Here is a 49369-nt window from a genome sequence, read left to right as displayed (position 1 = left end):
AAAATTTGCTTGTTATTCTGGTATTGTTCCTTTTGAATATTCCTCAGGTACTTCTTTAAGGGGCAAAAGTAGAGTAAGTCATTTTGCAGATAAAAAAATGAAATCAATTCTTCATATGGCTTCACTATCCGCGATAAAGCATGACGCAGAAATAAAGAATTATTATGAAAGAAAAAAACAGGAAGGAAAACATTCCCTCCTGATTATAAATAATGTAAAATGCAAAATTATAAGCCGAGCATTTGCTGTAATATTCCGTAATACACCATTTGTAAATACTTATAAATTTGTATCTTAAATTTTAAACTTTTTATTTGCTTTTTGTCATAGAATGCGCCAGCGGGGGGATATCTATTTTCTAACAAAAACAAACTTCTGTATAACTTTAATCATTAATAATAAAAAATAGATTATGCCCGACAAAATAATAAATATTATGATCTGGCAAAATATAAATGCTATATCACTACCTCCTAAAAAACCACAAAATAATGCTCCATAAAGATATGATTGTGAATAAAATATTAGTAGAAAAAATTCACAAAGATTATTGTCACAAAAAGTGTTATTCAAAAATTTTTCAAAGTGTAAACCTGTTAAATTGTCACAGGTTCCTACTAATAAGTATATAAAACTAATTGTAGAAGCAATTTTAAATCGTGTCTTGTCCATTTTAATAATAGTTATATATTGATTCAAAAATTAAAAAAAATTTACCACCTCCCACTAGCTCCTCCCCATTTTTTTGGTATTGATCCATCTTCTTCCTCCTGTAATCTTAAAGAACTTGGTTTAACTTTTGAATCAATATCTTTTCCATCGTTTCTTAATTCTATCCATTTTTGCTTTACTCTTGGAGATTCACCTAACAGACCAGGCGCACCCTCTCCCGTTATAACAACCTCTCCATCAGGCGATTTCATTTTTCTCAAAACAGCAGAAGGTACATCTGAACAATCACTTTGAGTTAAGCAATATTTTTCTTGTGCTACAGAAATCCCAGCAGCTATACCTTCAGAGTCTTTATCATTAGTATTTATGTAATACGCTTGATCATATCTTTGTATCTTATTACCGTCTTTATCTAATTTAAATATCATATTAGATTCTTCACCTCCACCAATTTTTGAGTGATTAGTGCCATCCATTACTTCGAAATTATGAGCACTATTTTTAAATTCATCTAAGGATTTGAAATGCTTAACAGTATATCTACTATCACCATAAGCTCCTCCACTTTTAGATGCACCATCTTTGGATATATACGTCCAACCCTTTTTATTATCACCAACCAAAACTGCTTGATGGCCTGCTCCTTTAGCTCCAGCAGAATTACCAAGTACTATAACATCCTCATTCTGTCTTCCATCCGGATCAATAAATCTAATCGGATTATTAAAAGCGTAGTTGTAAGGACTATGTCTTGTCATCTTCTCTGCCAACGGATCAACAACGCCCCATCTTCCCAAATCAGGCATGTAGAACCTTGCACCATAATCATACATCCCACTTTCCTGAAGTTCCTTTCCATTGTACTTATAATTCAAATAACCACCTAATAAACTTTTAATTCCTCCTACATGATTCATTCCAAAAGCATAGTAATTATTAGTATCTGTAACTTCAAGAGCTCCTGAGCTGTCTTTGGCAAAGCTCACACGGGTATTTCCAAGGTGGTCTTTGTATTGATAAATATAACGATTTTCCAAGAAACTGTAAAAGCCTTCTGCAGTTGATACAAAATCAAGAAGCCAGGCTGGTTTTATGGGGATTTTAGCATCGTTTATATTTTCATTTTTAAAGGCTTCTTGTTCATACGCAACACTTGTCCTACACCAAAGGCATATAGAGGTTCCTGAATAACGATACTGAAAACCATCCAAATAATCAGTCATATTTGTGGTAATCGTGGTATTTCCTCTGCCTCCTCCGCTTGTATAGGTTTTACGAACCTTTGTACCATCAGCTCTGTAAAGGTAACTTAACCCAAAATTATTAACTTCTCCTACAGCGTTAATCTGAGTAATTGAAAAATCATTCGGTAGGTTAAGATGATTATAAACTATACCATGGATCCCTTTATCCAGCATATCTTTCATACTCCCATTAAGATCATATCCAATTATGTTATTCCCTCCTTCATAGCCTGTATCATTCATCCCATCTTCTATCACCTGATCCAAACGGTTTCCTGTATATCGATAGGTAAGATTATCTATCTGCGTAAAGGTTGTTCCTGCTGATATAGGAGTAGCATTTCTTTTCAATGTCTTTATATTACCGTTGAGATCATAGGTAAGATATTCATCAAAATAACCGGAATTTCCTGTAGAGGGTTCTTTATAGAAAGCATTAACCAATCTGTTTAACTTATCATATTCATAGTTGTATCGTTTCAAAAGATTTTCTGATCCGTTATTCCAATCGATTTCAGTAATGTTTCCATTGAACTTTCCAACTGACAGAGGATTGGCTGGATTATTATATCTCATTTCATACCCAAACAACTTTCCATTCAGATTAGAAGGATCATTTATTTGGGTAAGCCAGCCTCTGATATTATACTTATAATCCATCTGCTGAAGTGGTGAAGCCGCTGCAATTCCTCCTACCTTTTTAGATTCTAACTGGGAAATTTCATTATACTTGTTTTGAGTCAAGTATTCTACCTGATTGCTGTCAACCTGATGTTTATGAACCAATAATCTGTTCTGATCATCATAGTCAAAAGTTTCCGTAATCACTCTTTCCGTGTCAGAGTCTAACCGCTTATGTCTGGTAATGGTTTGTTTGGGTAAACCTGCAAAATCAAGCTTGGATTCTGTTCTGGTAAACCCTCCTAAATGATTGATAGAATGGCTTCCAACAGCTCTTCCTTTGTTGTCATAATAGGTATAGTTCTTCGTCCAGTTATCATCTTCAATATTTTTTACCAGACTCACCAAAGGAAGTCCTCTGGTGCTTCTTCCATCAGCAGAAGAGGTATCCGTTAAAACAGTCATATCCGTTGTATTGGCAGGAAGGGCGGGATTGAAACTGTATCCAGGATAGGTATCATAATAGTTTACGGATAGCAAGCTAACGATAGAGGAACCCTGAGGATATGCAAAGTCTCTACTTCCATAATATACATCCATTCCCTGGCTGGAAAACCCTACAGTACCCGCTCTGTTAACGTTATTGAATCCAAAAGCTTCTGCTTTAGTTTGTTCCTCTGCTCTTGTTCCTCCTGTACTGATTCCTGTATAAGCGACTCTTCCAAGCTGGTCATATTTGGTGAACAGCCACTGCCCTTTTGCATTTAATTCAGCATCCTGAGTTGCCACCAGTTTATCCTGAGTGTCATACACCATAAACTCCCAACCTTTACCTGGAAACTTTTTTCCTACCAGTCTATTTCTTCCGTCATAGCGGTATTGATAGGCTAATGCGTCATGCTCCGGTGTTCCCCAACTGGCTAATTGAGATAAAAGCGGAGGAATAACAAAAACCAACTGGTCATATTTATTATAAACGTAATAGGTATCTGCATTTTCTGTAGCGCTGATCACTTTTCTCACCAATACAACCTGCCCTCTGCTGTTTTTAAACTCAATGGTTTTATTTTCATCTTCGTCAGCCACTGTATTTTTATACAGCTGAAAGTCTCCATAGATTCCATCATTACTGATGGTTGATGTGGTAATTCCGTTGGCGAGGGTTGTGGGAGCTGCAAATTTCCTTACATTATCACCTGTAGTATTAACGTCATAGCCAAATTTTACAGGTTTTGTATTCCAGTCATTACCCACCTGCTTCTGCTCCAGAACTCTGTCTAAAGGGGAGTTTTCAATTATTTTCTCTGTGTAAATCTTTTCAGAACCATATGGGCTGCTGCTTACATTACTAAAAGGGTCAGAAACAAGGGTTCCATTGGATGTACCACTTTGAGGAATAGGAAGATATTCTTTTATCTGCCTCCCAAACTGATCATATACAATAGGAACTACTACATCCTTTCCCAGCGGGGATGCTTTTATATTGATTATTTGCTTGGGTCTTCCCAATCCGTCCAGGTACTGAACCGTTTCTGAAGATTTTGTTACCGAGGCTCCGTTATAATCAAGATACGTTTTGGTCTGAACATAGTTTTCTGTATTGGGAAGCTGGGAAAGCTGGGACTTGGCGGTTCCCATAATAAGGATTCCTATAGGGATTATGATTTTTTTCATCGGTTTAGTTTTTATAATTGTATTTCATTTCCTTCACCTTCTGCTGTTCCATATTCTTCACCTGCTGAGGTCGGTTGGCCGCATCATACAGATAATTTTCTCTTATTCCGGACGGAGGGGTTATACTGGTTACCCCAATTAATAGGTCGTGGGTATAGGTGATAATTTGAGGAGTTCTTCTTGGAAGAGCTTCAATGGCTTTTCTGAAAGTAACCAAATCATTTATTAAAGCAGATTCATTGGCCGGATTTGCAGCATCTGAATTGGAAGAATTAACGACAGCTGTAATAACGGCATCCGGAATTTCACTTAAGGTAATCCCTACGATTTTAGCAATAGGAAGGGTTTTATTATAACCCCAGATAATAACCGTTGAAACTCCGTCTCTTGCGGTATACTGCTGTACATTTCCCATTTCATCGTATTTATCGTAAGTGACTTCTTTGGAAACAGTATTTGATAAATCAGTAGAATTCACCTGATAAGGTAATGCCAGCCCTGAAGTTTTTGTATCTGCATCGGCCTGACTTATCGGATATAATGTTTCTGCTTTAGAAACGGTTAATCCGTCTTTTTTGGTTTCTGTTTCTAATGGAATACTTATTATATTTTTATTGATAAGAAACAGATTCCCTTTCTCAAGTGGATATTTATAAGATGTCTCATCTATCGTATTGTCTGATGAAGTCGTTTTACTCTTTTCAATATTATCGCTAATATTATAGGTGTAATCTTCAACCGTTTTCAGTGTTTTATTATTAGGAAAATACTGAGTCTTCTTAGACTGTATTAAATTGGTTTTTCCCACAATCTCCTTAGAAAAATAGTACTGAACAAAAGACATCGGATTGACACCAAACCCCATTGCATCGGCATAAAAACATATATGAGAAGGTAAAGTAGTGCATTTATCCATTCTCAGCTTATAGATCTCATAGCTGTCTATATGACTCCCATTGAACCTGTTGAAAATAAAATTATTCCGAATCAGAAAATTAATCCCAGTGATCTCTGTTGTGGAATGATCATCATAGGTATTTTCTTCTTGTAAAAGCATATTGTTATTTGAATCATACACTTTCTTATTTAGCAGATTTCCTCTACGGTAATCTGTATTTTGTGTATAAGCTCCCGGAGGAGACATGGCAAAATAAGAAAACAATGGATTGGGTGAGTCAATAGGACTTGTAAATTCGTTGACCGTTTTTCCTTTAAAAACAGATAAATCAGAACCTGCTGTATAATCAATATCCTTAACGGTAATATATTTATAACCCACATCCGCACCTTTTGTTTTCTCCGACGAAAGGACATTTTTTGTGGATGTCGTGTTATAAGTCATATGTAAACTATGATCCTGAGATGTTCCATTAGCAGGATTAATACATAAATACGTATTGTTATAGGCTTCCTCATATTGAAAGACAGGAATTGGGAAAACCAGTGCTCCGCTGCTCTTGGAAGGATCCGTAATATCATTATACTCATAGAGTTTCTGTTTTTGCAGCACTTTTTCATTATAGAATTGAATATCTCTGATCCTGATTCCTCCTCCGTACAAATAATTAAGGGAATTATGTGCCTTTCGGTAATACCCGGAAAATCTTGCTGTAAAATTGGTAGGAATTGGATTATTGGGCATATTCCCGGATACAGTACTTAAGGTCACATAGTATTTCCCTGCGGGAAAACTTCTCTTTTGCCACGGATTATAATTGGGATCAATATCAATAAGCGGACCTAGCCCCTGAACCATTGCATTTTCCATCTGGCCTGTGGCCTCATTGAGTCTATAAAAATTCAAAGACCACGGCTCGCTCGTATAACTCCCCCCCTCAGAATAGAATAAAATTTCCTGTGGCTCTGTGAGTGTGAAAAAATAAGCAGGATTTTGCCCAAAATTATTGATCGTTACATAGGATGACATAGTATCCCAGTTCCCAAGATTGGATGAGAAATCGGTGATTGGTTCAATCGGATTAGCCGTTGGGTCCTGACTTTGCGTAATAGAGCTCGGCTTATAATTGAATCTATTCAACTCATAATTATAACGAATTTCTCCTCCGGTGGGCAGCTTCATTTTGGTAAGAACATCTTTTTCAATACATCCGGGAGAAGATTCAAACATCGTTTTAGGAGCAAGCAAATCCAGAATTGGAGTTTGCTGTACACATCGGTAATGCCCCCATAAGTCACCTCTTATATCTTCTGGTAAATAAGGCAATTGTTTAGAATTCCCTCCATATGTGAAAGTGTAAGAATGATCTTCCTGTACATTTTTATCAAGAATGGATACTTTTTTCAGCATCATTTTTGAACTGTATGCATAGTCAAAATTATACTGCTTGGTAGATGTATTGGTAAAAAAATCTTTTATGGTGATTTTACTAAGCTTTTTGTTATTATTAGGCATCGTGAGGTTGCTATCCTCCCTGTTTCCTGTATATTCAAAATAAACTCTGGCCCTGTCTTTTACCTCAATATTATCTAGAAACCGGCTATAGGTATGGTTTAAACTCGTTGATGTTTCATAATCAGCAGGATAAGTATTGACAATATCATCATAACAAATTGAATTTTGAGGAATTACATCAAAAGGATATTGCGGTCCTCTTCTTTTAGCAATAAAAGTGGATACAGACTGCTCAATACCATTCGTATAATTGAACTTTACTAATAATTTATTATCCTCATACACTTCACTAAGGTAAAATCCGGTATTCAAATTCTGATATTCAAGATTATCATTGGTATTCACATTGGATGTATTGGTCGTATTGATCAGATAGGAACGTGAAGACTGCTCTACCACATTAAATACATATTTTAGTCCTTTATCATCAGTAATTTCAAACTTTATGGGCGCATTTTTACTGTCAAAAGTAAAATCAATTTTAAAATTATTTTTATCCAGTTTTACTAATTTCAGGAATCCCGTTGTCTCATCTCTTTTAATAAAAAACCGTCCGGTATATCCCATAAAATTGTACTGGTACAGATCATAGCTATTATCAAAACGGTTGAACAGAACGGATTCAAAAACCTGTCTAAAAACCTTCTGATCATTGAAGCCGCTTCCGCTCCCATTCTGAAGATAATTTTTTACAATATTATAGTTGTTTATAAAAGGTTCCAGGGCATTAAAATAGATCCCATATTTTCCGGTAACCTGGTCCGATTCATCTGGCAGATCCCTAATGGTACGGGAAATCATTCCCCCGGCGAAAAGGCTCCATCCTAAACCATATTCCGAGGCTACATCATCCACTTTTGCACTTAAAGGATGATAATTAAGCGATATATTCAGGTTCAATTTTGAACTGTTTGTGGAGAAATTTTCAATAGGAATATTCACATCCGGAATCCCTGTATAAAGGCTCACAGGAACTTCCTCAAATTTCATTAAAGAGCTTACTCCCGGGCTTTGAGGTAAGCTCCGGTTGAGTTCTTCTACATAGTTTTTTCCTTGTCCTTTTGCAAGAAACAAAGCCCCGCATATAGGAAAAAGGAGACTTAATCTGGTTATTATTTTTTTCATTTGTGCTTATTTCTTAATTAATTTAGCATTCGCCGTTTTATTCGTATCCGTTTTTATCGTCACCAGATAGGCTCCCTGAATCAAAGCCTGGGTATTGATCTTGGTCACTCTGTTCTTGGTTTTTATATTTTGAAGCTGTCTTCCGCTCATATCATACAAGAGGATATCAGCATCTTTAAAATCAAAGCCGATTTCTACATAAGCATAGTCTGATACTGGGTTTGGATAGATTTTGATGTCGTATTTTTCGATCAATTGATCAACCTGCTTGTCTCCCAATTTCACAATCTTCCAGTTTTCTTTTCCTAATTCTTCGGCACTTGTTCCGGCCAAAACAATGGAACCATCTCTGTTCAGTTTTAAATCGGAAAGCCTTTCCTCTTTTTGTCTGGATTCTCCGGTGATATGCTTTCTCCACTGTTCATTGCCATTCTGATCTAAGTACAGCATCCAAAAAGTTTCATCATCGGTTTGTATTCTTCCTTCTGCCTGAGTATAACCTCCCAATAATATTCCTTTGGAAGATTTATCATCTGCTGAATGAAGGACACTCATACTCATTAAAATATCACGGTTCTTGAAGTTGTAGGATTTCTGCCATTGTTCATCGCCTCTTTCGTTCAAGGAAATGAGCCATAGGTCTGTTCCTTCTTCAATCCCTACCGTTTTGTTTCCTGATCTTTCCGATCTTGATTCGCCACCAATGATAAAACCATTTGAAGTTAAAGCCAGTGTTCTGATATGATCATCCCCTTTACCTCCAAAGTTCTTTTCCCATTCTACTTTTCCTTGTTTGTCTAATTTGACAATCCAGTAGTCGCCTTCGCCGAAGTTATCAGTTTGTTTTGAGGTTGCAGATAACAGGTTGCGGGATGCAGGGTTCGTGGCAGTAGTTTCACGGGTTTTAGCTTCAGATCCCGAAACACGAACCTCGGAACTTCTGGAGTAGATTCCCAATAATGCTCCGCCGTCTTTTGTTGGAATCATTTTCTCGACTTCGTCTAAGCCTTTTCCGCCTAAAATTAATTGGGATAATTCTTTTCCATCCTTATCCAGTCTTGTAATCAAGACGTCTTTGGAACCGTACCCTTTTGCAGCATTTTGTACATTTCCGGCAACAAAGAATCCTAAATCTGTCGTTTGAATCACAGCTCTTGCTTCTTCATCAGAAGAACTTCCCAATGTTTTTTGCCATAATTCATCTCCGAATTCATTAATTCTGATCAGCCAGATGTCTGATCCTCCCTTGGAATCCTCTTTTTTATCCAGTCCTTTTCCTGAATAAGAGGTTCCGGCTAAGAGAAATCCGCCATCCTGTGTGGTAACGGTTGCTGATAAATAATCATGATTTTGTCCGGAAAAGTATTTTTCCCAGACCTCATTTCCTTGCTGGTTGAGTTTGACCAAATGGAAATCGTAACCGTTGTTTTGCTTACTTCCTGAAGTCTGCTGCTTATTGCTTTGAATAGAGCTTCCCGTGATCAGATATTGCTGGTCGATGGTTGTGGTGACCTGGCTTAGAAAATCCTGAGTAGAGGATTTGATGTCTTTCTGCCATACCACTTCTTGGGCAGAGATGCCCAAGACCGTGCATAAGGTGAATGCACCAATATAGAGTTTTTTCATTCCTGTGTTGTTGTTTTCTGAATTAGTAATCAGTTTATTGAAACGGTGTGAATTTAATAGTTTTTGAAATACGAAAATCAACTTAATGCAGTTTACTGTAAATCATACTATTAATAATTAAATTTTCTTTATGATGGAGTAAAGTATGTCTTATTCTGATGTAAAATTATCTCTGTGAAGCGACAGAAATTGTCGTATAAAAATCTATTTGAAGCTGATTAATATATACCCACAAAAAAAAACCACTCTTCCGAGTGGTTTTCTATTCTTTGAAATCTGATCTTATTCATAAATTACTACATCATTCTTCTTGATTTGGTAGCTTTTTTTGTGAGGGGCTAAAACATAGCTGTCTTTAATGTGAGTTCCGCTTTTCCAGATTTTCCCTTTTTCTTCTTTATTCAGGATAATACTTTTCGCAGCTCCATCTGGGATAAAAATTTCAGCTTTTTTCATGTTTTTATTGAAAATTACGGCAGTCATTGAAGTATAACTTTTATCTGAACTTACTTCTTTTAGTTTTATTTTCTGATTGAAAGTTTTTATACAATCATTTTTTAACTGTGAATAGGTATATCCGGCAGAGCCGATACAACCATGAACATCTCTATCACCTCCTACCACAGGAGCTTTTTTTTGTGCAAAAACTAAGGAACTAAGAAACACGGCACTGAATAAAATTGTTTTTTTCATATATAAGATTTTTTGTTTTTTGATGGGTAAAACTATGTCCCCAAATTGGGTATTAGTTTTGCTCTAAGTTACAAAAAAAAGCCACTCTTCCGAGTGACTTTTTATTTTTTGCAATCGAGTCTTATCTATAGATCACAACATTATCTTTTTTAAGCTGGTATCCGCTTTTTTTGAAAGGAACCAATACATAACCATCCTTTTTCCAGGCTTTGGCTTTACCTCCTGCTCTGGTTAGGATGATGCTTCCTGCTTCAGTATCCTTAACGAAAACCTCAGCTTTTTTCATGTCCTTGCTAAAAATAACAGCAGCTATTGAAGTAGAACTTCCTTTCGGATCAACTTCTGTTAGCTTGATCTTTTGTTCAAAAGTTCTTACACAGTCTTTTTTAATCTGAGAGTATGTATACCCTGCTGAACCGATACATCCATGTGCATCTCTGTCTCCACCTACAACATGTGTTTGTTGTGCAAATACTAAAGAACCCAGGAACATTGCGCTAAGGAAAATTGTTTTTTTCATATTGATTTTTTTATATAATAATAGTTACCGAGTTATTATTAAAAATCATGCCAAATAAACCATAACACACATTTCTGTGAATAAATTTCTTTTTTATTACTTAGTCCAATTGATCTTTGAATGCTTTACATCAGCAGAGCTGGTACCAATCATAACATCAAAATCACCTGATTCCCAGTCATATTTCAAATCTCCGTTATAGAATTTAAGCGTTTCAGGAGTGATATCGAAAGTTACTTTTCTAGATTCTCCTTTTTTCAAAAATACTTTCTGGAAACCTTTCAGTTCTTTTACCGGTCTTGTGATACTCCCTACCATATCTCTGATATATAGCTGAACGACTTCTGCCCCATCATAATTTCCATCATTGGTTACAGTAACCGATGCCTGAATCGTTTGATTTCCTTTAGGGCTTGTATTGGATACCGCAATATCAGAATATCCGAATTTTGTATAACTTAAACCAAATCCAAACGGATACAATGGAGTATTACATTCATCCATATAGTTGGAACGGAATCTTTGGTATTCACATTTATCAGTAAGTTCCTGACTCAATGGACGACCCGTATTTTTAGCATTATAATAAATAGGAACCTGTCCTAGACTTCTTGGGAAAGTCATCGGAAGTTTTCCTGACGGGTTTACTTTTCCAAATAAAACATCGGCAATTGCATTTCCTGCTTCAGATCCTGCAAACCATGCATTCAAAATAGAATCCGGAGTATCTTTCACATTGGTTAAAGCTAATGGGCGGCCTGTGAAAAGAACCATAGCAATTGGTTTTCCGGTTTTCTTTAATTCATTTAATAAATCAACCTGGGATTGAGGAATTGTAATTTCAGTTCTTGAAGAAGATTCTCCACTCATTTCTGCAGATTCTCCAATAGCAAGAACGATAACGTCTGCTTTATTGGCTACATCTACTGCCTCTTTTAAAAGTTCTTCTTTGGAACGGTTATCCCGGTCTGTTTTCTTCCCATGAGCTGCATAGATATCTTCTAATTTAGCATCATAATCGATGTTGGCACCCTTAGCAGAAAGGAACTTCACTTCTTTTCCGTAGCTAGCCTGAAGACCCTGCATCAAGTTGACGGCTTTATCATGTTTTGCAGCCACACTCCATGTTCCAGCCATGTTGAGTGAATTGTTCACCAATGGTCCGATTACCGCTACAGTTCCCGATTTTTTCAAAGGAAGAACCTGATTTTCATTTTTCATCAAAACCATTGACTGAGCCGCAACATTTCTTGCAATATTTCTGTTTTCCATGCTGTAAACCTCTTTTGCTGCCAGTTTTGCATCACCATATTTGTATGGATCTGTAAATAATCCTAAGTCATATTTTGATTCAAGAACTCTTTTTGCTGCTAAATCGATTTCTGCCTGTGTCACTTTTCCTTCGGATAAAGATTTTTTTAATGTTGTTAAAAAGCCTTCTCCTACCATATCCATATCAACACCTGCTTTCAATGCCAATGCAGAAACCTGCTGAAGATCTCCCATTCCATGGTCAACCATTTCGTTGATACCGGTATAATCAGTTACCACAAAACCTTTAAAGTTCCATTTATTTCTTAAAACTTCTGTTTGAAGCCATCTGCTTCCTGTTGCAGGAACTCCGTCCACTTCATTGAAAGAAGCCATTACAGAAGCTACCCCTGCATCTACAGCCGCTTTGTAAGGAGGGAAATATTCGTTAAACATTCTCACATGGCTCATATCAACCGTGTTGTAATCTCTACCGGATTCACCAGCTCCGTATAATGCAAAGTGCTTTACGCAAGCCAGTATATTTGTACCATTTGCAAGATCTTTGCCCTGGTAACCGTACACCATATTTTTAGCAATTTCACTTCCTAAATACGGATCTTCACCGGAACCTTCGGAAACTCTACCCCATCTTGGCTCACGGGAAATATCTACCATTGGAGAAAATGTCCAGTTGATCCCATCAGAAGAGGCTTCTTTTGCAGCTACTCTTGCTGACTGCTGAACTAAGTTCATATCCCATGAAGCAGCTAAACCTAATGGAATCGGGAATGTAGTTTCATAACCGTGAATAACATCCATTCCGAAGATCAAAGGGATTTTAAGACGGCTGTTTTCTACCGCTACTTTCTGAACGGCTCTGATTTTTTCAGCTCCTTTTATATTGAATAGTCCACCGACTAAACCTTGTTCAACTTTTTTACCGATGTCTGAACTTTTGGCCAACCCTGTAGTAAAATCGCCTGAGCTTGGTAAATTAAGCTGTCCGATCTTTTCGTCTAATGTCATTTTTGACAAAAGATTGTCTACAAAAGCTTTCTTTTTAGCCTGATATTGAGCCGTCTGATAAGATTGAACGGGCTTTGTTACCATTTCCTGTGCTGAAAAGACAGGTGCCAATGCTAAAGTGGCGATTACAATTAACTTTTTCATAAATCTATCTTCTTAAATTATTGTTTTTATATTTTTTAGTTTTAATCTATTCTACAATTAAGTATAAATCTTTCTTTCCCTTATTTGATTCTAAATATCCCAACACACAAATTAGACTTCCATATTCATTCATTGTATTGTCATTTTTGGAAATATCGAGCCATTCAAAATATTTTTTTTCAAGATCATCCGGATGAAGATGTTGTCCTTTATATTGTGATAAATTAATTAATTTTCTGCTTCCAGATTCTTTAAGATTCTCCAGTTTTACTTCTGTCTGAAAAATAAAATTTAATACATTAAAAAAATTCTGATCATTGATTACTTTATTTTCAAACAAAAGATTTTCTGTTGTACATTTTTCGAAAAAACGATTTTCATTCAACAAGCTATCATCATCAGATTCATTCAATCCAATAAAAATTAATTCCATTATTTATTTCTTCTTTTTGGACAGCATCCATTCATAAAGCTGCGGGTTTGAATAGGCTGAGTCCCAAGAGTTATGATTGTCATTCGGGAAAATCACCAATTCTGCAGTTGGATTTACGGGATGCAGCTTTTGATAAAAATTAAAAGCATTGGCAGGTAAAACAATATCATCCATTCCACCATGAAATATTTTCATATTTAAATCTTTAAATTGATGGATATTAGCCGTCATTACCTGATCTGTAGGAGCACAGACTGATGCCACTGCGGCAAACATTTCCGGATGTTCCATTGCCAGCTTCAAAGTTCCCCAGCCTCCCATAGAAAGTCCTGTAAGGTAGATACGGGATGCATCAATTTTATATTTTCCCTGAATTTCCTTGATCAGATTGTAGACCGTAACGGTATCCCACCATTCACCTTCGGGACATTGCGGAGCCAAAATAGCCACCGGTTCTTTGATCAGGTTTTTATACGTAAACGGGCTGTGTGCTTTTACCAGCTCAAGATTATTTCCACGTTCACCGGAACCATGAAGAAAGACAATCAAGGGTACATTTCCTTTTGTATTCTGAGGATAATCCAAAACATAGGAGATTTTTTCCTGTCTTTTAATTTCTTTATTTAATTCTCCTTTTATTTCCTGTGCATTCAGCTGTAATGAAAGCGGCAGGAGTAAAAGGGGAAGATATTTCAATTTTAGTTTCATATTGTTATTTAGGTTTTGGCTAAAGCCAATGGATTTGATCTTTTTATTTAAACGGGCTAAAGCTCATTTCTATTGAATTATTTTATTCCATATTTGGCTGACTGAAAGCTTAATTTTTTCAATCCTTGCTGAATTTCCGGAGTATTCATGAATAATTTCCATAAAAATCCTGTTCTGTAGTTTTCGATCATCGGAGCAATTGTTCCCTGATCGATCGCTAAATATCTTGGTGTCGTCCAATTGTCATAATTGATCGAAGTGGCATCATAAGGACCTGCAGAACCGATGAATTCTGGCTTTTGAGTATAGATAAATCTCAGGAAAGCCATTGATTCTTTTGGGGTATATGGAAAACTGCTCAATGCTGCTGTAGGAGTGATTACTCCGTGGTCATTTTGTGGAAAATGAGCATCGTAGCCAACGCTTCCATCTTTATTTCTTGAATAGCCGGCTGTTAAACCCCAATAATTTGGTCCGTAGCCTTTCCATTGTTTTGGATTCTCAACACAGTATTTATAGTCGATAAGGACTTGATTTTTATTTAAATCAAAATAATTTTTAATTAATTTATCAGATAAGTTTGTCGGATCTAAGCCAATGTATGAATATTGTGTCCAGAATAATGGTCCTCCATATTCTTCTGCTCCATTATGTTTTACGTACATTGGAAGTCCGTATTTTTCTTTATCAGAAAGGTAGGTTCCATTTCTGGTCCAACCTTTATAATACGTCTCCGCATCGATAGAATAAGTTGGCGAAGAGGCTGCTAAAATATAGGTAATGAGACATTCATTATATCCTTCGAGAGGAAAATTCATTTCCCATTGGTATTCCGGTGACCAGTGCCAATACAATACTTTTTCACCTCCTTTGGTGTACCAGTTCCATTGAATGCCTTTCCATAGCTCATCACATTTTGCAGCTAATGCTTTTTCTTCCGGAGCTCCATTTTTAAAATATTCACGAACCATCAGTATTCCTGAAGTAAGGAAAGCAGTTTCCACAAGATCACCACCATTATCTTTTTTACCAAAAGGAACGGTTTTTCCGGTTTCTCCATTGATCCAATGTGACCAGGCTCCTTTGTGACGATCTGCTTTTGCCAGAAAATCCATGATGTGAGTAAGCCTTTTTACGGCATCTTTTCTCGGAACAAATCCTCTTTCTACTCCTACCAGAATCGTTGCCAATCCAAATCCTGAGCCTCCTGTAGTGATAACATGTTTATCATTATCCGGATAAATATTGTCTTCATGATAACGTTCTCTTCCTAACATCGACTTTGGTTCAGCATAGTCCCAAAAATACTTAAAGGCATCTTTCTGTACTCTGTCCATCAGCTGTTCATCAGTAATATTACTTTTTACAGCTTCCGTTTTTCCAATTTCCTGTTTTGCTACAGAAGCATTTTTACAGGAATACACAAAGAATAAAGAGGTAACGGCAATTGATAATAGGTTCCTTTTCATGAGATCTCTTTTATTGGGTTCTAAAAGAAGAGGAGAACTTTCATTCTCCTCTAAGTTTATGATTTATTTTAATATCCAGGGTTCTGAGTTAAAACGCCGGCACTTTCCGTTACGGCATCAAATGGAATCGGGAATACTTCATTTTTCCCGGCCTTGAATCCATATGAAGCAAGTACAGTAGCAGCCTGTCCTGTTCTTACCAAATCCACAAAACGGTCTCCTTCCAGTGCAAGCTCTACTCTACGCTCATGCCAGATTGCTGTTCTTAATGCACCTTGCGTTGTCGCTGTGGTTACTCCTAACTGAGCTCTTTTTCTTACCTTATTAAGGTTAGTAGTTGCTGTAGACGTATTACCTAATTCGTTAGCTGCTTCTGCATTGATTAGTAAAATTTCAGCAAATCTTAAAATTCTGATATTCTGAATAGATCCGTATCCACAAGCACTGTTATTCAAAGCTTTTGGAACATATACTTTCTGGTTGTAAGTAGTTACTGACTGAGCATCTCCCATTGCAATAAGATCTCCTTCCGGAGTAGTCTCTCCATTTCTAAGTATCGTCAGTTCTTTTCTGATATCACCAGATTCAAATGCATTTTCAAGAGCATTGGAAGGGGTAAAGAATCCCCAGCCAAACTGATCTCTTACTCCCTGAACTTCCGCATACTGACTTCCTTTGAATGGAGGTGCACAGTCGCAGTTAACTTCAAAAACCGATTCTTTTCCAAATTCTCCCGCCGGTCTGAATAAATGGTTAAAATCAGGATCCAGATCATATCCCATTGCTATCACCTGGCTAGAAGTATCGTATGCTTTCTGCCAGTCTTTTTTATAAAGATATACTTTAGAAAGTAAACCTAATGCTGCTCCTTTTGTCACTCTTCCTAATTCTGAAGCCGGATAAGACTGTGGTAGAATTTCGGCTGCACTGGTAAGGTCAGAAATAATAAAATTATATACTTCTTCCACAGAATTTCTAGGAATTTTATAATTGGATTGAAGCCCGTCGAAAATTGGTACTCCGCCATAAATTCTTAATAAATTAAAATAGAAATACGCTCTAAGCATTTTTGCTTCTGCAACCAACCTTGTTTTTAGAGCAGAATCCATATCAATTTTCGGAACATTCGTAATCACCTGATTACTTCTGTTTATAGCCTGCCATTGTCCAATCCAATATCCTCTTATTCCTTCATCACTTACTGTATAGGTAAAATTATCATATACATTAATAAAGGAAGCATCACCAGGGTTTGAACCCTTAACAACGTCATCTGCCGGCACTCCAAATACAAACTGATACGGAAAAGCTGAATTCTCCCAGCTTCTAAGAAAACTGTAGATAGCACTGGTTGCCTGTAAAGCATCTTCCTGTGTTTTGAAGAATGATGCCGCTTCCGTATATCCTTCCTGTTTTATATCTAAATAATCATCTTTACAGCTTACTGTAAGTGAAAATAATGCGATCGATAAAAATATCTTTTTCATAACTCTTTCTAATTAAAATGTTAAGTTCATACCAACGGTATAAATTGCTGAAATTGGGTAAATATTATTATCAACCCCCATTTGTACCCTGTCAGTATTTAAGATTTCAGGTGAGAATCCTTTATATTTGAAACTTGTCCATGGATTTTGTGCACTTACATATAATCTTAATTTGGTAATAGACATAGAATCGGCAAAGGATCTAGGTAAAGTATATCCTACCTGAATGTTTCTTACTCTGATATAACTTCCATCTTCTACATAAAAGCTATTTGGTAAAATAATAGCCTGATTATTGGTAGCCATAGGATAAGCATTAGATGTTCCTTCACCATGCCATCTATTATTATAGAAATCTAAGTCCCAGCTTTCATTTCCATAACGTTGTTCTCTATTGAAATTATAAATTTTGTTTCCAAAAACTCCCTGGAAATCAATAGCAAAATCAAAATCGTATACATTCAGGTTAAAACCAAATCCATAAGTTCCTTTAGGAATAGGGCTACCTAAAAACGTCTTATCTCTCACATCAATCACACCATTTCCATCCAAATCTGCAAATTTAAATCCTCCGGCTTGTGCTCCATTCTGAGTAGCCCAAGCATCAACTTCTGCCTGATTTTGGAAAATACCTTCCACTTGATAGCCATAATATGAACCTACAGCCTGTCCTTCCTGCAATCTTATAATTGAATTACCATACAGACTCGCTCCTGCATTTAAATAAGAACCATTGAAAACAGAGGTTATTTTATTTTTCAGTGCAGTCATATTTCCATAAACGCCAAGTTTTATATGTTCGCTTATTTTAGTATCATAGTTAATAGAAAATTCAAATCCACGGTTATTAAAAGAATAGGCATTTGTAATGTAATTATTCCAGTTTGCAGCACCAGAAACCGTTCCCTGAACTATACCATAAACAACATCTTTGGTATCTTTATCAAAATAGGTAGCATCAATCTTTAACTTATTGTTGAACAATGCCATTTCAATCCCGAAATCTTTACCAGTTGTTGTTTCCCACCCGATATTTGGATCTATGATTTGATCTATCGTCTGTGCTGGGTACCCTGTATTTCCGTAGTATGTTCCTGCTTCGATAATACTTGTATTCAAGGTATATGCTCTCTGTACATCAGGATTTCCGAGTTTACCCCAGCTTGCTCTTAATTTTAACAGGCTGAAAACATTTTGCTCACTCATGAAATTTTCTTTAGAAACCACCCAACCTGCACTTACTGCTGGGAACACACGGTATCTGTCATTAGAAGAATACTTAGATGTTCCATCTCTACGAACAGATGCATTCACTAGATATTTTCCGTCATAAGCATAATTAAGCCTCCCAAAAAAGGATTCAATCCTATCATGATATGGGATCACATTTCTTTCACCTTTATCAAAACCTGTCTGGTATATGTCAGTTCCTTTAAAAATGTCCAAAGAAGCATTGGTTCCATTATAATTCACATTCAAAGCTTCTGCATACCCTTGAGAATAGGAGTTTCTAGTTCTGGAGAAACCTGCTAATAACTCTATATTATGTTTTCCAAAATCTTTTTTCCAACTTAATGTATTATCCCAGATATAATTTCTGGTTCTTGAATCTCTTGTTATTAACTTATTGGGTTTTTGATCTGCTGTCGGAACATACCCAAAAGTAGGAGTATATTCATACTTATTAGAATTAATATTATCCGTACTATAGCTGATCCTTACCGTAAAGTCATTCAAAAATTTGTATTCCCCCCAAATATTATTCAATAATCTTTCTTCTCTTGTCTGGGATCTGAATAAATCCATTTTCGCTCTGGAATTAGGAATTTTAGCCAAAGTAAAATACTGGTAATCTCCTGTAGCCGGATTTATTGGGGCATAAACTGGTGGTGACGAATAAGCATCCAACACCGTATTTTGTACATGATCTGTACGCATTTTTGAAAAAGTAAAATTATTTCCAATCGTAAGATTATTGGTAATTTTATAACTTAAATTTACTTTAGTAGTAAATCTGTTAAATCCACTTCCGGAATTAATTCCTCCACCTGCTGCAAGATTTCCTTCATCCTGAAGGTTTCCGGCACTTAGGTAGTAATTCAATTTTCCAAGAGTACCTGAAGCAGAAATATCATTAGAATTAATAATACTTGTTCTGAAAATTTCGTTAAACCAATCGGTATCTGAAGGATAAGACGCTCTATTTAAAAACACAGGATCTTTTGCCTTATCATTGATTAGCTTCTCATTATATAGTTGTATATACTGGTCTGAATTAACCATTTTAGGAATATTTGTCACTGTTTTAATTCCTAAGTATGAGTTAAAGTTGAAAACCGGTTTTTTACCTCTCCCTGTCTTGGTCTTAATAATAACAGCACCGTTGGATGCTCTTGCTCCATAAATGGCCAAACTCGAAGGATCTTTCAATACACTCATAGACTCAATATCCTGAGGACTAAGGAAAGAGATGTCATCTGTGATCATTCCATCAACAATGAATACTGTTTTACCAGTAAGAGAACCTATTCCTCTGATATCTACTCGGGGAGAACTTCCAGGTGTACCGGAATTTAGAACCTGTACTCCGGATAATTTACCCTGTATTGAGCTTATTGGGTTAGCGTTCGGTTTATCGGCAAGATCTTTTGCTGAAATCATTCCGATACTTCCCGTCACGTTTTCTTTTTTCTGAGACCCATATCCGATCAAAACTACTTCCTCGATCTTCTGCTCTTTGGCAGTCGTATCTTTTGGAGTAGTCTGTGCATTGACGTTCATACCGAAGTACAGAACAGCAATGAGACATGAGTACTTTAAATTACTTTGTTTCATATAGTTTCAATTTTATTCAAATAAATTCAAATTTGTACCTGTCTTAAATAGTGGAGTTATTTAAAATCTCAAAAAAAGACATTAGCCAAAAATATAAAAAATATCCTACAATGTTAAATTATCTTAAACATTTAAAAATTACCATCTTTTATTAGATAAAAACCGAAAATCTATTAAGTTTTATAATTTTATACTCAAAATAATTATCAATTAAATATCATATTATTAATAGTAAATTAACATTTTTAACACAAAAATTCACCAAATAAGCACTTGAATTTAATATTTTGTTAAATAGAGAATAGTAATTACCTTTGGTGCAGTTTTTGAGAAAAGCATTTAGGAAATAAACAATAAAAGATCAATGAAAAAATATATCATTGCAGCCGCTCTTTTAATAGGGACTGGTGCTGTCATTACCACCACTGTACAATCTTGTACATCACTCGCCACCTCGGATATGGGGCTTTCTATTATTAAGAGAATCCTGCTCAATGGTATTGATAAAGGAATGGGAATCTACGGGAACAAAGAGGCCTTTCTTCAGAATAATATGGTAGACAAAGCGCTTCCCAAAGAACTGAGAGATATCAACTCTATGCTGGAAAAAGTAGCTCCGTCGCTGGTAGCCAAAGAGAGGGATTATATTGCACAGGCAGCAGCTTATACAGTAAACACCTCAAAACCTATTTTACAAGATGCTGTAAACAGCCTGAACGCTCAGGATGTAACAAGAATCATGCAGGGAACTACTGCTACACAGATTCTGAAGGAAAAGACCTCCCAGCAGCTTATTTCTGCTATCGCTCCCAAAGTAGATGAGAAACTGAATGAATATGGAATTGTAAAAACAATCAATTCAGCATTATCGGGAAGTAATTTTCTGAGCGGTCTTTTAGGCGGAAATAAAAATACAGTGAATTCAGGTGGATTGAGCCAGCTTGCTTCTGAACAACTGGTCAATGGATTATTCAATATTATTGAAGATTATGAGCACCAGAACTCCAAATCTCTGCTAGGACCATTTGGAAAATAAGAGAAATTTCGTTATATTTATATTATATTAACAATTGGAGATGGACATATTACAAGGAAATCAACACGCAAATCCTGAAGATTTTTATAAGTCTTTGAAGGAGAAACTGGAAGATCATCATGATTTTCCGGAAGATTATTTATTTAAATTTATTATTCCTACAGACCAGTCAAAACTTACTGAAATCTATAAGGTTTTTGATGGTATCAGATTCACATTAGGAAACCGTGAAAGTAAAAATGGAAAATATACTGCCTGTAACATCAATGCATTCGTTTTGGATGCGAATCAGGTTGTAACGATTTATCAGGAAGTTGCAAAAATAGAAGGCGTTATTCTATTATAAAAACACAGACCGTTTCATAGTAATGAAACGGTTTTTTATTGTATTAATGTTCTCCAGATTTTTCTTCTCTACATTATAGCTTTTCATTTGAGATAATATTTACAAGTTACAATATGTAAATTGTATTCTTTACTCTTAGTCCCTTTTTTTATTTTCATTACTTTTCATCTAATAAAAAAGTCCGCCCCATTATAGAGGCGGATCATTTATGTTAAAAATTGATATATTTTGTATTATTACTTCTTAACAAATTTAATGCTTTCTGAAGTTTTAGCATTCTGTATTGTAATAACATACACTCCTTTTGCAAGATCTGCTACACGAATCTGACTATCATTAACTTTTCCTTTCTTAACAAGCTGTCCTACAGTATTATATATTTCAAATTGAGATTCTCCTGAAAGTCCAGTAACGTTAAGAATATCATTAACCGGATTAGGATATACACCAAATTTATTGTTCTTATTAACCTCCGCAGTTCCTAATGATTCCCGTGTGGTAAATGTTTTAGTTTGATAAACAAATTCATTTTCTAAATGAAATATGGTCTGTCCAGTACTTGTAGTAAGGTCTACATATCCATTTTCCATTCCATCGCCAAAGTCATCAGACATTGTAAATGCGTAACAATCCTGTGGCAAGGTCCACACTTGAGTGATAAGAGCCGGAGTAGGCTGCCCAGGTTGAGTATTGTTATATCTTCCTTCTTTTACAATTTGTCCGGCACTGTTTTTCAGGTTCCATCTCGTTTCCTGGCCGTACTTATCTCTCTGCAGCTTAAAGGTAACAGTAGTTGTTGAAAAATATTGAGGCGCTACAGGCTTTACATAATTACCGCTTGTAGAATTGTTTGTGCTTCTTTGATCTGCAGCTCCATTTACAGATGTAATAGAAAAGGAAACAGGAGAAGATGCAACAGAACCATTCACAGGGATATTAATCACCCCCGATTTATCTTGAGTCAGGTTACCTGTCCAATTATAAGTTTGGGCAGTTCCTCCATTTATTGAATATGAAATAACAGCTGATGTCAAATTACTCGTACCTCTGTTGGTGATAAGCAAGCGAAGCACTCCTTCTCCACAATTAACGATTCCTATAGAACATCCACCGTCAAATTTTATCTCAGCATCATTGGCAAACAACGGTATAGGCGAATCTGTATTGGATGCTTTAAGCTCCATTCTTCTTGGAGAATTGTCCATCACAGCTCTTACCCTGGTTTTCTGATCATTGGTGTAAATATTCATACAGGTATCGTTGGTATAGTCCATATAATTCTGTACCATTTCAAAAATCGTAGGATCATCACAACTTGGGATAGAAGGATTACACACATAATTATCCTCATGTGCTGTTGGGGTATCTGCACAATAATCTGTACCACATGCTGCATCTCCCCAGATATGCCTAAGCCCAAGAAAATGTCCTACTTCATGGGTCATTGTTCTTCCTCTGTCATAACCAGCCTGCATTAAAAATGTACCGTCATTATAATCCATACTTCCAAAAGTAGCATATCCTGCCACTACCCCGTCTGTACTGGCAAGCCCTCCATTCGCATTAAGGCCCTGAAGACCGGAGCTAGACGGAAACTGAGCAAATCCCAACAATCCATTATCTGCAAAGTCTACACTCCACATATTCATATATTTTGTAGGATCCCAAATCGTCCCGGTTTTTACAACATCATTGATAAAATTCTGGTATCCATATTGAGGAGCCCCATTTGCCCAATAGTCTTTGCAAAGATTTACTCTGTCAATTCCATTGGTTGGATTTCCATTAGGATCTACCTTTGCCAGCACAAACTGTATTTCAGTATCCGCACCTACAGGATTAGTATTATATCCAGGAGTATTAATCTTTCTTCTAAAATCATTAGTCATTACTGTAATCTGAGACATCACCTGAGCATCTGTGATATTAGGGGCAGTTCCTACATCCTGACCGCTGTGAATAACATGAACTACAACTGGGATTGTAATAACAGTTCCATTCTGGGATTTGTTCGCATTAGCCTTTTCAATCAAAGGGGCAAGCCATTTTTCAAACTGTTCTGTTGTAAGCCTCTCAGGAAATTTTCTTTTCAGATTAGCTTCATATTCAAGTGTCCCACATTTTTCAATTCCATTAGGGTCCAGCTTTTGTTCTGTAAGCCGTTTTGGAGATTTTGCACCTTCTCTGATCTGCGCATTTGAAAATCCGATTCCCATAAAGAATAGGGCAGCTAAAGAAGATTTCAAAATAATAGAGTTATTCATTATTATATTTTTTTGTATTTTAGCAAACATACAAAAAAAAACCAAATAAACAGATTTAAACTCAGCAAAAACAATAAATAACATAAAGATAATTCAATGAAATCGCAAATTATTATAATTAATATTATCACAATTTTATCAACTATCAGTTGTATTAATCAAAATAAAAACGAGGTTAATAGTAAAAATTTAACCAAAATTACAAAACAGCAAAAAATTGAAAAGATTGAATTAACAGAAAGAACCCGGGGAACCAACCGGAGTGTTGTATATACACCAAACCTTATTGCCGCTACATTAAACGGAGATTCAACCCAAACCACTATGCCTATTGCTGAATGGGAGAACATTTCCAGACAGGCAGAAGCTCTGGATCTATCCAAAATATCGGATCTTCAGTCTCCCACTACCGGCAGATATACCGACAGGGCTTTAGCTGCTACCATTATTATCACTTCCAATGGAGCTACCTATACTTCCGCTAGTTTTGATTCTGGTATTCCACCCAAAGAATTGGAAGCGTTATACAATACTTTACAAAAACCAAAGGAAAAGCAAAAGAAACCTCTCAAATAAAGAATCAAAAATAAAAGGAACGAGTGGGTATGTACTATATCAAAAGAAATCCGCTATTTACATAGCGGATTTCTTATAATTTATATCTTTATTTTTCTATAAAAAATTTCACATTTTCAATAGGCCTTCCCAGCATCGCCACTGAGCCTTTTACCAGAATTGGCCTTTGGATCAAGGATGGATTTTCGGAAAGAATCCTGATCCATTCTTCTTCAGAATAATTTTTATCTGCGTAATTTTCAAGATACATCTTATCTGTTTTACGAATGATATGAAAAACACTCTGATTCAGTTTTTTCAGTACAGTTCTTATCTCAAGAATACTTAACGGATCCTCAACAATATTAATGATCTCAAAAGGTACTCCGTTTTCGTCAAGATACTCCAGTACGGCATTTGACTTTGAACAGTTCCCGTTATGTAAAACTTTAACTACCATGATATAATTATTCAAAAAGTTAAACTTGTTTTAAACAAATTTAAAAAGAATTAAATTGAGTATGTCTTAATGTTCTGATAAAAATATGTTAAAACAGCCCGTGAAGTTCTGTTTCAATTTTCTCCAGAATCAGCCCGAAATCTTCCGGCTTTTCAACGAAATCAAGATCATCCACTTCAACGATCAGAAGCTTTCCTTCTGTATAATTGGAGATCCATTTTTCATATTTCTGGTTCAGCTTTGAAAGGTATTCAATACTGATAGATGCTTCGTACTCACGACCTCTTTTATAGATTTTTTTTACCAGATTGGGAACATCTGATTTCAAATAGATAAGCAGATCCGGAGCCGATACAAAAGACTTCATCAAATCAAAAACGGACGAGTAATTGTTGAAATCTCTGTCCGAGAGAAGATTCATATCATTTAAGTTTTCTGCAAAAATATGGGCATCCTCATAAATGGTACGGTCCTGAATGATATTCTTACCACTTTCTCTGATCTCCTTTACCTGACGGAATCTGCTTCCCAGGAAATAGACCTGCAGGGCAAAACTCCACTTGCTCATATCTGAATAAAAGTCTTCCAGATAAGGATTGTGATCTACGTCTTCAAATTGTGCATCCCATCCGTAATGCTTAGAAAGCATCGTCGTCAAAGTTGTTTTTCCTGCTCCGATGTTTCCGGTAACTGCAATATGCATATTCTTTTTCCTTATATTTACTGATTAATAAGCTTTTCTACTTCTACAGACTGAACTTCGGAAACGTCTTCAATCAATTTCTGTAGGGTATTGTCTGAAGGTTTCTCTACTGTATTCTCATTGGGTTTTTCTTCAGTTTTTTCTACGGGTTTTTCTGTAGAGGGCTGTAGAGTTTCCGGCTGAGCGTCCAGCTGTTTTTGCTGTTTGGCTTTCTTTACTTTTTCAAGGCTGTAAAGATAGAGTTTGTTCCCTTTGATTTCAAAATAAGAAAGGATGTTTTTATCCACAATTTGCGCATCCTGATCTTCAAAAACGGTTACCATTCCTTTTTCAGGAACATATTGTGAAATGAAATTATTCGCAATGACCAGAATGGCATCATTCTCTCTTCTAAATCTTTTTCCGTTATCTAAAGGAGCTTCGAAAAGTTTTTCAAATTTCAGGCTATAAATCCTGATATGTTTTCTCGTTAAAATATAGACTTTATTTTCATAGACCAACATATCCGTCAGATCCTCAAAACTAATGTCAAAAGGGTATGAATTGATCGTTGTATCGTTTCTGAAATTATACTGTATCAGCCGTTTTGTACTGTCATCCAGAAGCCACAACTGTTGCTGATCTTCGGCATAAGCCATTCTTATAAAACCAAATTTTTGCTTAAAATCCAGCTTTTGAATTTCGTTCATATTCTGGTCTACGAATTTCATTTCCTGTGCATTTTCAGAAAAAAAAGGCACATTCAGAGGATTTTGTACCGACTGTACTTTGTAGGGAACAGTAAACATCATTTTGCCAATCTGCTTTCCTAAAGAATCATATTTGGTAAAACTAAAATCTTTGTTTTTATAGATATACAGACTTCCGTAGTCATCGGCAAGCATATCTTTGGCCTCCTTCAATTTTAAAGTATCCAAAGGAATAACATTCTGCGCCGAAACCGTACAGAAAAGGAAAAAAAATAGTATGTTTAAAAACTTCACTCTGTTTTTTTAATGTGTTGAATATACTGAAAAATAATTTCATCCAAAAGAGGGTAAAACTTAATAAAATTTTCTTTACTAGTAATCAAAATCGAGACCATCTTATCGCTGAAAAAAAGAACTTTCTACTCAATGTAAACCTTGTGATATATTGAGGGTTATTTAAAAGCAACTTCATAAATTTTTGACCAGTTTTTACCTGTCACCAGCATGTTGTCCCCTTTAAATGCAATTCCATTTAAAACATGTTCACTATCTCCTCCATTATTCTCCTTTGTCAATTGGGTAAAATCAAACTTCCCTACAACTTCTCCAGTTACTGGATTAATCTTTAAAACAACGGGTTTATGCCAAACATTGGAATAGATAAAACCATTGTGGTATTCCAGCTCATTGAGCTGGTCATAAATTGTGGTATTTCCGGCAACACAAACTGTCTTTACTACTTTTGACGGATTGTTTACATCCAGAAAATAAAGGTTTTTGGAACCATCGGTAGCGATCAGATTTTTCCCGTCATACGTAAGCCCCCATCCTTCTCCAATGATGTTGGGTAAAGGAAATTCGGATATCTTTTTCAAGGTATTTTTATCGTAAATAAACCCAATTTTATTCTGATAAGTGAGCTGATATATTTTATCTCCAACAATGGTACAACCTTCAGAAAAAATCTTGGCAGGCTGCTTTGCGACAATCGTAGGAGCGGATGATCCTAAAGTATATTTTATAAGCTGTGAGGCATTGTTCATCCCATCACTTTCATACACGGTATTTCCTTCTACCACAAAACCTTCAATAAAATTCTTCGGATTATGAGGATAGTCAGCTACTATCTTGTAGGGGATATTCTGTTCGAGGATTTTTGAAAATACATTGATGGTAGCATCCTGATTCAGGACTTCACCTCCTTTTGTTTTGATGGTAAAGATGACATTGTTGTCTCCCAAAGTGAAAAACTTCGGATCAATCGTTAAGTCCGTTGTTTCTTTATCTCTGAAGCTGACTGCTATGCTTTCTGTATTTTCTGTAATTTCTTTCGGCAATTCAATTTTATCTCCGAAATGATAGCCTTTTTTCTCTTTTGAATTGTTATAATCTGCCAGAGAATCAAGCATTTTCTCGTTGTTACTACATGAGGCCAGCAAAAGAACTGTGGCAAAACCAACAGTGATATTTCGCTTAATAAAATTGTTAATCATTTATCAAAAATACTAAAATTTTAATCCTTAAAAAGGAAAATAGCGCCCCATAGAGCGCTACTATATTTTTTATTAATCAATGAAGATCTTATTTGATCTGAACTTCATAGATCTTTGGCCAGTTTTTCCCTGTTACCAGCATATTATCTCCTTTGAAAGTAATTCCGTTCAACACATCATCACTTCCTTTGGTATTCTGTTTTGCAATTTCTGTAAAGTCAAACGTTCCCACGACTTCTCCATTGGCAGGGTTGATCTTTAAAACAATTGGCTTCTGCCATACGTTAGCATAGATAAATCCGTTGTGGAATTCCAGTTCATTCAATTGGTCATATGCCTGAGAACTTCCTGCAACAGCAATATATTTGATCAGTTTTGAAGGGTCATTTACATCGAGGAAATACAAAAGCTTACTTCCATCAGAAGCGATAAGGCTTTTCCCGTCATACGTCAATCCCCAACCTTCTCCCAACACATTAGGATAAGCAAATTCTGACAACAGCTTTAAAGAACTTTTATCATAGATATATCCTTTTTTACTCTGCCACGTCAATTGGTATACTTTGTCTCCTACAATGGTACTTCCTTCAGAAAAGTCTTCCTGAGCCTGTTTGGTAGAAGCAAGCGGAGTAGTTGTTCCCAACGTATATTTTAAAATCTGAGAAGATCCGTTTTGTCCGTCACTTTCATAGATCGTATTTCCTTCGATCTGGAATCCCTGTACAAAGTTTTTAGGATCATGAGGATATTCTGCTACAATCTGATACGCGATATTTTTTTCAGGATTTTTTGCAAATACATTGATGGTAGCATCCTGGTTCAGGACTTCCCCTCCTTTTGTTTTGATATTGAATGTAACCGCATTATCACCCAGTGTAAAAAATTTCGGATCAATAGTCAAGTCCGTTGTTTCTTTATCCCCGAAACTGATCGTTACGCTTTCTGCATTTTCTGTCACCTCTTTCGGAAGCTCAAACTTATCTCCGAAATGGTATCCTTTCGCCTCCATAGAAAGATTATAGGTATTTAATGTATTAAGAATCTCTTTATCCTTATTACAAGATGCCAATAATAAAATCGCTGCGAAACCTGCTATTATATTTTTTTTCATTTATTTTCTAAATATTTCCCCAAAAATAGCAAATTTTATTCCGTATTGCCAAGATTATCTACAGCCTGTCCAAATTGTAATCTATATCCGTTGTTGTCATAGACTGCAAATTCTCTCATTCCCCATTCAAAAGTCTCAATCTCATAACAGACTTTGGCTTTTGCTTTAATGTCTTCCCAAAGGGCATCCACGTCATTTACATTAAAATAAAATGATCCTGAAAAGCCAATTGAAGCAGGATTTTCATGCTGGTTAGGCTGAGAAAGCATAATAAGTACCTCATCTTTACGAAGAGAAGCCCATTGCCAGTCGTCATTTCTGTCCATAAGGGTAAAACCAAGGATATTCATATAAAATGCTATGGTCTCATCAAGGTTTTCTGTCCAGAGAATAGGATGAACTGCGGTAAACTGTGTCATGATTCCTGTAATTCAAAGGTGTTTTTATGGATTTTCATATTCAGGGAAATCCACGTTTCCTGATCAATCTTTGCTTCACTTTTAACGTCAGGATCAAAAGCGAAACCTACTTTTCTGTAACATTCAATAGCTCCGGTATTCCAGTCGTAAACGTTCAGTTCCGCGGTTTCTTTATCAAAATGACTGAAACCGTATTTCAGAAGCTCCTGCATTACTTTTTTTCCATACCCTTTTCCTCTGTTGTTTTCATCCCAGATCAGAATTCTTCCCAAAAGGAATGTCTTTTCTTTCAAAAAAATCTGAGCATGCCCCATTGTATTTCCGGTCTGATCTGTAATTTTAAATAAGGTTCTGTTTTTATCAGACAAATCGGTTTCCAGCTGTTGTTCTGTGAGCGGAAAATGGTAGGCAGGTCCGGCAAACTGAAGAAGCATTCTTTCATCGGTTATCTTTGAAATAAGCAACGGTACGTCTTCCATTGTAAAAGGCAGTAATGTAATCATGATTTAGTTTTCCAGATATATTTTTAAGCTTTGTCCTACGATAGCTTTCCAGCCTTGTGTAAAGTTTTCTCTTGAAAATCCGTCGCCTAAATCTTTGAAATTTTCAATTCCTTCATGGGTCAGCGTTATCACAGTCTGTCCATCTTCAGATTGTAATTCCCAGGTGACCACTGTTTTCAAAGGTGAAGAATCAGGATATGACCATGTGTGTTTTAGCTTCTGATTGGGTATTATTTCTAAAATCTCACCCTGATGGTGGTATTTATTTTCTCCACCAGGCTCATAGAAATTGAATTGCTTCCCTATTTCTAAGTCAAAATCCTGGATATCAAAATACCAGGATTTCATTTCATTTTTATCGGTTAATGCTTTCCAGACTTTTTCAGCCGGAGCATTTATTTTGTACTGAACGGTGATGGGTGTGTTCATATTATGGATTTAATATGTTTAATTTTATAATATTTTGTCTGAAACATTTAATCACAAAAGGCATATTTTTTTAACACTTAAGTTGTTTAAAGTTTTATTAGCGAGAAGTACACTTAAGTTCTGAAAATCCTGAGATTTTCATTTTGTGAACTTTCTACAAGTGCATGTTCATTTTATCCTAAATTGTTTTGTGACTTTTGTGGTTTTCTTTTTAATTACCCATGTGAAAAACCGGTGATCTTCGCTTCATCAAAATCCAGCTGCATTTCAATGGCTCTCATCACATGATCATCAAATATCTTTTCTCTTTTCATTCTGTGCAATTCGTTTCTCTGTGCCTGAATAACCTGGCGCAAGACATCTTTATTTTCATTAATTGCCGTTACATAATCTCCTGTGGAAGCCATACATTGGGCTTTGTCTGCCATCAGCATCATTTCGTTTTCCAGTTTATGTTTTTGATGACGTACCAGACTGTTTGTTACGGCCAGCTCAGAAAAATCATTATCCAGTTTGTGCAATGCTGTTTCTTTCAGCTTGCGCATAAGAATGACTTCCTGTTTTTCTTCCGGCAGTTCACTTCCGGAATCCTGGATATTCAATAATTTCAGGATCGGACTCAGCAATAATCCTTGTCCTACCAGCGTAATCAATATGATAACGAAAGTTACAAATAAAATAATATTCCGATGTGGAAATGCTTCTCCGTTTGGTAAAAAAGCGGGTATCGACAATGCTGCAGCCAATGAAACGACCCCTCTCATCGCCGCAAAACTGATGATAAACGGCTCCCGCCAATCCGGCTTGGGAACTTTTAATCTTAATTCTTTGGAGCATACTCTTGGGAAATACATCAATGCATAACTGTATAGAATTCTTGTCCCGATGATAGCCCCACCAATCACTACACTGTAGAAAATACCTTCTGAAATGGTATATTCTTTCATTCCTTCGACTACGATAGGAAGTTCAAGACCAATCAGGATAAAGATGATCGTATTCATAAGAAATATCAGGACACTCCATACATTTCCGGATTGGATCCTTGAGGTATGGCTTAGATAACAATGTGAATTGTATGACATCAACAACCCTCCGGTAACTACTGAAAGTACTCCGGAAAAATGAAAATGTTCCGCCCCCACATACATGATATAAGGTACAATAAGCGTGATGATGGTATCGATATTGGAGTTTGTAGGAATAACTCTCAATAATGCGCCAAACAGAAAACCGACAGCAACTCCTACCGCAATTCCTCCAATTGCCATGGTAAAGAAATCCTGAACAGCATCTCTCCAGATAAACTGTCCTGAAATAACTGCTGCCAGAGCAAATTTGAATACAATCAAACTGGATGCATCATTAATAAGACTCTCCCCTTCCAGAATACTGGTGATCTTTTTAGGGATTTTCATATGCTTCAGTACGGAAGTAGCCGCTACCGCATCCGGCGGGGAATTGACCCCTCCCAACAAGAATCCCATGGCTATTGTAAGGCCAGGAATAATGGAGGACGAAAGATAGGCCACGACTATTGAGGTTAAAAATACCAATCCAAAAGCCATTGAAAAAATCTGCTTTCTCCATTTATGAAAGTCCTGCCAAGAGGTAAACCAGGCCGCTTCAAACAAAATAGGCGGCAGGAAAATAAGAAAAACAAGGTCAGGTTCTATTTCAATACGGGGCATTCCCGGTATAAAGCTTATCAATAATCCTGCAATCACAAGAAAAATCGGATAAGCGACTTTTAGTTTTTGCCCGATCATCACCAATATCATCACAGATAGCAGTACTGCAATGGATATTATAACATAACTGTGAATCATTTTGAGTCAGTTTTTTTTTAAGTGTTATTTTTATTTCTGGATATAACTTACTTATTATCCAAACCTTATAGGTTTTAGAAACCTATAAGGTTTCCTTTATATTCTAAGTCCAACTCTTTTTGTTTTATAAGAATATAAAACAAAAAGGGTTAAAGTACAATATTATTCTTCGGAGTAATGGCCGGCGGAAGGTCAGATTCATCCAGCATATCTCTCATATCAATTTCAATGGTACGGCTGATCTGAGTGATGGGAACATCATTGGGGCTTCCTTCAAATGGATTGACAGAAGCTTCTCCTACACTGTCCAGGGTATGAAAACACCATGTTACCAGTAAAGAAAACGGAATATTAAACCATATTGCCCATCCTTCCACGATGGTTCCTTCTCCTAATTTATCAAATTCTTTCAGCAATCCGAAAGGCACAAAGACGATAAATAACAGCAAAAGATAAGTGGTAATAGAAGAAAAATTTCTGGGATAAGGAAAGTTTTTAATTCTTTCAGCTTTTCCCTGACTATCGGTAAACTTTACCAATTGCTGGTTGATCTGCGTCCATTGAAAATCGTTCAACTCTCCTTTTTCATAGGCTTCAGACAATGCTTTACTTTGGCTGGCCATCAATTGTGTTGCTCTGTTCTTTTTGCTTAAAATATACTGGACTTCAGGTTCTGAAAGATAATTTTTCAATTCCTCATCCAGTTTGGAAAGTCTCTCCGGAATGTCATACTTTTTGGAATATTCATCGAACTGGGCTGTTCCCATGTTTTCCCATGCTCTTGGCTCGCGAAGCTGAAATCTCAGCGCTGTAAGCCATGCATAATGACGAAGAAACATCTCTTTTACTTTAGCGGAATCTTTTGAGATCAGCGCATCTCTGAGAATATATCCAAAACTGCGGCTGTCGTTAATGATAGCTCCATAAATCTGCCTTGCTTCCCAGAGCCTGCTGTAACTGGCATTGTTTTTAAATCCTACAATGAATGCTACTGCAGTTCCCATGATGGCAATCGGCTGCCACGGAACAGAGAGAAATGTCCAGCCTAAAAAGTACAGGACTGTAGGAATAGCTGATAATATAATCAGTGCGTAAATACTTCTTCTGGTCCAACTAATGAACTCACGAGCTCCAAATCTTTTTCCTGAATGCATAAGTGTCTATTTATTTGTGTTTATTATTTTATTTTTTAAATAATGATTTCATCAGAGCATTCAGCGATACCGATCAATATTAGTTTTTAGTAAACGGAATATTGTTATAAAAACCAATCTGAATCTGCCCACGGTTCCTGTTTTCCTGAATCTGATTCATATAACCTGCTTCAATCCTCATGTTTTTATTGATGACATATCCTAAAGCTCCATAGACTCTGTTTCTATCGAAAACCGGACTATTAAAGTGAAGAAAGATCTCATTATACACCGAAGCATACAAGGTTTTTGGCAGCATTTCCTTTTGGGTAATCGGAATATTTACTCCAATCATATAACGGAATCTCATCCTGAAATCGTCTTCCAGAAAACGTTCTTCCAAACGGTAACGGTGCTGAAGATTAAAACGTCCGAATTTCTGCTTGGTTATAAACTGCTGGAAAATTCTGTGTTCAATATTCTCTTTTTTCTCACCACTTACATAGGGCTGGCTCAGAATGAAACCATATCCTAGTAAAACATTATTATTATTTTCTGTAAGATCATATCCAATCCCTGTACGGATCAGCAATTGTTCCAGGTCTCCTACTGCGTCGAAATTACGGTACTGAATCTCATTGTGCCAGTTCAGCTTCTTGCTGATCTTGTTATTTCCAAAATACATATACCATGCTCCCATATCATTTTTTTGGGCATATGTCAATATTGATCCTAAACTTAATACCGTAAATGCCAACTTCGTAAAAACCTTTCTCATGCTTAACAATTATTATTATCTATCGTTTTTAACAAAATTAATAATTTAAATCAATAATAGCAAACAATATTTTACACGGTGATTTAAAGAGATTCTGATGAAATGGGTTACCTCTATTATCTATAAAGTATTATCCAGGAACCTGTTCTGCCAGAATATCATTTTCATTCTGGTCAAAATAAGTACAGGTCATCGCATGGAGATCCATTGTCCAGCCTTTGATTCCGTTTTCTGCACAATCTTTACAAAAAGTCATGTAATCTGTTCCTCCTTGTTGGTGAAGCTTCAGCCTTACTTTAAAATTTTCGAGGTTTAAGGTATCGGAAATGGTGAGAGAATCATACTTGCTTCCGGTCTGCACAGATTGGTTTTCGGCATTGAAGTATTCGGTATTTCCTTCCGAGACATATGCTTTGTAGTGAGAAACACCCAACGCCTTTATAGCTTGAATATATTGAGGAAAATCGGCTCCGCTTTTTACTTTTTGGTGTTCTGCTTTAATGTTTTCAATTGTAAATTTCATTCTTTTGTATTTTCTGAGTGTTACTATTTAAGGGTACAAAATTATTATTTTTTCACAAACAAATCATCTGCATCTGCTTATAAAAACAAAAACTCATGTTATCAGAAAATATAAATTTTATTTAATTTGTTAATGAAAACAGCTCAAAGAATATTTATTCGAACCGGTCTTTTAAGTAGTTCATATCTGCAATCTTACTTTCTATGGCATACACCACTAAACCTGCCGTATTTTTGGCTCCGGTTTTCAGCAGAAGACTATTGCGATGCCCTTCAACGGTTCTGGAGCTTAAAAAAAGTTGATCTGCGATTTCAGAAGTGCTGTATTGTTTACAGATTAATTCCAACACCTCTTTTTCTCTCTTGGAAATATGATTGGCATCAAAAATACTGGAAACTTTCTTTTTAGGTTCTGTAAGGTTTTGATGTAATGCTTCCATTACTTCATTATTATAGAAAAAACCTTTACTATATACTTCCCGGATTGCAGTGAGTAATTCTGCGGGACTTGAGTTTTTTTTAAGAAAGGAACAGGCTCCCGACTGTATCATATTGACAATAAACGCTTTTGTATTATAGCTCGTCAATGCAACAATCTTGATCTGAGGATATTTGACATGGATTTGTTTGGTCGCTTCTACTCCGTTAATTTCCGGCATATTGAGATCCATCAGGATGATATCCGGCAGTTCTTCCAGCGTTATAAGTGCATCAAGCAGCTCTTTCCCATTGCTGAAATCGCTTACCAGCTCAATATCTTTCTCTCTCTGTATCAGCAATGAAATTCCCTGACGAAACAGCGCTTCATCATCTACAGTTATTACACGAATCATATCCTTTTCCATCTTATAAATATTTAAAATGTAAATTCAACAGTAATTCCTTTATTGTTTTCACTTTCAATGTTCAGTGTTCCATTGATAAGTTCTACCCTGCTTCTGATATTTCGCAACCCTAATCCTCCTTTCAAAGTATTTTCATCAAGATTAAATCCTTTACCGTCATCTTTATAGATACAGGTATTCTTTCCGTCTTTCCCCAAAAATTCTATGTCAATATGAGTACTTTCACCGTGTTTTATAGAATTGTTAATGAGCTCCTGAAGTATTCTAAAGATATGTAAATTTTTTTCATCCTCTGCTTTTGCAAAATATAGACTGTTAGAATAAGTAACCTGCAGGGTTTTGGATAGGTTAATTTCTGAGCACAATGCATCTATTGCAGCATGCAGTCCAAATTTTTCTAAAATGGGAGGAAGCAGATCATGAGAGATTTGTCTGGCGCTTTCGGCAGTTTTGTTGACCAGATGTATGATTTTATTTTTCTGATCGTTGTATTCTTCTCTGGCCAGATTATCAAAATCCAGGAGATGGATATGTAAAGAGACCACGCTTAGTTTTGAGCTGATGTCATCATGCAGATCCTGAGCGATCCGCAGCTTTTCTTTTTCCTGAGCACTTATAATAGCGTGCGTAAGATCTTTCTCATATCTGACCTCCAGCTCTTTTTTCTGAATAAGATTTCTTGTTATTTTCTTATTTGAAAAATAATAAAATATGATCAGGGTAACAGCCAATAAGGTAAATGCCAGAAAGGTGTAAACGATAGTGGAAATAATTGTATTCTCATTCATTTTGTAAAATCATAACAGTAATTACACATTTTTTCTACGGGAAGAAAGATATTCTGTCAGAATAAAAATCTGGTACACAATAAACATAACCACATTGAATACCCATATTTCTTTATGCAGCTTCCTATTCATCACCGTATACAGATTTCCTGACAAAAATATCACGGTACTGCTTATCAGATACAGTAAAAGTCCCAGACTTATATAATTATATTTCTTGTTGGTATCCAATATATTATATAAATGAAATAATGCCAGAATTATAATAGAATAAGAAGTGACAAAAATTTCAAATAGATTAAAAACATAATATTTTTCCGGATATATCATATACTGTATAACGAGAACGATAGGAATGATAATTAAAAGAGTACGTGCTATTTTCTTCTGGTATTTTTCCGTTAAAATTTCATGAAAGAACAACCCCAGCAACAAAAACTGACCTATCAGATAATAATGAGAGAAAAACAGATTATTAATCTTCTGATAATTCATTACGTAAAAAATAATTTCACATAGTAATATCCAGGCCAAATAGCCGATAAAAAATGTATAGGCTTTTCCAGAACCGGAAAAGCCTATGCAATATACTGCCAGATTAATCAGCAGAATGCCTTTTCCAATTAATGACAATATTTCAATCCAATGATCCAATGATCTCTAGTTTTTCAGATTACAGATCCAACCATTTCACAACGGAACATACACTTGGACAAGGGGTCGTCATATCATATACATAATATCCTTTATCATAATCTACAATATCATTATCATCTGCATCTACCCCTACCATCAGAAACTTAAATTCTCCTTCATTGGTAATTGCATTATACCCCCGATATTTTTCAAATCCTTTGTCTTTAATGAAAATATCATGAACGTCTTTTGCGGGGATAAGGTGAGCTCGTATAGACATTCCATCAATCCCTTTTGTATTTTGCCAATTTGTAATCCATGTTTTTGCATCATCTAATGATACTGCATGCTTAGGTAGTTCCATAGTTTTTCTTGTTTTAAATTATATAATAGGTTTAGAATAAAATTACTGTAACTGCACATTACAAGTTATGAAAAAAAACTAACCATACTGTGAAATAAATTCATTTTAATTAACATAATATTCATTTTTCAAAATTATAATAATACCAAACAATAAAATCACGTATTTCTACGCATTTTTCAATTTGGCATTTAACACGCTGTTATCGCTTTGTATTTCGCTGTTTCTTTGTGGTATCCTTTACAGGAAAAATTTCGTGAGAATACAAACAGTACCGGAAGCTTTTTGTCTTCTGTAACCTTAAAAAATCTGTATCATGAAAAAAATCATCTTTTTTGCAATTTTTGTTATCCTAAGCAATATTGCAGCTACAAATGCACAGATAACCACTGTAACTTTTGAAACTTCACCTGGTGGCACTACAAATTTTACCAGCAATGGATATACATTCAACATTGTTTCACAAGCCGGAACTTTTAGAATTCAAAGCAATTATCCAGGCACTGGATGGAACGGAACCGCGAATGACAATGTCTACATCGACAATACAGGAACAACCAATATCAATGCTCCTTCCTTCAGTGTTAAAAGCAGTTCTTCATTCACTGTGTCCAAGTTTTGGGTATTCTTAAGCAATACTGCTTTAAACCAGACTACCTCGTCAGGAACGCTGATCATTACAGGAAAATTAGCAGGAGTTACAAAGTTCACCACCACAAAAACATCTGGCTTTAATACAACATTCAATGCAACAGCGGGAACAACAGGCATCAACAACGGATTTACTCTGATTGATCTGGCTACCCTGAATAACCAGAATAACAGCAACACAACCATTGATGAAATCCAGCTGCAATCCACCGGAGGATATCTCTATATGTGTCTCGATGCGTTTACATGGACAAAAGCTTCAATGCTGGGAACCTCAGAAAACACCATCAAAGACAAAGCGAATATTTATCCTAATCCAACTTCGGGAATCTTCCATATGGAGCTGAAGAAAAATGATAAAGTCTCTTTATATGACCAGTCTGGAAAACTGATGAAAGCTACAGAAGCGGTAAAAGGTGAAAATAAGTTTGACATCACCGAACTGCCCGACGGAATTTATCTCATCACAACGGAATCAGCAAGCTATAAAATCATTAAAAAGAACTAAAAAGCTATTTCTTACAAACAGTTTACAATACATATTAAAAAAACCGACAGATATCTGTCGGTTTTCAATATTTTGAATACAAAAATGAATTTACGGATGTTGCTGCATTTTAGCAGGATCATCATAATTTACCATCCAGTTGATCCCGAACTTATCAGTAAACATTCCAAAGTAAGCTCCCCAGAAAGTATCTGCCATTGGCATAGTTATCTGTCCACCAGCAGAAAGACCACCGAATAATTTGTCTGCTTCGTCTTTGGATTCTGCGTTCACAGAAATAGAGAAATTGTTTCCTTCTTTGAAGTTAGAAGCCCATTCTCCACCTGTATCACTTCCCATTAATATTGTTTCCTTAGAAATAGGAAGAGAAACGTGCATGATTCTGTCTTTATCTTCTGCAGAAGCTTCTTTCCCTTCCATTGGAGGCATTTCTCCAAATGTTCCGATGTAAGGATATTCTCCGCCGAAAACCGACTTATAGAAATCGAATGCTTCTCTGCAATTTCCATTAAATGTTAAATAAACGTTTACTGATGCCATAATTGTTTTTTTATTAGTTAAGTTTGTTTTAAGTAGTCTTTATTGATTTTCAGATATTTTACCTGTGCTGATCTATAAGAATCATGTTTCCATCCGGATCTTTCAGATAAATATGTTCTGGTCCTGAAGTGGTTTCATCTGCTTCTTTCCCTATTTCAACTCCGCTTTCTTTTAATCTTTTCTGAATTTCACGCACATCTTCAAAAGATTCGAGATTCTGTGCATTTTCGTCCCATCCCGGATTGAAAGTAAGCATATTTCCGTCAAACATTGCCTGGAAAAGTCCGATCAATGTAGAACCATTCTTCATAATCAGATAATTCTGTTCTGCAGCTCCTGCCATGGTTGTAAAGCCCAGTTTCTCATAAAAGTCCTTAGATTTCTGAAGGTCTTTTACACTTAAGCTGATTGAAAATGCTCCTAATTTCATATTTTTTTTGTTTTTAAAGCGAGTTGATGTCCTGCGAAAACCAATCCCCAAACGAGAATTCCTGCGATCCAGAACCAGATTGGAGTAGGTAATGTTGCCATCATATAAATGGTCATCAGTAAAAAAATAACTCCACAGAGTATTGCCGCTGTATTTTTCCCGTTATTTGAAATTTTTGTAGCTGTAAATCCAGAAAGAAAAGCAGCTAATGCATAAGCCAGAATGATAAAAAACAAAGCCATAAAGGGAGCTTCACCCACATACACTTTCAGCGCCTCCATATCTCCGGCACCCGCTTCTGCAGGAGGAGGATACAAATAATGGCCTATATTTTCTACCAACGTAATGCATAGAGATCCCACAATAAGCCCCACTACCACGGCTAAAATTCTTCTCAGCATGATTATTGGTTTTTTAAATAGGTTGCGAATTTCAGAGTTCCATCGTAGCCTTTCCAATCGCCTACAAGCTCAATGTTTTGTCCTTCAATTTTTTCTGTTTTCTTATTCCATTTGAATTTGTAGACCAATTTTCCTTTAAGAAGCCCAGAATGTTTTCCTTTGTTCTCTTCTGCCAGCTCATATTCCCCAAATACAGTTCCCTGCTTTTTGGAGTCTTTATATTTCGAAATGGTAATCTTACCTTCAAATTTTGTATAGATGGCGTCTACAAGAGTGTATCCTGAAACAAAATATTCCTGATCATTCTTTTTATTCTGTTCAGAAATATTGATCTTAAGTTTCAGTTCCTGACCTTTGTTTCCAATAGTTCCTATATAAGGTTTACTATTGTTTAGCCAGGTATTTGAAATATCAGGCATCTGCCCCAACACAAAATTGGCGGTCAGAATGAGGAGTAATAAAAGTTTTTTCATACAGTGATTTTTAAACGCCAAATTGTGACAGGTGGTGGTTCAGATGTTTGGCAAACATATTATTCCACTCCTGAGCTTTCAATTTTCCGAAAGAAAAAGATTCTTTACCATCAAAAGCATCTGCTCCCAATTGCTGGGTCTTTTGGATAAAACCAATCAATCTTGTTTTTTCTTCGTGAAAATTTTTTCTGGTCGTTATCAAAAACTGCGGAGCGGTAGGAGAATCTCTTGGGTATGCTTTCTCTCCTACTACTTTAGGTTTTACAAAGGTTTTTAATATAAATTTTGCAATAGATCCCGGTTTCTTATGTTTTTCGGGTTCATAGATCATCTCATAGGTTATACTGCAGTGTGCCAACATCTGATCTACCGTCATTTTACCCCATAAACCATGGGTATCTTCCACCAGTTTGTTTATTCTATCAATATAGTTTTGAGCATCTTTTGCATCAAATACATTTTCCATATAATTTCTATTTTACTATGGACAAATATATTAGTTTTTTCGTTTGATTTTATCGTCGGTTGAAAAAATTGAGAGTTGCTCGCGACAAATTAACCCGCAACAAAAAAACTATTCAATATCCTCCCGAGAAGTGTTCTCGACTGCAATTTCCTGTGGAGCTGCTTTTTTGAAAATAAACCAAAGTTTGATTTTTAAAGCAATCCAGCCTATAATCGCGTATACCACTAAAAGAATGCTTAGATGCTTCAGATAAGGGAATGTAAGTTCTACCGAACCTTTTTGAATTAATAGAATTTTAAAGGCCTGTAAAAAAGGAGTTAACGGAATAATATTGGCAATAAACTGAACGAAACCAGGCATTGCATTCAAAGGCCATGTAAAACCACTGATGATGAAAGCCGGTGAGGCAATCACCATAAGAATCTGTGTAGCCTTCAATGCATCAGGAATCAGAATACTGATAAATACGCCTAAAAATGAAGCTGATCCCACAAAAACTGCTGTCAGAAGAATAAAATTGAGTATTCCTTCGGGCATCGGAACGTGGAAAATCATATGCATAAAGTAATAAATACCAACAATCAGAATAGAAAACACCCAAATTGGGATCACTTTAATAAGCATGGTTGGGAAGGCCCATTTTTTCATTTTCAAATATTCTTTTACAAAGGATCCTCTTTCAAATTCGGCAGCGAAACTTACAGCCATCGCCAGGAGGATTACCTGTTGTAATACCACTGCCAGCATCGCCGGCCACATGAAAATAAGGTAGTTTCCTGTTGTATTGAACAGGGTAATATAATTGGCTTTGAAAGGTTCATATTGTGTAGCTGCTTTTGCAGCAGGCATTCCCGCTTTTTGAAGGGCTTTGATGGAAGCTCCGGCAGAAAATGTTCCTATGGTCAGCTGAAGCGCTTTGGAGGCAAAATTGGCGGTTAAAACATTCCCTGTATTGATATAAACATTCAGTTCAGGGTATTTTTTCTGAAGCATATCTCCTTCAAACCTTGAGGGAATAATCACGACAGCCGCTGCTTCATGTTTGATCACCTCATCTTTGATACTCAGAGGTTCCTGCACGTATTTGATAATTTTGATGCTTTTATTATCATCCAGCATTTCCGTCAATTGGTTAGACAAAGGAGTATTGTCTCTGTCGACCACCAATACGGGAGTATTTTCAACTTTTCCGCTTTTGTAGACAAACCCCAGCAAAGTGGCATAGAACACCGGTGCCAAAAAGAACACCGTCCTTAAGGTAGAATTGCCGATAAAAAGTTTGAACTCTCGTTTTAAAAGACGGAAAAATTCTTTCATCTGTATATTTTTATATTGTGAAGAACACAATGAATCTTACTTAAAGCTCATCTGTCCCGTTTCAATTTATTTAAGGATAACATTGGCATTGACCAAAATACTTTTAGCCTTATTCATCTCTTTAGGTTTTACTTTGATCTCGTAGATTGCGTCCTGCAGCTGATAGTCAGGATAAGCAGTGGTGATATCTGCATACTTTGTCAGCTGCTTGATATACACAATATTTCCTGTCAGGTTTTCTTTATTATAAACCACCTGCATATTGACCTCCTGCCCTTTTTTATATTTTGAAATTGAACTTTCCGGAATGGTAAATCTGAAGTAGGTGCTTTCCGGAATATATCCGTTGAACAGGGCAAAACCAGCGGTTGCCAGCTCACCAGTGTTCAGGCTGATGGTTTCTATTTCCATATCATTGGTCGCAATGATATATCTTTCAGAGTAGGCCACATTAGCTTCCTGTAAAGCTCCTTTAGCCTGTGATGCCTGACCTGCTGCCATTTCCACTTTTTCGAAACGGGTTCCTCTTTGTACATCATCCAACTCTGCTACAACAGCATCATATTGTGCTTTTGCTCCCTGCAATTTTGCATAGATTTCGTCATGAGCCTGTGGAGACATTAAGCTGTCACGGAACATATTGTTTGCTCTTTTGTAAGATTTCTGTGCAAATTCATATTGTTCTTTTAACCCTTTATATTTTGCCTGAAGCTGCCTCATCTGATCGGCTGTGGCTCCGTTTTTCGCCATCTGCTCCTGGGCTGTGGCAGCACTTACGGCACCCTGAGCCTGAGCTATTTTTGCTGAAACCTCCGGTACATAAAGTTGTGCCAGGGTATCTCCTCTTTTCACAGTCTGCCCTTCGGACACATATATTTTTAAAATTCTTCCGGTTACCTTAGGAGCAAAAGAAATCACATCTTTTTTGGTTTTACCTTCGGGATCTTTGATCTTTTCATTTTTTTTGTCACAGCTCCCCAGCATAAAGAAAGCAGCGAAGAGTATAGATATATTTTTATGCATCATTTAAATTTTTAAGGGATTAAATAAAATTTGGTGATATCAAGTTCCTGGGTAGATCTCATCAGTTCTATTCCCGCTCTTCTCTGGTTGAAAATGGCATTCTGATATTCCAGTTCGACAACTTCAAGGTCATTTTCTGCATCGATCAGCTGAGAAGATTTACTCATCCCATATCTGAATTCTTTTTCTGCCTGTATGAGTGCATTTTTTGCCAATTCTTTTTCTTTGGCTTTTAATGGGATCTGTGCAGAAGCAATATCATAATTGGTTTGATTATTGGCAAGGTTCAGTGTCAGTTTTTTCAGGGCATCTTCTTTCTGATTTTGGAGTACTTCTTTCCCTACTTTGGCGGTTTCTTCTGCATGTTTTCCTTCTTTACCGTCGAAAATTTCCCATTTAAAGCCTACTCCTGCTGTAATCAATGGAAATACGTTGATATTATTAGGTCTCCAGTCCAGTTTTTTCCCTTCATATCCAAGTATTGGGACTGCCGGAATTACATTTTCTGAAGATTTGATCCTGTTTCCGTACAATCCGATATAATAGGCGGAAGCCATCAACTGTACCTTGGGAATCATCCATGTTCTTTCAGCTTTTATTTTATAGTCTGCTGCACTGATGCCGTGTTCCAAAGCACGGATTTCGGCTCTCTGTTCTATTCCTTTTTCTGCAGCAAGCAATTCTACCGGAGACAATACCGGATCAATCATTCTGAGTCGGTCTCTGCTGATGCCGGTTAAAATATAAAGCTGGGTAAGAAGCAGTTCCTTTTTCCCTTCATATTCTACCATTTTGGCATCTAAGGTAGCCTGAGCCAGTTCGATTTTCTTATGATCATAAGGAGTAATCAAACCGTAACCAAGCGCTTTATCTGCGGTCTTTCTGTTAATATCCAGTCTTTTTTTACTTTCATCCAGCACTTTTTTAGACTGATGAATCAGGGCTAATTGATCATACGCTTTAGAAATAGTGGCAATAACCTCATCTTTTGTTTTCTCCAGCAGAATATCTTCAGACTTTTTCTTTTCTTCAACGGCTTTTTTCAGGTACTTGACCTTTCCTCCCGAGTACAGAAGCATTTTGGCATCTGCCTTGGCAATCCCTGAAAAACCTGATACATTGAAATTATTGTTAAAAGCTCCTTCCGGAATATTGATAAAGGGAGCGAGATTGAATTCCGGTGACGTCAGTCTTGCTGTTCCGTTGAGATAGCCGGCTTTACCACTTAATTCCAAAGTAGGAAGAAAGATATCCTTTAGTTTGTGTTCGTCAAGATCGGTAAGTTTATTTTGGGTAATCTGCATTTTGAGGTTCGAATCCTGAACCATAGCACTATCCAGAAGTTCTTTAAAATCCGGCGCAGACTGGGCCCAGCCAAAAGCGGGGAAAGCAAAAAAACTAAACGTAAAAATCAATAAATTGTTTTTCATGGTTTATGTTTATAACAAATATAATGCAAAAAATATTAAAATCCTTAAAGATAATTCTACAATATGGTGAATTTAAAGTAAGTTTAAAATATGTTTAAGTTTAAGTCCCTACAAAATAAAGTTTTGGCCAGATCGTTTAAATGTTAATTAAAAACTAAAAAACTTTGAAAAAATATTTAACTCTACTTTTTCCATTCACTTTCTATTATGATTTCATAAGTAAACAAAGGGATAAAATGATATTCTTCCGAAAAAAATCACTGATTATTTTTATTCTATTCTGAATTTTGGAGGGTGGATTCCTACGGAATGAGAAACTGGGTAGATAGGCTTTTGGCAATAACAAAAACAGCACTTCATCTTAAATTCACAACAACCTATATAATAAAAAAATATATTTTGAAACAAATTCTCACCTTATTCTTCTCTTTACTATACATCTTTTCCGCAGCACAAGATCAGGAGATCTGCAACTGTGAAGCTTTAAAAAAAGCCAGGGACAGTTCAAGAAAAACTGATTCTTACCATTATAAAATAACCAGAAAACAAGCACTTACTCCTCCTTTTAAATTCATATCTATCCAATATTTAAAAAGGTTTTCAAGATCTGAAAACATAATAGATTCTTTAGAAACAAAAATAGCTTCTGCAGCAAGCAAAGTGTTATCCGACAGCCTATTGGGAAATTATAAAGTAAGAGATTCCATAAAAAAAATAGAATTTGCAAAACAATATGGAGATATTCCCTGGCCATTAATTGTTAAGACAGGCAAATTTAATAATACCATTGCTATCCTTTATCAGACTGATTCTTTTTTTAATGTGAAATACTATCTGAGAATCTCAATGGACAATGGAGAAACATGGAAGAATTATTATACCGGAATGGAAAAGAATAATAACTATTTTTTTAAAAGTAATTCTCAATTCCCATTATGGAAAAACAGCCATCATCTACAAATTGAAGCAGATATTGTAAGAATGACCAGACCATTGACCTTTCCCCATGGCGGACCTGAATATGAGACCTTAAAAAACAATGCATTGGTTGTTATTAATATTGATGAGATCATAAAAGATTCTGATGGTGACGGGCTTAATGATCTTGAAGAAAAAATGGAACTTTTCACCAATCCTCATTCAAAAGATACCGACAACGATGGAGTTTCTGATTCCGAGGATAATAACCCCAAATATAAAACAATAGACAATGATTTTACAAAAGCATTACTAGCCGCCATATATGGAGAATATGATCTCATTAATAATCCTGATCCATTAACCATTGAGTTTATCGTGAATTTAAAAACATTTAAAGAAGACTTTGCTTCACAGCGGGAAAGGTATAATTCTTATTCAAATAACGATAAAAAGAGTTTCCTTGATAGGCTGCAATATGATGTTATTGTAACTGATGACGACAACTTAAGAAGAGCAGATACTTTGGGTAAAAAGATCATTTTTCTCACCTCAAAAGAGTTTTCAAAATACGTCCAACAAAGTTTTAGCAATTTATATGTTCCTGTTTACAGCAAGCTTTTCAAATGTGATGATAAAAAAGACACTTACATTTTAATCCATAGTGGGGTTTCCAGAGGTGAAACTTATGTCATAACAAGAGTTCCCGAAGGTTGGAATATTAAGGTAATTAATCATTGGATAACATAATAAAATTGGCTTTATTCTTTTAATCCAATCCTAAAATTTTGGAAGATAAATTACTAAGGAATGATAAACTGGGGAGACAGATTTTGGGAATAATAATCTGCTCAATCAGCAAAATCTGTGAGAGATAATATTCAATTATAAACGAAAACTCCCCACATCACCGTGAGGAGTTTTCAGTATAATTATAATAAGCTGATTTACTTTTGAACTGCTTTTTTCATCGCAGCATCCGGACGTAAAATTCTGTAACGTACTTCAATGTCTTTTGGTACATAGAATACCAATGGAAGTTTGCTGTTGTATCTTACGATTTCAGGTTTTAAGGTAACAAACTTCTTAGTCTGTTTCTGGCCAGGGCATCCCATCAATGTTCCGGCTGTTTCTCCTTTAGACTCTACTTCATAATAGTTGTATCCCCATCCCTGAAGATCCTGAGTTTTCATTTCCCCCATCAGGAAGTAGTTATTACAGTCTACCATTTTTTCAGTACCCACGAAAAGTTCAACTTTTAAATCGTTTTCATTTTTCGCTACGGGAAGCTGAACATATACTTGCTTATATCCTTCTTTCGCTTTTGGGAACATTTCAATCTGTAGTTTTTCAAACTTTTCTGCCTTCTTTTGTGCGAAAGCATTTACTCCAGCCATTAATATCAATCCTGTAATTAAAGTTTTAGAAAATTTCATCTTTTAATAATTTTTTTAATTTGTACTACTATAAATTCAAAAACCATTCCAAAATTAAACAATTGTTTGATTTTTCAATTTAATTATACTTTTACTTGAAGTCTTACAACAAAAAACTGCAGTAAAAATTACTACAGTTTTTATGTTTATAAATTATTCTGAGATTGTCACATTATTTCCTTTTGTATGAGCATTCATCTGTGGCGCATAATAGTTCTGCATGGTCGTAATTCCGTTGGAGAACTTCCCGGATGCATTGGCCACCACATCGTATTCAAAAACATATTTTCCTTTCGGCATGTACTGAATATAGAAATTGGTAGAGGCATCTTTGGTCGACTGATAATACCCAAGGTTATTTTTCCATTGGTAACCTGAAAGCACATCTGTAGGTTCAAATCCAGCTGCACGCATATCTTTAATATGAATAAACTCCATCGCTCTGTCGGTATTCAGGATCATTCTTACCGTTATCTTATCTCCTACTTTCAACGGAGTTTCGGTTGAGATTTTCTGAAGTTCTTCACCGTTTACGGTTTTCACTTTCTTATAAAGTTCTTTTGTCACGGAAATATAGTTTTCAGAAGATTTGATTTTATCGAGATCTTCATAATACTGCCAGAACAATCCTCCCTGAACAATTCCGGGACCAGGTTTTGTAACGGTGACAGTTGCTAAATTTTTATCTACTGTTTCTGTTTTCACTGTTGATTTCACGTATCCCGTCGCCTGCGTCTGAGGAGCCAATTCTTTTCCGCCCCAAATGATGGTAGCTTTATCGCTTTCTGTTCCAGTCCATGATTTTCCTGAATTCAAAATAGTGAAGATCACTTCTGCCGTACCTCTTGAGCTTCCCCATGAGTTGACTTCTTTCTGGGTTACCAGCCAGATTTTCATGTCTTCGATAAAGTTTTGGTCATTGGATTTCAACTTATTGAAAGCTTCCAATGCTCCTGCATGGTTTACGACTTTAGAACCAAACCATCCCCAGTCATTCAGGTTTTGTTTCCAGTAAACCCCTTGTGTTTTTGTATCTGTAGAAGTTTCTTTAAGGTAGGTCATCAACTTATCAGATACCTCTTTCAAACCATAATCATTCATCAATAATGCCGAACGGTGAAGTCCGAAGAATGTGAAATCTGTGATTTTAGCTGTTTTTGCTTTTTGTTTTACCAACGTTTTCAAGGTAGCTCCTTTTCCTTTTAAAGGATATTGCTTTTCCCAATAGTTTCTGGTATCAAGATAATCCATCGCCCAGTTGTTCCAAACGTTGCCTTTTTTCACATCAAAATATTTGCTGACCTCATTGTCTACATATTGAATCAATTTTGCCACTAAAACTTTCTGTTCTGAACTCTGATAGTCTTTCACATTATCTTTTAACCATGAATTGATTTTTCCTAAGTTTTTCAGGATATACAACGATGTTCCGTAAGAACTTGGATAACCGGGATACCATGAGAATCCACCGTCAGGGTTTTGCAGTTTTTTGAAATCATCCCAATCCTGATTGATAGAATTTTTCATCGTATTGACATCAAACAATAATGCCAGCTTCTGCATCTGCTCCCCTTCATTTTTACTTTCCAGTACCCAAGGAGTTTCTTCAAGCAACAACTGTTTCAACTCTTGATTTTTCTCAAGATTTGAATTTAATAATCCTTTATTCTGATATTCTTCAAAAATCGTTTTCATTTTCGGGTTGGCTTTGAATATTTCTGAAGCCAGCACATCTGCAAACCATTTGTTAAAGATCACATCCGCAGAATTATTCTGATCATTTTTCAGACTTGGAAGCGCAAACATAATCTCCCAGATCGGATTCGTAGTCAGCTCCAGTGTATTGGAAACATTAGAAGCTGTCGTAGAGGTATTATTTTTAAGATTATCCAGTACAAATGTCTTGGTTTCACCTTCTTTCACAAAAACAGGAACGGCATCCGTCACCAGCATTCTGTTTGGTAATACGGCAATGGCCTGTTGCTCCCCATCAGAATAGGCTCCAGCTTTGGCAACAACTTTGAAAATAATAGAGGAAACATTGTTCGGAACTTTCAATTTCCATGTGAGTGCACTGCTTCCATTTTCATTCAAATTGAAATTTTGTACCCCTGAAGTGATTCCGAATTTTGAAGAAATATTTTCATTGGTAAAAGCATCCAGAATCTGTAATTCAGCAGAACCATTCAGTTTTTTATCGGTAAGGTTTGATAGTTTCGACTGCAGATTCAGTTCATCTCCTTCTCTTAAGAATCTAGGATAATTTGGTGTTACCGAGAATTCTTTCTGCGTTACCACTTCTTTTTCCAAAGTAGCAGCTCTTGTATCTTTAGTGTGTGCTAAGAACATCAGTTTCCATTTTGTCAACGCTTCCGGAGAAGTGAATTCAAAGCTTACATTTCCTTCGGCATCGGTTTTTAGATCCGGATAGAAGAATGCCGTTTCGTTCAGATTTTTACGAACAGCTACTTTGTCCAGATTTTCTTCAGAAGATCCTGGAGGAGGAGTTTCTACCTTCGGAGCTTTTACAGGTTCAGGAACGACATTCTGAATGACCTCTATTCTATCTTCTGCAACCGCAGCTCTGGCAGTTTTAAATTTTGCCCCTGCAATGGGTGATGGTGGCGGTGCATAAGCCGGAGATTTCACTCCTTCCTGAACCATAACTCCAGCTACTTCTCCCTGCAATACATACGAAAAATCACCATCAAACCAGTTAAACTGAGGAACTGCTATAGATCTGTCTTCGAAATATCTCAATCTCTTCTGATAGTTTTGCTGCTGCAGATAATTTTTGATCCCATAAGAAGTTACAATCACAAATGGGGTATACAATTTTCTCCAGCTGTAATTATTTGCGGCAAACTGATCCAGAGACATATCATACATATTGGCCAATACCTCAGCATTGATCTTTTCTTTATCATTT

Annotated in this window: 44 protein-coding genes (1 of these 44 only partly in view); 6 read left to right on the top strand and 38 right to left on the bottom strand. The window is 36.1% G+C overall.

The window, feature by feature from the left end; translation table 11 throughout:
- Window positions 1-298, top strand: a 298-nt coding sequence (locus C1634_RS23615) for a transposase (protein WP_133248980.1), incomplete at its 5' end; no start/stop codon positions are given.
- 415 nt (window positions 299-713) lie between these two features.
- On the opposite strand, the gene C1634_RS23605 is transcribed toward C1634_RS23615, so the two are convergent.
- The 11 genes from C1634_RS23605 to C1634_RS23555 all read right to left on the bottom strand — a co-directional run bounded on the left by C1634_RS23605 (window position 714) and on the right by C1634_RS23555 (window position 19944).
- A complete protein-coding gene (locus C1634_RS23605; RefSeq protein WP_109739240.1) occupies window positions 714-4211 on the bottom strand; it encodes a DUF6443 domain-containing protein in 3498 nt (1165 codons plus the stop codon).
- Window positions 4212-4215: 4 nt separating this feature from the next.
- Window positions 4216-7749 carry a hypothetical protein gene (locus C1634_RS23600; RefSeq protein WP_109739239.1) on the bottom strand — a complete coding sequence of 1178 codons (3534 nt, stop codon included), beginning with the start codon at window positions 7747-7749 and terminating at the stop codon, window positions 4216-4218.
- Between the two features lie 6 nt (window positions 7750-7755).
- On the bottom strand, window positions 7756-9375 hold the full coding sequence (locus C1634_RS23595; protein ID WP_109739247.1) for a T9SS type A sorting domain-containing protein: 1620 nt from the start codon (window positions 9373-9375) through the stop codon (window positions 7756-7758).
- 282 nt (window positions 9376-9657) lie between these two features.
- Window positions 9658-10068 (bottom strand): hypothetical protein, encoded by a 411-nt coding sequence (locus tag C1634_RS23590; RefSeq protein ID WP_103233497.1) that lies wholly within the window; start codon window positions 10066-10068, stop codon window positions 9658-9660.
- Between the two features lie 121 nt (window positions 10069-10189).
- Window positions 10190-10588, bottom strand: coding sequence for a hypothetical protein (locus tag C1634_RS23585; protein WP_103233496.1), 399 nt, complete (start codon window positions 10586-10588; stop codon window positions 10190-10192).
- A 96-nt stretch (window positions 10589-10684) separates the two neighbouring features.
- Entirely contained in the window at window positions 10685-13012 is a 2328-nt protein-coding gene (gene bglX / locus C1634_RS23580; RefSeq protein WP_109739238.1) for a beta-glucosidase BglX, read from the bottom strand.
- 46 nt (window positions 13013-13058) lie between these two features.
- Entirely contained in the window at window positions 13059-13445 is a 387-nt protein-coding gene (locus C1634_RS23575; protein ID WP_109739237.1) for a hypothetical protein, read from the bottom strand.
- A gap of 3 nt (window positions 13446-13448) precedes the next feature.
- A complete protein-coding gene (locus C1634_RS23570) occupies window positions 13449-14153 on the bottom strand; it encodes a carboxylesterase family protein (protein ID WP_103233493.1) in 705 nt (234 codons plus the stop codon).
- Window positions 14154-14230: 77 nt separating this feature from the next.
- Window positions 14231-15622, bottom strand: coding sequence for a glucoamylase family protein (locus C1634_RS23565; RefSeq protein ID WP_103233492.1), 1392 nt, complete (start codon window positions 15620-15622; stop codon window positions 14231-14233).
- A gap of 68 nt (window positions 15623-15690) precedes the next feature.
- On the bottom strand, window positions 15691-17109 hold the full coding sequence (locus C1634_RS23560) for a RagB/SusD family nutrient uptake outer membrane protein (protein WP_109739236.1): 1419 nt from the start codon (window positions 17107-17109) through the stop codon (window positions 15691-15693).
- Between the two features lie 12 nt (window positions 17110-17121).
- A complete protein-coding gene (locus C1634_RS23555) occupies window positions 17122-19944 on the bottom strand; it encodes a SusC/RagA family TonB-linked outer membrane protein (protein ID WP_109739235.1) in 2823 nt (940 codons plus the stop codon).
- 364 nt (window positions 19945-20308) lie between these two features.
- Between C1634_RS23555 and C1634_RS23550 the strand changes: the two genes are divergently transcribed.
- Both C1634_RS23550 and C1634_RS23545 read left to right on the top strand, forming a co-directional pair.
- A complete protein-coding gene (locus C1634_RS23550) occupies window positions 20309-20980 on the top strand; it encodes a DUF4197 family protein (RefSeq protein ID WP_103233489.1) in 672 nt (223 codons plus the stop codon).
- 40 nt (window positions 20981-21020) lie between these two features.
- On the top strand, window positions 21021-21326 hold the full coding sequence (locus tag C1634_RS23545; protein ID WP_103233488.1) for a DUF493 family protein: 306 nt from the start codon (window positions 21021-21023) through the stop codon (window positions 21324-21326).
- 236 nt (window positions 21327-21562) lie between these two features.
- Here the strand turns inward: C1634_RS23545 and C1634_RS23540 are convergent, their stop codons facing one another.
- Window positions 21563-23590 (bottom strand): M43 family zinc metalloprotease, encoded by a 2028-nt coding sequence (locus C1634_RS23540; RefSeq protein ID WP_165835390.1) that lies wholly within the window; start codon window positions 23588-23590, stop codon window positions 21563-21565.
- Window positions 23591-23686: 96 nt separating this feature from the next.
- On the opposite strand from C1634_RS23540, the gene C1634_RS23535 reads away from it, so the two are divergent.
- Window positions 23687-24166, top strand: a complete 480-nt coding sequence (locus C1634_RS23535) for a hypothetical protein (RefSeq protein WP_103235687.1) — start codon at window positions 23687-23689, stop codon at window positions 24164-24166.
- An 88-nt stretch (window positions 24167-24254) separates the two neighbouring features.
- On the opposite strand, the gene C1634_RS23530 is transcribed toward C1634_RS23535, so the two are convergent.
- The 16 genes from C1634_RS23530 to C1634_RS23455 all read right to left on the bottom strand — a co-directional run bounded on the left by C1634_RS23530 (window position 24255) and on the right by C1634_RS23455 (window position 36847).
- Complete coding sequence (locus C1634_RS23530; protein WP_109739233.1) at window positions 24255-24605, bottom strand: ArsC/Spx/MgsR family protein; 351 nt, start codon at window positions 24603-24605, stop codon at window positions 24255-24257.
- Window positions 24606-24693: 88 nt separating this feature from the next.
- Window positions 24694-25308, bottom strand: a complete 615-nt coding sequence (locus C1634_RS23525) for a deoxynucleoside kinase (RefSeq protein ID WP_103235575.1) — start codon at window positions 25306-25308, stop codon at window positions 24694-24696.
- A 17-nt stretch (window positions 25309-25325) separates the two neighbouring features.
- Window positions 25326-26291 carry a hypothetical protein gene (locus tag C1634_RS23520; RefSeq protein WP_109739232.1) on the bottom strand — a complete coding sequence of 322 codons (966 nt, stop codon included), beginning with the start codon at window positions 26289-26291 and terminating at the stop codon, window positions 25326-25328.
- Window positions 26292-26449: 158 nt separating this feature from the next.
- Window positions 26450-27475 carry a glutaminyl-peptide cyclotransferase gene (locus tag C1634_RS23515; RefSeq protein WP_109739246.1) on the bottom strand — a complete coding sequence of 342 codons (1026 nt, stop codon included), beginning with the start codon at window positions 27473-27475 and terminating at the stop codon, window positions 26450-26452.
- Window positions 27476-27578: 103 nt separating this feature from the next.
- Window positions 27579-28601, bottom strand: coding sequence for a glutaminyl-peptide cyclotransferase (locus tag C1634_RS23510; RefSeq protein ID WP_103233797.1), 1023 nt, complete (start codon window positions 28599-28601; stop codon window positions 27579-27581).
- 35 nt (window positions 28602-28636) lie between these two features.
- On the bottom strand, window positions 28637-29020 hold the full coding sequence (locus C1634_RS23505; protein ID WP_109739231.1) for a bleomycin resistance protein: 384 nt from the start codon (window positions 29018-29020) through the stop codon (window positions 28637-28639).
- Window positions 29017-29523 carry a GNAT family N-acetyltransferase gene (locus tag C1634_RS23500; protein ID WP_103233795.1) on the bottom strand — a complete coding sequence of 169 codons (507 nt, stop codon included), beginning with the start codon at window positions 29521-29523 and terminating at the stop codon, window positions 29017-29019. The genes C1634_RS23505 and C1634_RS23500 overlap by 4 nt, the downstream gene beginning before the upstream one ends.
- Window positions 29524-29526: 3 nt before the next feature.
- A complete protein-coding gene (locus C1634_RS23495; protein WP_103233794.1) occupies window positions 29527-29952 on the bottom strand; it encodes an SRPBCC family protein in 426 nt (141 codons plus the stop codon).
- Window positions 29953-30167: 215 nt separating this feature from the next.
- A complete protein-coding gene (locus tag C1634_RS23490; protein ID WP_103233793.1) occupies window positions 30168-31781 on the bottom strand; it encodes a Na+/H+ antiporter in 1614 nt (537 codons plus the stop codon).
- Between the two features lie 149 nt (window positions 31782-31930).
- Window positions 31931-32935 carry a bestrophin family protein gene (locus C1634_RS23485; RefSeq protein ID WP_103233792.1) on the bottom strand — a complete coding sequence of 335 codons (1005 nt, stop codon included), beginning with the start codon at window positions 32933-32935 and terminating at the stop codon, window positions 31931-31933.
- A 79-nt stretch (window positions 32936-33014) separates the two neighbouring features.
- Window positions 33015-33692, bottom strand: a complete 678-nt coding sequence (locus C1634_RS23480; RefSeq protein WP_103233791.1) for a DUF2490 domain-containing protein — start codon at window positions 33690-33692, stop codon at window positions 33015-33017.
- Between the two features lie 130 nt (window positions 33693-33822).
- Window positions 33823-34215, bottom strand: a complete 393-nt coding sequence (locus tag C1634_RS23475) for a DUF1398 domain-containing protein (protein ID WP_103233790.1) — start codon at window positions 34213-34215, stop codon at window positions 33823-33825.
- Between the two features lie 154 nt (window positions 34216-34369).
- Window positions 34370-35059: a response regulator transcription factor gene (locus C1634_RS23470; protein WP_103233789.1), complete on the bottom strand. Its 690-nt coding sequence runs from the start codon at window positions 35057-35059 to the stop codon at window positions 34370-34372.
- A gap of 11 nt (window positions 35060-35070) precedes the next feature.
- Window positions 35071-35847, bottom strand: a complete 777-nt coding sequence (locus C1634_RS23465; protein ID WP_103233788.1) for a sensor histidine kinase — start codon at window positions 35845-35847, stop codon at window positions 35071-35073.
- 21 nt (window positions 35848-35868) lie between these two features.
- On the bottom strand, window positions 35869-36501 hold the full coding sequence (locus C1634_RS23460; protein WP_109739230.1) for a hypothetical protein: 633 nt from the start codon (window positions 36499-36501) through the stop codon (window positions 35869-35871).
- A 19-nt stretch (window positions 36502-36520) separates the two neighbouring features.
- On the bottom strand, window positions 36521-36847 hold the full coding sequence (locus C1634_RS23455) for a hypothetical protein (protein ID WP_103235229.1): 327 nt from the start codon (window positions 36845-36847) through the stop codon (window positions 36521-36523).
- Between the two features lie 316 nt (window positions 36848-37163).
- Here C1634_RS23455 and C1634_RS23450 point away from each other — a divergent pair, with 316 nt between their 5' ends.
- The gene (locus C1634_RS23450; RefSeq protein ID WP_103235230.1) at window positions 37164-38006 is read left to right on the top strand and encodes a T9SS type A sorting domain-containing protein; all 843 of its coding nucleotides are present in this window, start codon (window positions 37164-37166) and stop codon (window positions 38004-38006) included.
- A 90-nt stretch (window positions 38007-38096) separates the two neighbouring features.
- Here the strand turns inward: C1634_RS23450 and C1634_RS23445 are convergent, their stop codons facing one another.
- From C1634_RS23445 to C1634_RS23410, 8 genes are all read right to left on the bottom strand, one after another.
- A complete protein-coding gene (locus tag C1634_RS23445; RefSeq protein ID WP_103235231.1) occupies window positions 38097-38546 on the bottom strand; it encodes a VOC family protein in 450 nt (149 codons plus the stop codon).
- A gap of 58 nt (window positions 38547-38604) precedes the next feature.
- Window positions 38605-38976, bottom strand: coding sequence for a VOC family protein (locus C1634_RS23440; protein WP_103235232.1), 372 nt, complete (start codon window positions 38974-38976; stop codon window positions 38605-38607).
- Window positions 38973-39377 (bottom strand): hypothetical protein, encoded by a 405-nt coding sequence (locus tag C1634_RS23435; protein WP_103235233.1) that lies wholly within the window; start codon window positions 39375-39377, stop codon window positions 38973-38975. The genes C1634_RS23440 and C1634_RS23435 overlap by 4 nt, the downstream gene beginning before the upstream one ends.
- A gap of 2 nt (window positions 39378-39379) precedes the next feature.
- Entirely contained in the window at window positions 39380-39850 is a 471-nt protein-coding gene (locus C1634_RS23430; protein ID WP_103235234.1) for a hypothetical protein, read from the bottom strand.
- Window positions 39851-39860: 10 nt separating this feature from the next.
- Window positions 39861-40316, bottom strand: coding sequence for a DUF1569 domain-containing protein (locus tag C1634_RS23425; RefSeq protein WP_103235235.1), 456 nt, complete (start codon window positions 40314-40316; stop codon window positions 39861-39863).
- 108 nt (window positions 40317-40424) lie between these two features.
- Window positions 40425-41633 carry an ABC transporter permease gene (locus C1634_RS23420; protein ID WP_109739229.1) on the bottom strand — a complete coding sequence of 403 codons (1209 nt, stop codon included), beginning with the start codon at window positions 41631-41633 and terminating at the stop codon, window positions 40425-40427.
- Between the two features lie 66 nt (window positions 41634-41699).
- Entirely contained in the window at window positions 41700-42656 is a 957-nt protein-coding gene (locus C1634_RS23415; RefSeq protein ID WP_103235394.1) for an HlyD family secretion protein, read from the bottom strand.
- Between the two features lie 11 nt (window positions 42657-42667).
- Complete coding sequence (locus C1634_RS23410) at window positions 42668-44086, bottom strand: TolC family protein (RefSeq protein ID WP_109739228.1); 1419 nt, start codon at window positions 44084-44086, stop codon at window positions 42668-42670.
- 399 nt (window positions 44087-44485) lie between these two features.
- On the opposite strand from C1634_RS23410, the gene C1634_RS23405 reads away from it, so the two are divergent.
- A complete protein-coding gene (locus C1634_RS23405; RefSeq protein WP_123921559.1) occupies window positions 44486-45754 on the top strand; it encodes a hypothetical protein in 1269 nt (422 codons plus the stop codon).
- A gap of 197 nt (window positions 45755-45951) precedes the next feature.
- Here the strand turns inward: C1634_RS23405 and eco are convergent, their stop codons facing one another.
- Window positions 45952-46440, bottom strand: coding sequence for a serine protease inhibitor ecotin (gene eco, locus C1634_RS23400; protein WP_103234607.1), 489 nt, complete (start codon window positions 46438-46440; stop codon window positions 45952-45954).
- A gap of 153 nt (window positions 46441-46593) precedes the next feature.
- Window positions 46594-49369 carry the final stretch of an alpha-2-macroglobulin family protein gene (locus C1634_RS23395; RefSeq protein WP_109739226.1) on the bottom strand. It continues 3140 nt past the right edge of the window, so 2776 of the gene's 5916 nt are visible here — the last part of the coding sequence; its start codon lies off the right edge, out of view; it ends in the stop codon at window positions 46594-46596.

Origin of the sequence: Chryseobacterium viscerum (assembly GCF_002899945.2) — a bacterium.
Classification (GTDB): Bacteria; Bacteroidota; Bacteroidia; order Flavobacteriales; family Weeksellaceae; genus Chryseobacterium; species Chryseobacterium viscerum.
Note: the sequence above shows the minus strand (reverse complement) of the source record. Positions and strands in the feature narration are given on the sequence as shown.

Excerpts from the sequence above, each read along its gene's own strand:
- C1634_RS23540 (WP_165835390.1), bottom strand. The coding sequence starts at position 23,590 with ATGAATAACTCTATTATTTTGAAATCTTCTTTAGCTGCCCTATTCTTT.
- C1634_RS23480 (WP_103233791.1), bottom strand. The coding sequence starts at position 33,692 with ATGAGAAAGGTTTTTACGAAGTTGGCATTTACGGTATTAAGTTTAGGA.
- C1634_RS23450 (WP_103235230.1), top strand. The coding sequence starts at position 37,164 with ATGAAAAAAATCATCTTTTTTGCAATTTTTGTTATCCTAAGCAATATT.
- C1634_RS23570 (WP_103233493.1), bottom strand. The coding sequence starts at position 14,153 with ATGAAACTAAAATTGAAATATCTTCCCCTTTTACTCCTGCCGCTTTCA.
- eco (WP_103234607.1), bottom strand. The coding sequence starts at position 46,440 with ATGAAATTTTCTAAAACTTTAATTACAGGATTGATATTAATGGCTGGA.
- C1634_RS23545 (WP_103233488.1), top strand. The coding sequence starts at position 21,021 with ATGGACATATTACAAGGAAATCAACACGCAAATCCTGAAGATTTTTAT.
- C1634_RS23490 (WP_103233793.1), bottom strand. The coding sequence starts at position 31,781 with ATGATTCACAGTTATGTTATAATATCCATTGCAGTACTGCTATCTGTG.
- C1634_RS23415 (WP_103235394.1), bottom strand. The coding sequence starts at position 42,656 with ATGCATAAAAATATATCTATACTCTTCGCTGCTTTCTTTATGCTGGGG.
- C1634_RS23605 (WP_109739240.1), bottom strand. The coding sequence starts at position 4,211 with ATGAAAAAAATCATAATCCCTATAGGAATCCTTATTATGGGAACCGCC.
- C1634_RS23445 (WP_103235231.1), bottom strand. The coding sequence starts at position 38,546 with ATGGCATCAGTAAACGTTTATTTAACATTTAATGGAAATTGCAGAGAA.
- C1634_RS23575 (WP_109739237.1), bottom strand. The coding sequence starts at position 13,445 with ATGGAATTAATTTTTATTGGATTGAATGAATCTGATGATGATAGCTTG.
- C1634_RS23440 (WP_103235232.1), bottom strand. The coding sequence starts at position 38,976 with ATGAAATTAGGAGCATTTTCAATCAGCTTAAGTGTAAAAGACCTTCAG.
- C1634_RS23495 (WP_103233794.1), bottom strand. The coding sequence starts at position 29,952 with ATGAACACACCCATCACCGTTCAGTACAAAATAAATGCTCCGGCTGAA.
- C1634_RS23535 (WP_103235687.1), top strand. The coding sequence starts at position 23,687 with ATGAAATCGCAAATTATTATAATTAATATTATCACAATTTTATCAACT.
- C1634_RS23590 (WP_103233497.1), bottom strand. The coding sequence starts at position 10,068 with ATGAAAAAAACAATTTTATTCAGTGCCGTGTTTCTTAGTTCCTTAGTT.
- C1634_RS23550 (WP_103233489.1), top strand. The coding sequence starts at position 20,309 with ATGAAAAAATATATCATTGCAGCCGCTCTTTTAATAGGGACTGGTGCT.
- C1634_RS23430 (WP_103235234.1), bottom strand. The coding sequence starts at position 39,850 with ATGAAAAAACTTTTATTACTCCTCATTCTGACCGCCAATTTTGTGTTG.
- C1634_RS23505 (WP_109739231.1), bottom strand. The coding sequence starts at position 29,020 with ATGACACAGTTTACCGCAGTTCATCCTATTCTCTGGACAGAAAACCTT.
- C1634_RS23525 (WP_103235575.1), bottom strand. The coding sequence starts at position 25,308 with ATGCATATTGCAGTTACCGGAAACATCGGAGCAGGAAAAACAACTTTG.
- C1634_RS23455 (WP_103235229.1), bottom strand. The coding sequence starts at position 36,847 with ATGGAACTACCTAAGCATGCAGTATCATTAGATGATGCAAAAACATGG.
- C1634_RS23555 (WP_109739235.1), bottom strand. The coding sequence starts at position 19,944 with ATGAAACAAAGTAATTTAAAGTACTCATGTCTCATTGCTGTTCTGTAC.
- C1634_RS23595 (WP_109739247.1), bottom strand. The coding sequence starts at position 9,375 with ATGAAAAAACTCTATATTGGTGCATTCACCTTATGCACGGTCTTGGGC.
- C1634_RS23530 (WP_109739233.1), bottom strand. The coding sequence starts at position 24,605 with ATGGTAGTTAAAGTTTTACATAACGGGAACTGTTCAAAGTCAAATGCC.
- C1634_RS23485 (WP_103233792.1), bottom strand. The coding sequence starts at position 32,935 with ATGCATTCAGGAAAAAGATTTGGAGCTCGTGAGTTCATTAGTTGGACC.
- C1634_RS23600 (WP_109739239.1), bottom strand. The coding sequence starts at position 7,749 with ATGAAAAAAATAATAACCAGATTAAGTCTCCTTTTTCCTATATGCGGG.
- C1634_RS23465 (WP_103233788.1), bottom strand. The coding sequence starts at position 35,847 with ATGAATGAGAATACAATTATTTCCACTATCGTTTACACCTTTCTGGCA.
- C1634_RS23565 (WP_103233492.1), bottom strand. The coding sequence starts at position 15,622 with ATGAAAAGGAACCTATTATCAATTGCCGTTACCTCTTTATTCTTTGTG.
- C1634_RS23475 (WP_103233790.1), bottom strand. The coding sequence starts at position 34,215 with ATGAAATTTACAATTGAAAACATTAAAGCAGAACACCAAAAAGTAAAA.
- C1634_RS23425 (WP_103235235.1), bottom strand. The coding sequence starts at position 40,316 with ATGGAAAATGTATTTGATGCAAAAGATGCTCAAAACTATATTGATAGA.
- bglX (WP_109739238.1), bottom strand. The coding sequence starts at position 13,012 with ATGAAAAAGTTAATTGTAATCGCCACTTTAGCATTGGCACCTGTCTTT.
- C1634_RS23560 (WP_109739236.1), bottom strand. The coding sequence starts at position 17,109 with ATGAAAAAGATATTTTTATCGATCGCATTATTTTCACTTACAGTAAGC.
- C1634_RS23500 (WP_103233795.1), bottom strand. The coding sequence starts at position 29,523 with ATGATTACATTACTGCCTTTTACAATGGAAGACGTACCGTTGCTTATT.
- C1634_RS23470 (WP_103233789.1), bottom strand. The coding sequence starts at position 35,059 with ATGGAAAAGGATATGATTCGTGTAATAACTGTAGATGATGAAGCGCTG.
- C1634_RS23410 (WP_109739228.1), bottom strand. The coding sequence starts at position 44,086 with ATGAAAAACAATTTATTGATTTTTACGTTTAGTTTTTTTGCTTTCCCC.
- C1634_RS23435 (WP_103235233.1), bottom strand. The coding sequence starts at position 39,377 with ATGCTGAGAAGAATTTTAGCCGTGGTAGTGGGGCTTATTGTGGGATCT.
- C1634_RS23585 (WP_103233496.1), bottom strand. The coding sequence starts at position 10,588 with ATGAAAAAAACAATTTTCCTTAGCGCAATGTTCCTGGGTTCTTTAGTA.
- C1634_RS23420 (WP_109739229.1), bottom strand. The coding sequence starts at position 41,633 with ATGAAAGAATTTTTCCGTCTTTTAAAACGAGAGTTCAAACTTTTTATC.
- C1634_RS23510 (WP_103233797.1), bottom strand. The coding sequence starts at position 28,601 with ATGAAAAAAAATATAATAGCAGGTTTCGCAGCGATTTTATTATTGGCA.